Origin of the sequence: Microbacterium sp. SZ1, from assembly GCF_002362255.1 — a bacterium.
GTDB lineage: Bacteria > Actinomycetota > Actinomycetes > Actinomycetales > Microbacteriaceae > Microbacterium.
Genome location: NZ_LPVV01000012.1, coordinates 170,283 through 227,953, shown reverse-complemented (window position 1 = coordinate 227,953; position 57,671 = coordinate 170,283). Strand labels below are relative to the sequence as shown.

The following is a 57,671-nucleotide window of genomic DNA, read 5'->3' as shown; positions in this document are numbered from 1 at the left end:
CCAGCCCCGATCGTCCGGGCAGGGTGACGCTGCTCACACCGGCCACAGCGCTCGGAACCGAGTTCGACGCCGTCGTCGTCGCCGGGGTGCAGGACGGCGTATGGCCCAACGTGCGTCTCCGCGGCGGGATGCTGCGGACCTGGCGGCTCGCCGACGCACTGCTCGCCGCGCGCGCGGGTCGGGTCGAGGAGTCCGCGGGCGTGCTCGATCGGCGCCGCGCGGCGTTGCACGACGAACTGCGTCTCTTCGTCAGGGCGATCTCGCGGTCGCGCCGTCGGCTGCTCATCACCGCGGTCGACGATGACGACATGACGCCGAGTCCGTTCTTCGCGTTCCTGCCGCCCCCACCCCCTCCGGCCCAGCACGCGTCCGCCGAGCATCCGCTCACGCTGCGAGGGCTCGTCGCGCGGCATCGGCGCGTGCTCACGACCTCCCACTCCGCCGCAGCCAGGTCCGAGGCCGCTGAGCAGCTGGCGGTGCTCGCCCGAGAAGGAGTCCCCGGCGCCGACCCGTCCGAATGGTACGGGGTCACGCCGCCGTCGACGGACTCCGGTCTCCGCGATCTGGCGGTGGAGGGGGCGCGCGTCTCGCCGTCGCGCCTCGAGTCCTTCGAGGAGTGCGGGCTGAACTGGGCGGTGTCGGCGCTGGGCGGAGACACCGTCATGCCGCCGACCGCCGGCATCGGCACCATCGTGCACGAGGCGATGGAGCGGTCGCCGGAAGGTGATCTCGAGCAGATGCGCGCCGTGCTCGCCGAGCACTGGCCCGAGCTCGACTTCGAGACGGAGTGGATCGGGCGCAAGGAGCGACGCCGCGCCGACACCCTCATCGACCGGCTGCACACGTACCTCCACGACGTCCGCCGCGACGGCGGTCGCGAGATCGCGAGTGAGGTGGAGTTCCGTTTCGCCGTCGACATCCCCGTGGGCGACGACGAGATCCCCGCCGTGCATCCCGTGGGCGACGAGCACGGAGATCAGGCGATCATCCACGGTTACATCGACCGCGTGGAGCTCTACCCACCCGGTGCGGGCGATCACCCGCATGCGCGGGGGCAGAGGTGGCAGCCCATCGCTGCGGTCGCCGAGGCCGACGATGCGCGGCGAGAGCGGGTCGTCGTGGTCGACCTCAAGACGGGCAAGTCCGATCCCGAGTCCGACCCGGGTGTCGTCGAGCACGCCCAGCTCGCGGCGTATCAGGTCGCCGTGCAGCAGGGACTCATCCCTGATGCGCCCGCCGATGCGCTCGCCGGGGCGCGATTGGTCGTGGTGTCCAAGACCCTCGCCAAGAGCGATTACCGCATCGCGCACCAGCACACGCTCGACGACGAGGCGAAGACGGCATTCCTGCGGCGGGTGGGGGAGGCCGCGCGCGGGATGTCGGCGTCCAGCTTCACCGCCCAGGTCGAGGCGCATTGCGCCGACACCCAGCGCCGCATCAATCGCTGCCGCATCCACACCGTGCCGGCGGTGAGCGCATGACCCTGATCGATACGCCGCGCGCGACCGCCGAGTCGTGGCCGGGCACCCTCGGCATCTCCGCGACCGACGTGGCCGCGGCGCTCGGACAGCCCGCACCGACCTCCGCGCAGCAGCGCGTGATCGAGGCGCCGCCCGCACCGGCCCTCGTGGTCGCGGGGGCGGGGAGCGGCAAGACCGAGACCATGTCCGGCCGCGTCGTCTGGCTGGTGGCGAACGGCCATGTCCGCCGCGACGAGGTGCTCGGCCTGACCTTCACGCGCAAGGCGGCGGGCGAGCTCGCCGAGCGCATCGGCACGCGGCTCGCACTGATCGACGAGTACGGACGCCGCGGACTGCTCCCGTTCCTCCCCGAGATCGTGGCGAGCGGCGCTCTGGAGCGTGTCGGGGCCGCCGCGCCCGGTCGGCAGCGCGACGTCGTCCGGCTGCGAGTGCTCGACGAGCTCGCCGCGACGTACGGCACCGGCTGGGACCCCGCGACACCCCGCGCCGCGGAGGAGCTGATGATCCGCCCCCGTGTGTCGACCTACAACGCCTTCGCCGACGGCATCGTGAGGGAGCACGCGGCCCGCATCGGTCGTGACACCGACGTCGCGATGCTGAGTCAGGCGGCGTCCTGGATGCTGGCGCGCGAGGTCGTGCTGCGGTCCGACATCCCCGAACTCGAGCAGATCGACTTCGCGCTCGGCACCGTGATCGACGCGGTGCAGCGGCTCGCCGGCGACGTGCTCGACCATCGGGTCGACGTCGATCACGCGGTGCGCATCGCGAGGGAGCAGGCCGAGGCCTTCGCTCCGTACCGTGGCACGGCCGCCGTCGAGACCGCCGCGACGAACCTCCTGAGTCTCGCGACGCTCGCTCAGCTGGTGCGCGACTACATCGCGGAGAAGAGCCGACGGGGCGTGCTCGACTTCGCCGACCAGGTCGGCGGAGCGTACGACATCGTCGAGTCGGCGCCCGACGTGCGCGCCGAGCTGCGAGAGCAGCATCGCGTCGTGCTGCTCGACGAGTACCAGGACACGTCGGTCATCCAGACCCGATTCCTCGCCGAGCTCTTCCGCGACTCAGCGGTGATGGCGGTCGGCGACCCGCACCAGTCGATCTACGGGTGGCGCGGGGCGAGCGCCGACAACCTGTACGCGTTCTCGGGGGCCTTCACCGGCCCGGACGAGTCCCCGGCTGCGATCTACAGCCTCATGACCAGCTGGCGCAACGACAGCCGCATCCTCGATGTCGCGAACCGCGTTCTGGAGCCGCTGCAGCGACCGGGGCTCGACGTGCCGCCGCTGGAACCCAGGCCGGGGGCGGGGGAGGGCGCGGTGCAGGTGCGCTTCCCCTTCACGGTCGACGACGAGGCTGCCGAGGTCGCCGACTGGTTCGTCGAGCGACGAGCAGCACACGACCAGGCAGCGGCGGGTCGTCCCCACACCGGTGCGATCCTGTTCCGCTCGAAGCGCCACATGCAGACGTTCGCGGCCGCTCTCGCCGCGCGCGGCGTGCCGCACCGCATCCTGGGTCTCGGGGGACTGCTGGCGACGCCCGAGGTCGTCGACGTGGTGTCGACGTTGCGCGTCGTGCACGATCCGACGGCTGGGTCCGCCCTCATCCGGCTCCTCACAGGACCGAGATTCGCGGTCGGTGTCGCCGACATGGCCGCGCTCTACGACCTCGGCCGCACGCTCTCCGAACGCGACACCGGGATGATGCCGTTGCCGGAAGAGGTGCGCGTGCGCCTCCGCTCCTCGCGCGGCGCCGACGAGGCCGTGTCGATCATCGACGCGGTCGACGTCGTGCGCGCGGTGCGCGACGACTACCGGCTCATCGCGGGGATCAGCCCCGACGGGCGCTCCCGCATCCGCGCGGCGGGCGAGATGCTCGAACGGCTGCGGCGCGCGTCGTCGCAGCCGATCCCCGAGCTCATCCGCCTGATCGAGCTGGAGCTCCGGCTCGACATCGAGCTCGCGGCGAACGAGACGCGGGGGCCGGCGCGAGTCGCGGCGACGCAGCTCCGGGCGTTCGCCGACGAGGTGCGGGCTTTTCTCGCCGCCGACGAGCGCGGCACGATCGGCGCGCTGCTCGCCTGGCTCGACAAGGCCGAGAGCACGGACGAGCTCATGCCTCGACCCGAACCCCCTGAGCCGGGAGTCGTGCAGCTGCTCACGATCCATGGGTCGAAGGGTCTGGAGTGGGATGCCGTCGCCGTCGTGCGGCTCGTCACCGACGAACTCCCCGGCCGCGTGTCCGACACGTCGGGATGGTTCGGCTTCGGCGTCGTGCCCTTCGCGCTGCGCGGCGACCGCGACGCTCTGCCGAGGTTCGACTGGGACCCGGTGGCTGCGATGGGCGATGAGGCCGATCCGAAGAAGCGGCAGGCTCTCGCGCAGTCGTCGCTGTCGGGCGGCGTGTCCAAGGCGAACCCGCAGGGCGGCGCACTCAAGCGCTTCAAGGATGCCTATCGCGACTACCAGCAGCAGGAGGAGCGCCGTCTCGCGTACGTCGCGGTCACCCGGGCGCGCACCGATCTGCTGCTGACCGGCGCCCACTGGGCCGGGCAGAAGTCGCCGCGTGTGCCGAGCCCGTTCCTGGTCGAGGCGATGGACGTGCTCGGCCTCGACGCGATCGAGCCGGTGGACCCGGAGGACAACCCGTACGAGGGGCCGGGTGCCACACTGAGCTGGCCGCTCGATCCGCTCGGCGCGCGCCGCCCGCTCGTCGAGTCCGCTGCGGCCGCCGTCCGGGCCGCTGCGGCCGAGAATCCGGTCGCGAGTCCCGAGCTGGCCCGTCTCCTCGCCGAGCGAGAGGCGCGTCTGAGGGGAACGGCAGCACAGCCTCCCACGCGCGTCCCCGCATCGCGCTTCAAGGACTACGTGACCGACTTCGACGCCACAATCTCGTCGATCGTGCGCCCGGTGCCCGAGCGGCCGTACCGGCAGACCAGGCTCGGCACGCTCTTCCACGCCTGGGTCGAGCGGCGCAGTGAGCTGGTCGGCGTCGGCACACGCGTCGAGGAGGCGCTGTGGGAGCTCGATGAGGACGACCTCGCTGCGGACTCGCCGGGAGACGTGTCGCCCGCGGATGCGGCCGACCTGCAGACCCTGCAGCAGATCTTCGAGCGCAGCGAATGGGGCGGGCTCGCGCCGATCGCCGTCGAGATCGAGATCGACTTCGCGCTCGGCGGAGCACCGGACGACGACGGCTCAGGGCACATCGTCATCTGCAAGCTCGATGCGGTCTACCGTCGCGCGGACCGCGGCGGCCGGATTGAGATCGTGGACTGGAAGACGGGCAAGGCGCCCCGCACGGCGAAGGAACGCGACGAGCGGATGCTGCAGCTCGCTCTGTACCGACTCGCCTACCACCGTCGCTTCGGGGTCCCCCTGGACGAGATCGACGTCGCCCTGTACTACGTCGCCGACGATCTGGTCATACGCGGCGACCGCGTCTACTCGGAGTCCGAGCTCCTCCAGCGCTGGAGCGCGGCGCGCGCGGCACGCTGAGCCTCGTCCTCGGGGGACTCGTGCGAGTCCGCGGCCGCAGACCCGTCCGACGCACCCTGGGAACCGTCGCCGCCGCGGGAGAGGGGGAACCGATCCCGCACGCCCGACAGATCCTCGGTCTCGAGTCCGCCGACATCCGCCCGCCGCGCGGCCTCGGCGGCTTCCGCCGCGGCATCCGAGAGGTCGTGGGTGCTGTCGGCATCCGCGCCGACGCCGAGCGAGCCGGTGTCGCGCCGCCCGTCGCCGTCTGACTCGTCGTGCCACAGCTCGTCGGGGTTGTAGGCGTCGGTCTCCATCGCCGTGGCGCCTGCGGCTCCTGCCCCGGCCGCTGCGGTGGCGGGAACGCGGTCGAGGGCGTCCATGGCCGAGTCGACGCCGTCCGCACGTGCCGAGATCACCGCGAGGTCGTCGTGCCGCAGTCCGTCCGCGAGTGCCTCGAGCAGGGCGGCGGCGTCGTCGACGATGTCCTGCCGGCGCAGCGAGTCGCCGTGCACGAGCCAGCGCGCGAACTCGAGCTCGGCGAGCAGGCGCCCACGCACCTCGAGGGCCGGATCGGGCACGCGGTCTATCGTGCGCGCGTATGCCGCGGTCACGTCGTCCGCGGCATCCGGCGCGGTCGAGAGCCAGGAGAGGTCGACCGCCGGGTCGCCCACCGACAGGGAGTGCCAGCCCAGCACGCCGGTGACCTGAGGGCCGGCCTCGGGGTCGTCGCGGAACACGAAGGAGGTGGCCTGAACCCCGCCGAGCACGACCGTCGACTCGAAACGCCAGAGGTCGTCATCGGCGACCGCTTCGCGCCAGCGCACCGTGAGGCGTGCGGGTACACGTCCGGTCGCCGCGGCGGTGTCGACCAGCCGGGCGATCTCGTCGCGGCTCTCCTGCGCGGTTCGGGCGAGAAGGCCCGCGCTGCGCACGACGGAGGTCGGCAGCGCGTGCACGGCGGCGATCGCGGCGCCTATCGATTCGGCGGCTCCGCGACCCGCCGGGACGTGAGCGGCCTCGATCTGGAAGCCGGGAAGCAGCTCCGTGACGAGCGCGCGGGCATCGCCCAGGCGCGTCTCGCCGATGTACGCGGGGACCTCGAACGGCAGCATCGCGCGCGCGCCGGCGGTCAGGGCGCGGAGAGCGAGCGCCTCGGCGGCGAGCTCGCGGCCGGCCTCGTCGTCCTCCGCCACGCGGATCGCGAGCTCCCGCCCGTCGGCGAGGGAGGCGACCGCGGAGTCGAAACGTCCGTCGCCGTCCGCGGTCAGCGGTCGCGCTCCGGTCACCTCCGCTCCGGGCAGTGCGGCCGTCACCGCCGCGGCTAGAGTGAAAGGAGAGCGTCCCATACCCCCAGGGTAGGCGGGCGCCGGGGCGGTCCCGCCTCCGCCACGCCCGTGAGAGAGGGAGTCGATGACCACGATGCGCGCGTCCTTCGACCGTGCGGCCGAGCTGCGGGCCGAGGCGGGAGTGATCGAGCGGCTCCGGGCAGACGACACGACCAGGGTCATCGCCGTCCGCGACGGCCGCGCGCGCATCGCCGGCGCGGATCTCGACGAACCGCAGCTCCTGCGCGTCGCCCCCTCCGAGGTCGGCGAGGCGACCTGGGCGCTGCTGGGCCGCGACTCAGAAGGCGTGGTCGTGCTCCTCGCGGTGCTGACCCCCGAGGCCGACACGATCGACACCGCGCCGGACGAGACGTGGCTGGGTCTTCGCGATCTCGGAGCCCGCCTCGGCGACGAGGACTCCGAGCTGCTCATCGAGGCCCTCGCGCTCGGCGGATGGCTGCGCGATGCGCCGTTCTGCCCGACCTGCGGCGGGGGCACCGAGCTTCGTCAGGCCGGGTGGTCGCGGCGCTGCCTCGTGTGCGGACGCGAGCACTTCCCGCGCACCGACCCCGCCGTGATCGTCGCCGTCGAGAGCGCCGACGGCGAGCGTCTGCTCCTGGGCGCCAACGCCAACTGGGGCGGACGCATGTACTCGTGCTTCGCCGGCTTCACCGAGGCGGGGGAGTCGCTCGAGACCACCGTGCACCGCGAGCTCGCCGAGGAGGCGGGGGTGCGCCTCGCGACGCTGCACTACGTGTCGTCGCAGCCGTGGCCGTTCCCTCGGTCGCTCATGCTGGGGTTCCGCGCGGTCGCGCTCGACGAGGCCGAGGTGCGCGCCGACGGCGAGGAGATCATCGACGTCCGCTGGTTCACGCGTGACGAGATCGGCACGGCGCTCGCCGGGGAGGGACCCGTCGGACTGCCGGGGCCGGCATCCATCGCACGCGCGTTGATCACGGCCTGGTACGAGGGGCGCGCGTGAGCGCGCTCGACGCGCTCGACGACAGGCAGCGGGAGGCGGCGTCCGTGCTGCGCGGTCCTGTCGCCGTGCTCGCCGGTGCGGGGACCGGCAAGACCCGGGTGATCACGCACCGCATCGCGCACGGCGTCGACACCGGCGCCTATTCGCCGTCGCGCGTGATGGCGGTCACCTTCACGGCGAAGGCGGCGGGAGAGCTGCGCGGACGCCTGCGAGCACTCGGCGTCGAGGGCGTCGCCGCGCGGACGTTCCACGCCGCAGCGCTGGCCCAACTGAACTTCTTCTGGCCGACCCTCGCCGGATCGCCGGCTCCGTCGATCATCGACAACAAGGTTCGGATGCTGGGGCAGGCCGCCGACGCGATGCGCCTGCGTCCGAGCACGGCGACGCTGCGCGACATCGCGTCCGAGATCGAGTGGCGCAAGGTGTCGATGCTCTCGATCGAGAAGCACGCCTCGCTCGGCCGCACGCCCAGCGGCATCGACGCCCAACAGCTCGTCGAGCTGCAGCAGCGCTATGAGGCGCTTAAGGACGAACGGCATCAGCTCGACTTCGAGGACGTGCTGTTGGCCTGCGCAGGGATGCTGGAGGCCGAACCCCGCGTCGCCGCCTCCGTGCACGAGCAGTACCGCCACTTCACGGTCGACGAGTTCCAGGACGTATCCCCGCTGCAGAACCGTCTCCTCGAGCTCTGGCTCGGAGACCGGCGCGACATCTGCGTCGTCGGTGACGCGAGTCAGACGATCTACTCCTTCGCGGGAGCCGAGCAGCGCTTCCTGCTCGAGTTCGAGCGACGGCATCCCGACGCCACCGTCGTGCGTCTCGAGACGAACTACCGGTCGCAGGCCCCGATACTCGAGGCGGCGAACGCCCTCATGCGGGGTCGGCCGGGAGCACTGGAGCTCATGCCCGCACGCGAGACGTTCTCCGGGGACACGCCGACGGTGACGGCCTACGACAGCGAGCGCGACGAGGCGGAGGGCATCGCCGCCGCGGTGTCCGCACGCATCGAGGAGGGCGCCTCGCCCTCCGACATCGCGGTGCTGTACCGCGCCCACGCGCAATCGGCTGCTCTGCAGCAGGCGCTCGCCGCAGAGGGCATCGCCACCTCGGTGCTCGGCGGTACGCGCTTCTTCGCCATGCCCGAGGTCCGCCAGGCCATCCTCGCCCTGCGAGCGGCGGCGGTCGCGCCGACCGAGCACGGCTTCCTCCCCGGGGTGCAGCGCGTCCTCCGCGAGCTGGGCCTCACCGACGAGCCCCCGGCGGCCGGTGGTGCGCAGCGCGACGGATGGGAGGCGCGACGCGCGATCCTGCGACTCGCCGAGGAGGCGGGACCGGACGAGACGCTGCGCAGCTTCAGCGATGCGCTGATGGCACGCGCCAAGGATCAGCACGAGCCGACCATGCGCACGGTGACCCTGTCCACGCTGCACGCCGCGAAGGGTCTGGAATGGCCGCACGTGCACCTCGCGGGCTGGGCGGAGGGCGCCCTGCCGATCTCGTATGCGACGGGGTTCGACGCGATCGATGAGGAACGACGACTCGCCTACGTCGGCGTCACGCGGGCCGCGCGTACGCTGTCGGTGTCGTGGTCGCGCTCAGCCGGCCGAGGGGAACGGGCGCCGTCGCGCTTCCTGGCTGAGATAGGAACGACTGCTCGCGGCACCGGCATTCTTCGTGAAATCTCGCCGGCCGCAGCTCGCGCCGCCCGCCGCCGCTGAGCTCCATGACGGCTCCGTCGGCTCCGGCGGTGAGGATCGCGGCGACCGCGGTGGCCGCATCCGCGATGCGAAGGGCGCTGATCGGCCCGGAGGCGCGGCCGATCAACTGCGTGTGCAGCCGCGGCCAGGCGGGATCGCGATCGCGCTCGTGGGCATCTCGGCACGCGAGGCACGGAGAGCTTCCGGGCACCACGAGCGGCCCCACTGTGGTTCTTCCGCGCTCGAGCGCCACCGGCAGATGCGGCACGTCGTCGCGCAGGTAGCGGCGGAACTGCAGAGCGGCGGCCGCGCCCTCGACGAGCACGACCGCGACGTCCGCCGAGGAACGCGGATCGCCGGCCGGCACCCCCTCGTCGAGCAGGGCCTCGCGCAGGCGGTACTCGCACCGGCCGTCGCGCACGTCGATGCTCTCGACCCAGGCGGCGCGATGCACGGCGACCTCGTCGACCAGCAGCGGTTCGAGGCGCGCGTACAGCGCCCTGGCCTCCGCGCGCGGCGCCCCCAGGGAGTGGGCGATCACGTCGAAGGAGGAGCGGCGGAAGCCGGCGGCCATGCGAGCGAGCACGTGCTCGACCCACGGCGCGGATGCCGGGATGCGCAGGGTCCCCTCGAGCCCGACCTGCAGCGTGTCGCCGTCGCGCCAGAGGAGAGGGACGGCGGGGTCGAGGCGGGTGATCGTCGGAGTACTGAGCGGCATCCCTCGATTCTGCGGAGGAATCGGATGCCGAGGCACCCCGATCGCCGCATCGGTGGAGAACTCCGCGAGGCGCCGTCCCGTGCAGGAGAGGCGCCCCGCGAGGGTCACATCGGGTAGGTCACACGGGGCGGTCGCCCTCGGGGGACTCGTCGTCGCCCGCGTCGTCGACGCTCGAGTCGCCGCGTGCGTCCGACGACGGCTCGCCGGCGTCGGCGCTCTGCGCGTCGCCACCGCCGAAGTCCTCGCCGTCGAGCAGCCGCGCCAGCGCCTCGTCGAACTCGTCGGCCACCGGCTGCTCGCCGCGGGCCGTCGCCTGCAGCCGGGCGACCAGCGCCGTGGGGTCGTCGATGTCCTCGGAGGTCGGCATGAGGTCGGGGTAGTCCCACAGCGCGTCGCGTCCGGCGGCGCCGACGGCATCCGTCACCGCCTGCCACATCGCCGACGCCTCCCGCAGGCGGCGCGGGCGCAGCTTGAGGCCCACGAGCGCGCCGAGGGCGTCCTCCGCGGGCCCGCCGACGGCGCGGCGCCGACGTGCGGCCTCCGCGATGCGCGCTCCGTCCGGAAGACGTGCGGTGGCCTGCGCGGTGACGACGTCGACCCATCCGTCGATCGTCGCGACGAGGTTCTCGAGCCGGGAGAGGGCCTCGCGCTGGGCATCGGTCTGCGTGGGCAGAAGGGCGCCGCCCTCGATCGCCGCGCGCAGCTCCTCGGGGTCGGAGGGGTCGAGACGGCTGGCGACGTCCTCGAGCGCATCCACGTCGACCGTCACGCCGCGGGCGAAGTCGGTGATCTGCGCCATGACGTGAAGGTGCAGCCACTTCGCATGCCGGTAGAGGCGCGCATAGGCCAGCTCACGGGTCGCGATGTACAGCGCGATCTGGTCCTCGGGGATCTCCAGACCCTCACCGAAGCCCGCCAGGTTCTGCGGGATCACGGCCGCTGTGCCCGCCGGGAGCACCGGGATGCCGACGTCGCCGCCCGATACGACCTCGAGCGACAGGTTGCCGAGCACCTGGCCGAACTGGGCCGCGAACACAGATCCGCCGAGCCCGCGCATCAGCTTGCCGGCGCCCTGCACCACGCCCCGCATGTCGTCGGGGACCTGGCTGTCGAGCGCCGCGGTGAGCGCGTCGGCGATGCTCGTCGAGACCGGGTCGGCGATCTCCTTCCACACCGGGAGGGTCGCCTCCACCCATTCGCCGCGGGTCATGGCCTTGGGCGCCTCGGCGAGCTCGGAGATGGTGGTCGCCTCGCCGAGCCACAGGTCGGCCAGCGCGAACGAGTCGGCGAGCGAGGTGCGCGAGCCCTCGGAGATCCCGAGCCCGTCGCGGTTGGCGATGTGCAGCGCCTGCCGCAGCGCGTTCTCCCAGGCGTCGCCGCCGAAGGCACCCTGCAGTTGCGCCATGATCGTCTGCATCATGGCCGGATCGAGCTGCAGCCCGTCCATGCCCGAGAACGCGTTGCGCAGCGCCTCGGGGTCGATGTCTCCGCCTCCCTGGCCGGACATCATTCGTCGGAGGAACTCCTGGAAGTCCTCGGGGGTCGGGTCGTTGTCTGCCATCGGGTTCGCCTCTCAGCACGTCTGAAGCCGTGGCATCTACGCTAGTCACAGGATCGGCCGTGAGACCCGGGCATGGGCAGATCGCTGTACGCCGCCCGCGAACGACGGAGGAACCTGTGGATCGAACCCGGTCTGTGAAGCTCGGACTGGGAGTGTGGGCGCTGATCGTCGCGTTGATCGCGCTCGTCGTGCTCACCTTCCTCCCCACGCCGTACGTCATCCAGCGACCGGGACCCGTGTACGACACCCTTGGCACGGCGGCCGGGGCCGACGACGAGCAGGTCCCGCTCATCAAGGTGGACGGCGCCGAGACGTACGAGACGGGCGGGACCCTCGACCTGACGACCGTGCAGGTCGTCGGCAACCGCGAGCGCACCCCCAGCTGGTTCGAGCTCGCCCTGGCATGGACCGACCGGTCACGCGCGGTCGTGCCGATCGAGTCGGTGTTTCCCGAGGGGCAGACGAGCGAGCAGCGCGACGAGCGCAATGCGACCCTGATGGTCGACTCGCAGCACGAGGCCACGGCGGCCGCTCTGGGCGAGCTCGGGTACGACACGGGTGCCGCGGTCGCGGTGGTCGAGGTGCTCGACGACGCCCCCGCGGCCGGGCTCCTGGAGCCTGAGGACGTCATCACCGCCGTCGACGGCACCCCCGTCGCTTCGGCGAAGCTGCTGCGCCAGGCGATCCAGGATGCAGCTGGCGACCCCGTACAGCTCACGGTGCTCCGCGGCGGCGACGAGCAGACCGTCGAGGTCACTCCTGAGAAGCAGGTCGAGGGGGACGTCACGACCTGGCTCATCGGCGTCACCCTGCGCACCGACTACGACTTCGAGGTCGACGTGACGATCCAGCTCGACAACGTGGGCGGTCCGAGCGCCGGAATGATGTTCGCGCTCGGAATCATCGACACGCTGACCCCGGGCGAGCTCAACGGCGGGGAGAACATCGCCGGCACCGGCACGATCGAGGCCGACGGCACGGTCGGCCCGATTGGCGGCATCCGCCAGAAGCTCTACGGAGCGCGGGATGCGGGTGCCGACTACTTCCTGGCGCCGGAGTCGAACTGCGACGAGGTGACGGGGCACATCCCCGACGGCCTCACGGTGCTGAGCACCTCGACGCTCGATGAATCGCTCGCCGCGCTCGAGGTGATAGCGAACGGCGGCGACATCGGCTCCCTGCCGACCTGCGACACCGCCGACGCGAAGTGACGCCGTGACCTCCCCGTGACAGGAACGACAGCCGCACCACAGTAAGGCGTGCCTAGGATGGAAGGGTGACCTCGACTTCCGCACCGAACCCGGCCACTCCTCGAACCTCGCGAAGAATCTTCGGCATCTCGTTGGCGATCATCGCCGCGCTGATCGCCGTCTTCTTCGTCTTCTCGTCGCTCTTCACCGAGTACCTCTGGTTCGACCAGCTGGGCTTCACGAACGTGCTCACGACGCAGTGGATCGCGACGGTGACCATGTTCGTCGTCGGATTCCTGGGCATGGCGGTGCCCCTGTTCGTCGCGATCCAGCTCGCCTACCGGCTGCGCCCGGTGTACGTGCGGCTGAGCTCGCAGCTCGATCGCTACCAGGAGGTCATCGAGCCCCTGCGCCGCCTCGCGATGTGGGGCATGCCTATCTTCTTCGGCCTCTTCGCCGGCTTCTCGGCTGCCAGCCAGTGGAAGACCGTCTGGCTCTGGGCGAACGGCGTGGCGACCGACACCACCGATCCGCAGTTCGGTGTCGACACCGGCTTCTACATGTTCGCGATGCCGTTCTACTCGATCCTGCTCGCGTTCGTCTCCGCGGTGCTGCTGCTGACGCTCATCGTCACGGCGCTGGTGTCGTACCTGTACGGCTCGGTGCGCATCGGCCAGGGCGAGCTGCGCATCTCGAAGGCAGCGCGCATCCAGCTCGCGGTGACCGCGGGTCTCTACCTCCTCGCGCAGGCCGTCAGCCTCTGGCTCGACCGCTACAAGACGCTCGTGAGCCCCGACGACCGCATCGTCGGCCCGGCCTACACCGGGGTCAACGCGACCATCCCCGGTCTCGCGATCCTCGCGATCATCGCCGCGATCGTGGCCGTGCTGTTCTTCGTCACGGCCGTGATCGGCCGCTGGCGGTTCCCGCTCGCGGCGACCGCGCTGCTGATCATCGCCTCCCTCGTCGTCGGCGTCGGCTACCCGTGGGCCGTCACGACGTTCCAGGTGCGCCCGAACCAGAACGCCTACCAGGCCGAGTTCTACCAGCGGAACATCGACGGCACCAAAGAGGCGTACGGCGTCGCCGATCTCGAGACCACGCCTTTCGAAGCCGAGACCGATGCGGAGGCCGGCCAGCTCCGCGCCGACGCCGAGACCACGGCATCCATCCGCATCGTCGACCCGGCCGTCATCAGCCCGACCGTCCGGCAGCTCGAGCAGTACCGCGGCTACTACCAGTTCCAGGAGAACATGGACGTCGACCGGTACGAGATCGACGGGCAGATGCAGGACACGGTGGTGTCGGTGCGCGACCTCGACATGGAAGGCGTCGACGTCACGAACTGGAACAACCGCGCCGCGGTCTACACGCACGGCTACGGCCTCGTGGCTGCGGCCGGCAACCAGCGCACGAGCGACGGCGAGCCCGTCTTCCTCGAGCGCGGCATCCCCTCGTCGGGATTCCTGACCGACCAGGAGAACTTCGAGCCGCGCGTCTACTTCGGGGAGAATTCCCCGGAGTACTCGATCGTCGGAGCGCCGGACGGGTCGGATCCCGTCGAGATCGACTATCCGCGCGGAAAGGACGGCTCGAGCGAGACGAAGACGACGTTCGAGGGCGACGGGGGACCGAAGATCGGCAACACGTTCACCAAGCTCCTGTACGCGCTGAAGTTCCAGTCGGAGCAGATCCTGTTCTCGAACCTCGTGAACGAGGACTCGCAGATCCTGTACGACCGCGACCCGAAGACCCGCGTCCAGAAGGTCGCGCCGTACCTCGAGCTCGACAGCGACCCGTACCCGAGCGTCGTCGACGGTCGCATCGTCTGGATCATCGACGGCTACACCACGAGCTCGTCGTACCCCTACTCGACGAACGTGAGCCTGTCCGAGGCGATCGCCGACTCGAATCTTCCGTCGCCGTCTCTCGCGATCGACGAGATCAACTACATCCGCAACTCGGTCAAGGCGACCGTCGACGCCTACGACGGATCCGTCACGCTGTACGCGTGGGACGACCAGGATCCGGTGCTGCAGACCTGGCAGAAGATTTACCCGTCGACGCTCAAGCCGGTCAGCGAGATGTCGGGCGACCTGATGAGCCACGTGCGGTACCCGACCGACCTGTTCAAGGTCCAGCGCGACATCCTCGGGATCTACCACATCGACACCGCCGGCTCCTTCGCACAGCAGGACAACCGGTGGCAGACGCCGAACGACCCGCGCAGCGACTCGGTGCTCCAGCCTCCGTATTACCTGACGATGCAGATGCCCGGGCAGGACTCCCCGCGATTCTCGATGTTCTCGACGTTCATCCCGAGCGCCTCCGGCAGCGGCGGCAACCGTGACGTGCTGATGGGATACCTCGCCGTCGACTCCGACGCCGGATCGGAAGCAGGCAAGAAGTCGGAGGGCTACGGCCAGCTGCGGATGCTGGAGATCGACACCGACACCACGGTGCCCGGTCCCGGTCAGGTGCAGAACACGTACAACTCCGACACGTCCGTGGTGCCGCAGCTGAACCTGCTGCAGCAGGGCGAGTCGCAGGTGATCTACGGCAACCTGCTCACGCTTCCCGTGGGTGGCGGTCTGCTCTACGTGCAACCCGTCTACGTGCAGTCGTCGGAGGGTACGAAGCTGCCGCGTCTGCAGAAGGTCCTGGTGGCCTTCGGTGACAAGGTCGCGTTCGAGGACACCCTGACGGCGGCGCTCGACGCCCTGTTCGGCGGTGACTCCGGAGCGACCGGCGGCGATGACCAGGTCGAGCCGACGCAGCCCGATCCGGACACCGGTGAGGTGCCGACGACCGAGCCGACGACGCCGACGGATGCCGAGGCCGACGCGCTGGCGGATGCGCAGCAGGCGCTGCTCGACCGCGACGCGGCGTTGAAGTCGGGCGACCTCACGAAGTTCGCCGAGGCCGACAAGCGGCTGACGGACGCCGTCAACACGCTCCTCGAGCTCGAAGGCGCATCGGGGGAGTAGCTCCTCGCAACGAGCCGCGCGTCCCGCAGCTGACGGATCAGATCCGGCGGCAGCGGGGCGCGCGGCTTCGTGCATCCGCGCCGAACGTCCCCATCGGCGAACCCGATGGGAACCACAGGATCGGTGTGATGGGCCGATGCCACTTCGCGACGTACTGTTGCTGACATGACCGTCTCCTCCGCGCGCAGCATCGAAGCGGTCGCTCTGAGTCCGACGATCGAGGTCGGCGATGTGGATGCGAATCTGCGTCGCCTCTCCGACGCGCTCGCCGCGTTCGACGACGACGTGCCGCGCCTCGTCGTCGCACCCGAACTCGCGACGAGCGGATACGTCTTCACGGACCGCGACGAGGCCGTGCACCTCGCGATGCCCCGCGACGACGATCGACTGAGGCGTCTGGCTGCTCGGCTCGGGTCGCAGACGGTCGCAGTGATCGGGTTCGCCGAGAGCGACGGCGACGACCTCTACAACTCCGCCGCGGTGCTGACGCGCGACGGAGTGCTCGCGGTGTACCGCAAATCGCACCTCTGGGGCGAGGAGAAGCTCGTCTTCACTCCGGGGACGGATGCCGGGATGGTCGTCGACTCGGCCGTCGGACGCCTGGGCGTCGCGATCTGCTACGACAACGAGTTCCCCGAGGTGCCGCGAGCCCTCGCCCTCTCCGGCGCCGACCTGCTTGCGCTTCCCGTGAACTGGCCCCTGGTTCCGCGCCCCGCGGGGGAGCGGCCGCCGGAGACGATCCAGGCGATGGGCGCGGCCCGGTCGTCGCGACTGCCGACGGTGATCGCGGACCGTCACGGCGTCGAACGCGGGGTGGAGTGGACCGGCGGGACCGCGGTGATCGACGGGGAGGGCTGGGTCGTCGCGGAGGGGAGCGACGGCGCGACGACCGCGATGCTGCAGATCACGACCGGAGACAAGGTGCTCGGGCCGCACAACGACCTGTTCGCCGACCGTCGCCCCGACATCTACCGCGCGCACTCGTCCTGACCCGTAGGCCCCGCGCCGGCATCCACCGATTCCTCACCCGAGAAGGAACTCAGCCATGTCACATCAGAACAGCGGCCTGCCCGAGCCGGGCGTCGCGCAGACCGAGATCGCGCTCCCTGCGACGAGCGGCATCGAGGTGAAGTCCATCGACTGGGTGCCGCTGACCGAGCGCACCGGGACCCCGTCGAGCCTGTTCTCGCTGTGGTTCATGTCGAACGCCAACCTCACGACCCTGGCGACGGGGATGGTGGGCGTCGCAATGGGCGCGAACTTCCTCGTGTCGGTCCTCGCGATCGTGCTGGGCGTGTGCGTCGGCACGGTGTTCACGGCCTTCCACTCCGCACAGGGTCCGCAGCTGGGGCTGCCGCAGATGATCCAGTCCCGCGCCCAGTTCGGCTACCGCGGGGTCGCGATCGTGTGCCTCGTCGTGGTCGCGAGCATCGTCGGCTTCAACATCTTCAATCAGCTGCTCGCAGGGCAAGTGCTCACGACGACGACCGGCGTGGACGCGGGCGCGTGGTGGTATGTGCTCATCACTGCTCTCGCGCTGACCCTTGCGATCGTCGGCTACCACTGGATCCACCGGGTGCAGAAGTGGCTGACCTGGCTGTTCCTCGCCACGTTCGGCGTCTTCACCGTGGTCGCGATCTTCGTGCTGCCCCTGCCTGCCGCGGACTTCTCGTTCGCGGAGATGAACTGGCCGGCGTTCCTCGTGCAGTTCGCGGCGGCCGCGGCCTACGCGCTCGGCTGGGCGCCGTACGTCTCCGACTACTCGCGGTACCTCCCTCCGCAGACCAGTCCGAGCAGGGCGCTCTTCCACACGGCGTCCGGAGTCATCGTGGGCGCCGGCTGGCTCATGATCCTCGGCGCGTTCGTCGCCTCGCTGTTCACGGAGGCCGACCCCGTCGAGGCGATCGGCGCTGCCGCCGACGCGATCCTGCCGGGGCTGGGGCCGGTGCTGCTCTGGTCGGCGCTGCCCGCTCTGATCACCGTCATCACGATCAACATCTATGCCGCCAGCATCGAGCTCATCACGGTCGCCGACTCGTTCCGTCCCGTGCGACCGACGCGGATGACGCGCATCGTCGCGTGCTCCCTTGTGGGGCTCGGCGGACTGTTGGGCGCCGCGTTCTCGACGGGGGAGTTCCTCGACTCCTTCGGCAGCTTCCTCGTGGTGCTGCTGTACGTGCTCGTGCCGTGGACCTCGGTGAATCTCGTCGACTACTACCTCGTGCGTCGCGGGCGCTATGCGGTGGCGGAGATGTTCCGTCCGCACGGCCTCTACGGCGCATGGGGGTGGCGCGGCATCACCGCGTACGTCGTCGGCATCGTCGCGATGATCCCGTTCGTCGTCACGACCTGGTTCACCGGTCCGGTGGCGACGGCTATCGGCGGCATCGACATCGCCCTGTTCGTCGGCCTGATCGCCTCGGCGATCGCGTACGTCATCCTCGCGCGCGGCCTGGACCTGGATGCCGAGAGACGACTCGCTCAGGAGGAGGCGTATGCCGCCGGCATCCGCTCCGTGAGCTTCGGCGCCGACCGGGGCTGACGGAGCGGGGAAAGCGAAAGGCCCTCTGACCGGGATTTCTCCGGGCCAGAGGGCCTTCCATTTGTTGCGGGGACAGGATTTGAACCTGCGACCTCCGGGTTATGAGCCCGGCGAGCTACCGAACTGCTCCACCCCGCGGCACGAGGAATAACTTATCACGGATATCGGAGGTGCGCGAATCGAGGCCGACACCCCGGGCGTGTGGGGGAGGATGAGCACATGACCTCCGCCGCCGTGCCCGTCGCCGTCTGCCAGTTCGCGCCCACCGACTCCCGAGAGCGCAACCGCGAGCGCATCGCGGAGCTGACCGCGCAAGCGGCGGCCCGCGGCGCACGCCTCGTCGTCTTCCCCGAGTACTCGAGCTACTTCGTCGACCCGATGGACGAGTCGCTGGCCGCGAACGCCGAGACGCTGGACGGCGATTTCGTCTCGTCGCTGCGTGCCGCGGCGTCTGACCACGGCGTCGTCGTCGTCGCCGGGCTCGTCGAACAGGCGTCGGATGGCCAGCGCGTGCGCAACACGCTCGTCGCCGTCCGCGGCGACGGCATCCTCGCCACGTACCGCAAGCAGCACCTGTACGACGCGTTCGGGCAGAAGGAGTCGGACTGGGTGGAGGCGGGCGAGCTCGACGCGGCCGCGACCTTCGAGGTCGCCGGGATCCGCTTCGGGCTGATGACCTGCTACGACCTGAGGTTCCCCGAGGTGGCCCGCACCCTGGTCGACGACGGAGCGGACGCGCTCGTCGTCCCCGCCGAGTGGGTGCGCGGTCCCCTCAAGGAGCACCATTGGACGACGCTGCTCGCGGCCCGAGCCATCGAGAACACCGCCTACGTGATCTCCGCGGACCACCCCACGCCGATCGGAGTGGGGCACTCGCAGATCGTCGATCCGCAGGGGGTCGTGCTCGCGGGGGCAGGCACGACCGAGGACATCGCGGTGGCCACGGTCGAGGCTGCCTCGATCGAACGCGTCCGCGCCGCGAACCCGTCGCTGCGCGTGCGGCGCTACCGGGTGGTGCCCGCCTGAATCAGGCACCCGTGGACGAGAGACGTCAGAAGCCGGCGGAGAGCCTGGCCGCGGCCTCCTCCAAGACCTCGATGCGCTTGCAGGCCGCGAAGCGGACCAGTCCCGCGTAGTCGTCGCGGTGCTCCGGGGAGACGAACGCCGTGAGCGGGATCGCGACGACGCCGGCCCGCTCCGGCAGCGAGCGGCAGAAGGCCGCGGCATCGGCTCCGCCGAGCTCCGACGCGTCGGCCACCGTGAAGTAGCCGCCCTGCGGCGGGTGCACCGTGAAGCCCGCTGCGCGGAGCCCGGTGCCCAGGATCTCGTGCTTGTGGGCGAGTGTGCGCGCGGCACCCGTGAAGAAGTCGTCACCGAGGCGTAGCCCCACCGCCACCGCCGGCTGGAACGGAGAGCCGTTGACGTAGGTCAGATACTGCTTGACCGTGAGGACGGCGGTGATGAGCTCGGCAGGTCCGTGCACCCACCCGATCTTCCAGCCCGTCGCGGAGAACGTCTTACCTGCTGACGAGATCGTGAGAGTGCGCTCCGCCGCTCCGGGGAGGGTGGCTATCGGCATGTGCGGGGCGTGGAAGGACAGGTGCTCGTACACCTCGTCCGTCACGATGACCGCGTCGTGCTGCTCGGCGAGACGGACGACTTCCGCCAGCACGGACCGATCGAAGATCGTGCCGGTGGGGTTGTGCGGGTCGTTGACGAGGATGACGCGGGTCCGGTCGGTCACCGCGTGGGCCAGCTGCTCCAGATCCGGCTGGAAATCCGGTGCGCGGAGGGGGACGGTCCGCAGCCGCGCGCCCGCCAGAGCGACGGCGGCCGCGTAGGAGTCGTAGTAGGGCTCGAACACCACGACCTCGTCGTCGGGGCCGTCGATCAGCGCGAGCAGGGTCGCCGTGAGGGCCTCGGTCGCCCCGGCGGTCACGATGACCTCGCGCTGAGGATCCACCTCGAGCCCGTAGAATCGCCGCTGATGCTCGCTGATCGCGACGAGCAGGTCCGGGATGCCGCGACCAGGCGGGTACTGGTTCTCGCCGCGGGAGATCGCGGCTCTGGCCGCCTCGAGAACCTCGGCCGGACCGTCCTCATCGGGGAAGCCCTGACCCAGATTGATCGCGCCGGTTCGGGCCGCTGCCGCCGACATCTCTGCGAAGATCGTAGGTGCGACGGAACCGTCTGGTGCGAGCAGTCCGGCTCCTGCTGCCGTGCGCCGCCATGCGCCGGGGATGACACTCATGAACACCAGGCTAAGGCCATAGCGGAAACTCATCCTCGACATACGAAACGCACAGATACGAGGCGCACTCTGAAGGGGCGTTGTTGAAGGAGCACACACCATGAACGAAGACACCACCCCTGACCAGCCGGCACCCGCGTCGCACGACGCCGTGCCGTCCGCCCCGGCATCGTCCGACGTCGACCGTTCGACGACGGATGCCGTGATCCAGACCCCCGCCGGCGAGACGACCCCCGCCGCGCCCGCCTCCGGCGCCCCCGCCTCCGGCATTCCCGCCGCTCCCGGCCGCGGCCACGAGGTCCCCACGACGTTCACGTCGTCGCAGCCCGCGGCTCCGACCTTCGAGGCCCCGGCAGCGCACCTCGGCCAGGCGCCGACCGCGCCGCAGGCGCCCTACGGCGCGCCGACGCCGCAGGGTCCCTCTCACCAGGGCCCCTCTCACCAGGCGACCGCGACCGCCCCGGGCGCGGCATTCGGCCTCCACACCGCAGAGTCGATCCCGAGCACCGGGGGCCCCGCCGTCAAGACGAAGGAGAAGCCTCGCGCGGGCGTCAAGTTCGCCGCCCTCGTCGTCGCCGCGGCCCTCGTCGGCGGCGTCGCCGGGTTCGGCGGAGGCGCGATTCTCACCGGGATCTCCAACGAGAACACCACGGGGGTCGCCCAGGGACCCGACACCGTGACGGTCAACAACCCGGGGTCGGTGAACGAGACCACCGCTGTCGCCACGGCCGCACTGCCGTCGGTCGTGACCATCGAGGTCGCCGGTGCGAACGAGGCGGGAAGCGGCTCGGGCGTGATCATCAGCAAGGACGGCTACGTCCTCACCAACACGCACGTCGTGACGCTCGGGGGAGCCGTGGCCGACCCGACGATCCGCGTCACCACGTCGGACGGACGCATCTTCACGGCCACCGTCGTCGGCACCGACCCGATCTACGACCTCGCGGTCATCAAGCTGACCGACGCGGAGGACCTCACGCCCATCGACTTCGCCGATTCGTCGAAGCTCAACGTGGGCGACACGGCTGTGGCGCTCGGCGCGCCGCTCGGGCTGTCGAACTCGGTCACGACCGGCATCGTCAGCGCGCTCAACCGCAGCATCCAGATCCAGTCGTCCGCCCTTCCGGACTCGTCGTCTGAAGATGCCCCGCAGGAGCAGCAGTCGCCCGAGGAGGGCGACGGCCAGGGCCCGTTCCAGTTCGACCTCCCCGGCAACGGTTCGCAGCAGAGCTCGGAGAGCATCTCGATCGCCGTCATCCAGACGGACGCGGCGATCAACCACGGCAACTCGGGTGGCGCGCTCGTCAACAGCAAGGGCGAGCTGATCGGCATCAACGTGGCGATCGCCGGTTCGGGCAGCTCGGAGGAGTCCGGGTCGATCGGCATCGGCTTCGCGATCCCCTCGAACATCGCCCAGCGCGTCTCGGAGGAGATCATCGCCGACGGCGCCGCGACGCACGGCCTGCTCGGCGCGTCGGTCCGCGACGCCGCGAGCGCCGAGAACGCCTCGGTCTCCGGCGCCTACATCGCCGAGGTGACGGATGGGGGAGCCGCGGCCGCTGCCGGCCTCAAGGCCGACGACATCGTCACCGCGTTCAACGGGGTGCCGATCACGAGCGCCAACGACCTCACCGCGCAGGTCCGGGCCGCGGCCGCGGGCAGCGATGCCAAGGTCACGTACATCCGCGGCGGCAAGGAATACGAGATCGACGTGACGCTGGGAGAACTCGCCGGCTGACCCGCGACGCTCCTTCGCTCGCAGACAGGACGCCACCCCGCGATAGGCTCGCGGGGTGGCGTCCTTCTCGTTCGGATCCGGCAATGCGGCCAAGCTGCTCCGGATCCCGCTCTACCTCGTGGGGCGCATCGGCACCCTCCTCGTACCGCGAGGCGAGCGCTGGGTGTTCGGCTGCGGAGCGGGGGTCGGCGACGGCGCGCTCGCGCTCCAGCGGTTCGCGACCGCGCAGGGGCACGACACGCTGTGGCTGACCTCGTCTCAGCGGGAGGAGCGCGACGCCGCGGCGCTCGGCATCCGCACGATCCCGAAATCGGGCCTTCGCGGGTGGTGGGCGACCGCACGAGCCGGAGTCGTCGTGGTCACCCACGGGCTCGGCGACGTGAACCGCTACGCGAACTCCGGGGCCTTCGTCGTACAGCTCTGGCACGGCATCCCGCTCAAGCGCATCGGGCTCGACTCCCCGGCGACGACGCAGGTTCCCTCGGTCCCCGGGGCGCCGCTGCTGCGCACGCTGGTGGCATTCCTCTACCGACGCGCCGCGCAGCGCATCCAGGTTCTCCCGGCGGCGTCGCATCGGTCGCGCGGACGGCTCGAGTCGGCCTTCGGCCTCCCCGGTGATCGGGTCGTCGTCACGGGCGAGCCGCGAGTCGACGTGCTGTCGGCGGGGGAGCCAGCCGAGCGGCGGGCGACGGCATCCGCTCTTCTGCAGAGCACGGTCGGCGACCTGTCCGGAGCCCGCACCGTGCTGTACGCGCCGACCTGGCGCGACGGCGCCCCGGACCCGGCGGTGCCGACCCCCGAGCAGTGGACCCGGATCGTCCGTGCGCTCGAGGAGCGCGACGCCGTGCTCCTCGTGCGGTCGCACCCGCTGGGAGAAGGGCACTACAGCCCGCCGACGCCCACCGACCGGGTGCGGATGCTCGGCGCGACCGTCCTCGCCGACGTGGCCCCCGCTCTGCCCGCCGTCGACGTGCTCGTCACCGATTACTCATCCCTCGCCTACGACGTCGGGCTGCTCGGGATGCCGGTGGTCTACCTGGCGCCGGACGCCGAGGAGTACGCCGAGACGCGGGGCTTCTACGGCCGTTTCGAAGACGTCGCCGGTGACGACGCGGCTCGGGGCTGGGACGATGCGATCGCGCAGCTGACGACGCTCCTCGACGACGAGAGCGCCTTCCGGGCGAGGTCGGAGCGTTCCGCTACGCTCAGCGCGGAGATGCACGCCTTCCGCGACGGCGGCAACACCCGACGCGTGTACGACAGGATCCGTGCGCGGGGAGTCCCCGCGCCGAAGGGAGCAGCATGACCACCGCCCACATCGACGAGGCGGCGGAGGCCCTCGTGGTCGCGGGGACCGGGGAACGCCCGGCCGAGGCGACTCTCGTCGGACCCCGCGCACGCGTCGATGGCCGTGTCACCGGAGGCGGCAAGACCTGGAAGGCGACCTTCCCGCTCCGCGCCTCCCGGTGGGGCGGGGCCGAGCTGCCGCTGCCGTCCGGCGAGTACCGCATCCGCATCGCCGGTGTCGACCTCGACGATCTCGCCGTCGCACCCTGTCTCCTGCCCGGCCTCCGCATCGCGGTGGAGAAGTCGGTCGCACGGGTGGCCGCGCCCATCGACCCCGTGTACGAGACCGCGGAGGGGCAGTCCACGCTCGAGGGACGCTATGTCTCGCACTCCGGAGCGACCGAGAACGCGGTGTTCTTCGAGAGCTTCTACGGCCGGAGCGTCGGATGCAACCCGCGAGCGATCGATCGTGCGCTCGCCGCGCAGGCCCCGTCCGTGACGCGGTACTGGAGCGTCGTCGATCTGTCAGTGGCGGTGCCCGAGGGAGCGATCGCCGTCGTCGAGGGCAGCCCGGAGTGGTGGCGCGCCCGTGCCGCGGCGAGGCTGCTCGTCGTGAACGACTGGCTGCGGCGCCGGTTCGCGCGCAAGCCGGGTCAGCGGGTGCTGCAGACCTGGCACGGCACGCCCCTCAAACGGCTCGCGCTGCACCGGCCGGGGTTCGATCCGCGGCGCATGGCTGCGGTCGTCAAGGAGTCCCGCCGCTGGGACGTGCTGCTCGCGCAGAACACCTACGCCGAGCGGGTCCTCCGCAAGGCCTATGCGTTCTTCGGGCGTCCGATCTGGGTCGAGGGGTATCCGCGCAACGACGCGCTCGTCTCGGGTGACCCCGCCGCCATCCGTTCCGCGCTCGGCATCGGCGAGCAGGAGCACGTGCTGCTCTACGCCCCCACGTGGCGCGATGACCGCGCCGAGATGGTGGACTTCGTCGACCCGGAGCTGCTCGCGCGGCAGACCGACTCCGTCGTGCTCGTGCGCGGTCACTCGCGCACGATCGATACTGATCGCGATCGTGACGGAGCCCGCGTGATCGACGTCACCGGCTACCCCGAGACCTCGCAGCTGCTCCTCGCCGCCGATGCCCTCATCACCGACTACTCCTCGGTGATGTTCGATTACAGCGTCACGGGCAAGCCGATGTTCTTCCTCGTGCCGGACCTCGACCACTACCGCGGTCAGCTGCGCGGCTTCTACTTCGACCTCGAAGCGCGTGCCCCGGGCCCGCTGGTCCGCACGCAGGAGGAGCTCGTGGCCGCGCTCGCCGATGACGGTGTCGAGGCCGCCTACGCATCGCGCTACGCGGCCTGGCGCGCGCAGTTCAACAGCCGGGACGACGGTCACGCCGCTGAGCGCGTCGTCGCCCGCATCCTCGATCAGGGGTTCGTCACCCGCTGACGCGCGCTGCGGGGACGGGCGTCAGGGGAGTGGCGTGTTCCTGGTGCCCAGTCTCGACGCGTCGACGGTGTCGCGCGCGCCGCGCAGCACTCCACCGAGGAAGCCGATTCCCCAGGAGAGGTGCATGGTCGGCATCACGATGGCCGTCCACATCCGTTGACGCGGCCCGCCGCCGCCCGGGAGCGCGGCCACGGCCAGCACGAGCAGCACGTAGGCGAGCAGGGGCAGGTACAGCAGAGCGGAGAGCACCCAGGAGAGCGCCTGACCGACGACGCCCGTCACCTGCAGCCCGGCGAGAACGAGTGCCGCGGCGACGATGGCGACGAGAGCGGGCGGAGCGAAGAAACGGATGCCGTTGCGCCGCCCGAACCGACGGACGAGCTCGCCCCGCCACGCGCCGGTCGCACGGAACTGCCGCGCCAGGCGGATCCAGCTCTCCCGCGGCCAATACGTCACCGACAGCTGCGGATCGAACCATACGAGGTGTCCGGCCTGGCGGATGCGGAGGTTGAGTTCCCAGTCCTCTCCGCGGCGGATCGACTCGTCGAAGAAGCCGACCTCTTCGACCACGGCGCGGCGCATGACGCCGAGGTAGGCGGACTCTGCCTCGCCTTCCCGCGTTCCCCCGTGATAGGCGCCGCCGCCCAGGCCGACGGGGGAGTTGTACAGCCGCGCGACGGCCTTCTGGAACGGTGTACGGCCGTCGGCGTGCATGACGCCGCCGACGTTGGCGGCGCCGGTGCGCTGCAAGGTCGCGAGGGCGCGCGCGGCGTATCCCGGCGACAGCTCGGAGTGTGCGTCGACCCGGATGACGGTGTCGTAGCGGCTGGCGCGGATTGCGGCGTTGAGGCCGACGGGGATGTGCGCCTCCGGGTTGTCGACGAGGCGGATGCGGTCGTCGGCGGCGGCGAGACGCTTCGCCAGCTCGGTCGTGCCGTCGCTCGACGGGCCCAGTGCGAGCACGAGCTCGGCCGGCACCGCCAGCTCCTGCGAGAGCACCGAGCCGACGGCGTGCTCGAGATAGTCGCGTTCGTTCAGCACGGGCATGACGAACGACACCCCTGCCCCTGTGGCGTCGTCGTCTCTGTGTGGCACACCATGATCATGGCACGAGCGCTCGACCGTTCCCTGATGCGTCGCCGTTCGGGACTTCGGCAGGGCGGGGCGGGCCGACGCCACTCGGTATCCTGGAGGGATGGGTGCACTCTCCGACGCGAAGAAGGCCTACCGACTGCTCAAGCGCGCGCTCGCCTCCCGGAAGGCCGTGCAGAGGGTTCGGCGCCGGCTGGCCGAGCGCGACCCGCACCCGGCCGGCCACTACCAGGTGGCCGTGTACTTCGCCGACGGCGACGTGAACATGTACCAGATGCGCCAGTGGTACCGTCCGCTCGGCGAGCTCTCGAAGCGCTGGCCCGTCGTCGTCCTCTCTCGTGCGGCGACCGGCGCCGACAAGCTTCTGGACGAGGATGCCCCGCCCGTGGCCTTCGTTCCGACCGTGCGGGATCTGGAGCGCTTCGTCGCGACGCAGGACATCCGGGTTGTCCTCTACGTGAATCAGAACACTCGCAACTTCCAGATGTTCCGGTACGGGCGTCGCTGGCACGTGTTCATCAACCACGGCGAGTCCGACAAGATGTACATGACCACGAACCAGTACAAGGCGTACGACTACGCCCTGGTCGCCGGTCAGGCCGCCCGCGACAGGCTCGACCGCACGCTCTGGGACTACGACATCGATCGCCGGACCATCGAGATCGGGCGTCCGCAGGCCGACCACTACTCGGGTGACCTGCCGTACGCCGCCGACGACCGCACGGTGGTCCTGTACGCCCCGACCTGGGAGGGCGACCGCCCGAGCGCCCACTACGGCTCCATCGCCTCGCACGGCGAGGCCCTCACCGCCGCCGTGCTGGCGTCGAGGACGCACCGTCTCATCTACCGGCCCCATCCCCGGAGCGGTGTGGTCGACCCGGAGTACGGTGCGGCGCATCGTCGCATCCTGGCGGCCATCTCCGCCGCGAACAGCGCCGATCCCGGAGCCCAGCACGTCTACGACGACGGTGCGGAGCTCGGTTGGCAGCTCGCGGCGGCCGACGTCGCCGTGGTCGACATCTCCGCGATGGTCTACGACCGCCTGGCCGTGGGGAAGCCGCTGATGATCACGCGGCCCGCCGACGACCGCGCGGAGGTCGACACGAGCGGCTACCTCTCCGACTGCGAGTGGCTCGACGCGGATGCCGCGAGCGACATCCTCGGCCACGTGGAGCGGGTGCGTGCCGACGAGGCGGCGATCGCGCGTCTGCGCATGTGGGTGCAGCACTACTTCGGCGACACGACCCCCGGCGTCGCGACCGCGAAGTTCCACGCCGCCATCGAACGGCTCATGTCCGAGTGGGACGAGTGGCAGGCGCGGGAGATCGGTGTCGTCCGGGGTGACGAGGACGACGATGACGACGAGGCCGACGAGGAGCTCTGACCGTGGATTTGCAGCGCACTCGCGAGATAGCGTCACGCGTCGAAGAGCTCGATGAGGTCGGCTCGACCAACGCGGCGCTGCGGATGTTCGCGACGGATACCGACGGCTGGCCGCACCTGTCCGTGCTGCTGACCGAGAACCAGACCGCCGGGCGCGGCCGGCTCGACCGCACCTGGTCCGCTCCCGCCGGGACGGCGCTCGCCGCGTCGGTCGTGCTGCGTCGTCTCCCCGACATTCCGAGCGCGCGCGGCTGGATCCCGCTGGCGGCGGGTGCGGCGATGGTGGACGCGGTCGCCGCGCAGCTCGCCGACCACGCGGTCGCGGTGAAGTGGCCGAACGACGTGCTCGTCGACGGACGCAAGATCTGCGGCATCCTCGCCGAGGGCGCGGGCGACGCCGTGATCGTCGGGAGTGGCGTGAACACCGCGATGACGGAGGCCGAACTGCCCGTACCCACCGCGACGTCCTTCGCGGCCCTGGGGTCGACCGTCGATGTCGACCGCCTGCTCGCGACCTACCTCGAGCGGCTGTCGGCCTGGATCGATGCGCTCGCGGAGTCCGGTGACGCGGTGTCGAGCGGACTTCACGCCGCCGTCGTCGAGCGGTGCGTGACGATCGGTCTCGACGTGCGGGTCTCGCTGCCGGGGGACAGGTTCCTCGAGGGCAAGGCCGAGACGATCGACGAGGATGGGCGGCTCGTCGTCCGTGTCGGCGCTGACACCCATGCGGTGTCCGCGGGCGACGTCGTGCATGTCCGCCCAGCTCAGCGCTGACACGCGGAGTCACGGGAGAGCGGGATTGTCCGTGATCGCGGGCACAATGGAGGGGTGACCCAGCCCGTGACACTCGGCGGCCGGCCGACGATGCCGCCTCCCGGTGTGCCGTCGGAGGAACTGCTCATCGCGCGCTTCCGCGGTCACGCGCGCCGGTTGACCTGGTCGGCCCTCGTGCTCATCGGGGTCTTCGGCGGCACTGGGTACTTCTTCGACAACCTCCCCGAGCCGTTCGAGAACTGGATGCTGCTGAGCGCCGCGGGCGCTCTGACCCTACTGCTCGTCGTGATCCCGTGGATCGTCTGGTGGTCGCGCACCGTCACCGTGACGACGCGGCGGGTGATCGTGCACCACGGCATCGGCGCACGCAATCGACAGGAGATGTCGCACGCGCGGGGTTACACGATCGGCGTACGGCGCGGGGCCCTGCAGAGGCTGTGGGGAGCGGGAACCATCACGCTCTCGAACGGCGTCGACGCGCCGCTCCGACTCGCGAACGTGCCGAACGTCCGGCTGGTGCACGAGACGCTCGCCGACCAGATCGAGGTCAGCCAGATCCTCGCCCACCGCGACGCGCAGTCCGGGCAGGACGGTACCTCCGCCTTCTGAGCGGACCGCCCGCACCCGTGTGAATGAGGTCGCGCGGATGCGGAAGAATGGTCCCGACGAATGGAGGCGGCACATGGCGCTGCGCGTAGGCGTGATCGGTGGAGGCCAGCTGGCCAGGATGATGATCGCTCCGGCGGTCGAACTCGGACTCGACCTGCGGGTCCTCGCCGAGAACGAGGGCATGTCGGCCCAGCTCGCGGCCACGGCCGTCGGCGACTATCGCGACCTCGACACCGTCAGGGAGTTCGTCAAGGATGTCGATGTCGTCACGTTCGACCACGAGCACGTGCCGCAGGAGATCCTCCGTGCGCTCGTCGCCGAAGGGGTCGAGGTGCATCCAGGACCGGACGCTCTGCAGTTCGCGCAGGACAAGCTCGTGATGCGTTCGCGCCTCGCCGAACTGGGCGTGCCGCAGCCCGACTGGGCGCCCGCGCGCGACGCGGCCGAGCTCCAGGCCTTCCTCGACGCCCACGACGGGCGCGGCGTGGTCAAGACTCCGCGCGGCGGCTATGACGGCAAGGGCGTGCGCGTCGTACGTGCGGCGGACGAGGCGCAGGACTGGCTGGATGCTCTGGCGGACGGCGAGGCGCTGCTCGTGGAGGAGCTCGTCGGGTTCGTCCGCGAGCTCGCACAGCAGGTGGCGCGACGTCCGAGCGGCGACATGGTCGCCTATCCCGTCGTGGAGACCGTGCAGCGCGAAGGGGTGTGCGCCGAGGTGATCGCCCCCGCGCCGGCGGCCGCCGACCGCCTCGTGCGGGTGGCGGAGGGCATCGGGCGGAAGATCGCCGAAGGGCTCGGTGTCACCGGCATGCTCGCGGTCGAGCTCTTCGAGACCGATGATGAGCGGATCCTCGTGAACGAGCTCGCCATGCGCCCGCACAACAGCGGCCACTGGAGCCAGGACGGTGCCGTGACCGGTCAGTTCGAGCAGCACCTCCGGGCTGTCGCCGACCTGCCCCTCGGCGACCCGGGGCCCCGCTCGCCGTGGTCGGTCATGGTCAACATCCTCGGCGGCCCCCAGGAGGGCACGATCGGGGAGCGTTTCGCCGGAGCCATGATCGAGCACCCCTCGGCGAAGATCCACACCTATGGCAAGGACCCGCGTCCCGGCCGAAAGGTCGGCCACGTGAACGTGTCGGGCGACGACCTCGACGACGTCGTGTACGTCGCCAGGGCGGCGGCAGCCCACTTCGACTGAGGCGCAGTGGCTCGGTGTTCCTCGCGTGCCGTTCGGGGGATCTCCCAGCCGTAGACCGTAGCCTGAGTGGGTGACTGAGCCACTGCACTCCTCTGCCGCTCCACTGGTCGGCGTCGTCATGGGTTCCGACTCGGACTGGCGTGTGATGAGCGACGCTTCTCAGGCGCTCAGCGGCTTCGGCATCCCGCACGAGGTCGAGGTCGTCTCGGCTCACCGCACCCCCGACAAGCTGATGCAGTACGCGCGCGAGGCACGCGGCCGCGGCATCAGGGTGATCATCGCGGGCGCCGGCGGCGCCGCGCATCTGCCCGGGATGCTCGCCTCGATGACGGCGCTACCCGTCATCGGCGTCCCCGTCCCGCTCGCGTACCTGGACGGCATGGATTCGCTGCTGTCGATCGTGCAGATGCCGGCCGGCATCCCGGTGGCCACGGTGTCGATCGGCGGGGCGAAGAACGCCGGCCTCCTCGCGGTACGCATCCTCGGGACGTCCGACGACGACCTCGCCGACCGCGTCGAGGCGTACGCCCTCGACCTCGAAGCGCAGGTCGAGGAGAAGAACGAGCGGCTGAAGGGTTCGCTGTGACCCTTGCGCCGCCGCGTGGTGCGGCGCGACCGCTCATCGAGACGCGCCCCATGCGGAATCCCGACACCGCGGATGCCGGCATGATGGCGAAGCGCGGGTGGTGGATCGTTCTCCTGAACGTTCTGATCCCCGGCTCAGCGCAGGTGGTCGCCGGCAACCGGAAGCTCGGTCGTTTCGGCCTCGGCGCGACGCTGTTGTCGTGGTTCCTCGTCGTGGTGACGGTGGGCCTCGCGCTCTTCGCACGCCCGGTCTTCCTCTGGCTCACGGTCGGCGGCGGGTGGATCTCGGCCGTGATCCTCACGATCGTCCAAGTGCTGCTCATCGCGTACATCCTGCTGTGGATCGTGTTGACGTTCGACGCTCTGCGCATCGTGAGGCTGGTGCGGATTCCCGGACCGTCGAAGTTCGCGATCCCGCTCGTCGCACTCCTGATCCTCGGACTCGTCGGCGGGTCGACTGCCTACGCATCGTCCATCGTGGGCTCGGCCCGGAACACCATCTCGACGATCTTCGGTCAGAGCGGGCCGAGCCTGCCGCCGAGCGACGGGTACTACAACATCCTGCTGCTCGGAGCCGACAGCGGCGACGGACGTGACTCGATGCGGTTCGACAGCATCTCCGTGGTGTCGGTCAACGCCGACACCGGGGCGGTAACCATCACGGGTATTCCTCGCGAGCTGCCGAACGCGCCGTTCAGCGACGGCAGCCCGATGCAGGCGCTGTACCCGAACGGCTTCGAGGGGCACAGCTCGAACTCGTGCGGCTGGAACGGCTGGATGAACCACGTCCGTAACGCGGCGGAGATCTGTCGAGAGGACGGCGGCAAGAGCCTGTACCCGGATGCGGCGGCCCACGGCTCCGATCCCGGCATCGAGGCGACGAAGGATGCTGCGGAGGGCGTGCTCGGCATCGAGATCCCGTACTACGTGTTCGTCGACATGCACGGCTTCGCCGCCCTCGTCGACGCTCTCGGCGGCGTGGACATCAACGTCACCGAGAGACTGCCGAAGGGCGGTCCGCCGGACGGCGTCGACCCGCACGACGTCGATGCCTGGGCGATCGGCTGGATCGAGCCGGGGCAGCAGCACATGGACGGCGACACAGCCCAGTGGTACGCGCGCTCGCGCTATACGACCAGTGACTGGGACCGCATGAAGCGGCAGCGCGAGCTGCAGGAGGCGATCCTCGCGCAGTTCACTCCGCAGACCGTGCTGACGCGGTTCAACGAGGTCGCTGCGGCGGGAACGGCGCTCATCAGCACCGATCTTCCACAGGACAAGCTGCCGGAGTTCTTCGACCTGATGACGAAGGCGAAGGAGCAGACGGTCACGACGATCGAGCTCACACCGGAGAACGGCATCGACGAGCACTCGCCGGACTACGGCTACATCCACGAGCTCGTCCAGCAGACGCTGCATCCGCCTACCCCGACCCCGACTCCCGCTCCCTGAGCGGGTCTCGGGCACGGGGCGATCTCCCGTGACGATGAATAAGCCCACGGCCGGCTCCCGGGAGTGAGAGGACGGCCGTGGGCCTTCCGGTTCAGGACCGGATTCGCCAGGCGACGGTGATCGGAGGGGGAGGGATCACCGTCGCCCAGTCGATTCCCGCGGGGCGGGAATCTGATCTCGGCACGCGTGCGTCAAGGTGCCCGCGTGCGTGAGCGGATCAGGCGCGCTTGCGGCGGACGATCCCGGTGGCCACGAGTGCACCACCGCCGAGGAAGGCAGCGGCACCTGCGCCGAGCAGCCACGGTGACACGCTGCCACCGGTGAGCGCCAGCTCCAGTCCGTCGCCCGTGAGCGGCATCTCGGTTCCTGCGGCGACGACGCCGGGATCGTGGTCACAGCTCGCCGCCGCATCGTGCCCGTGCGACACCGTGATGAGCGCGGTGTACGACCTCGAGCCCGAGAAGGCGAGCGAGTACGAGCCCTCTCCGTCGGACGGCGGGCGGAAGGTCAGCAGCAGGCTGCCGTCGGCGGCGGCTGTGTTGCCCGAGACCGCGGCAGCGCCGGCGTTGGCACCCGACACGGACACGCCCACGTTCTCGGACGGCTGGAAGTAGCCGGGGCCGAAGACGACGGTGGACACCTCGCAGATGTCGATGACCGGGTCGCCGACGGACACGCGCGGCGTGTCTGCGTACGAGTCGGACCCGCTCGGTGCGGCGGAGGCGGCAACGGGTGCGATGAGCACGAGTGCGCCAGCGGTCAGGCTGATGGCAGCCAGTTTCTTCAGCATGATTCTCCCCAGAAATTCACGCGGAATCGCATCCGGACACACCCCTGCATCCGATTGCGTGGGCTCATCCTGTCCCCACGACAGGATCGGCGAACCCAGTTATTCCCCAATGGACTCGAGACTACATCATGCTTCGACGAAAGTCACGGAGTGCAAACAAGTTCTTCGCGAGACATCTCGGGATTCCGGATCATCGGCGTGTGCTCGACCTCCGTCAGCCGTTCGCCGGCGCCCTCTCCCTGGAAGTCCACCGTGATCGTGGCCGATTCGCCGGGAGCGAGCAGCAGCTCCTGCTGCACCGCCGAGCGCGTTCCGAGCAGGGCCGTCTGCACGTCGTCGTCCTCGCCGCCGCCCTCGCGGTCCACGAGAGACGGCGTCGCGCCCTCCGGGCCGTACACCGTGATGAGGGTGCGCACCGTGCCGGGTTCGACGCCGTACGTCCCTCCTCCCGTGACGTACGCCGGGAGGGCCGTTCCGGCATCCGCCGGTGCGTTGTTGGTCCAGGTCACGCTCACCCGCGTCGTCGGCTCGCCGTCGCAGCGCCCGACGGCGGTCGTGATGGTCGCGTCGGTGTAGTAGTCCATCTTGGCGCCGGTGGTGTCGTTGAAGAGCACACCCACATGACTCGTCGCGTCGTCGCGGGGGAGCGCGCCGCCGAGAGCCGTTCCCGCGAGGAAGGCCTCCTCGTCCTCGTGAGCGCTCCAGATGCGGATCCGATCCTGCTCGGCCGATGCGGCGAGAGCGGCGACGAGGGCCTTGGGATCGGTTCCGGACAGCGCTGCTCCGAACAGTGCACCGGCCGCCTGGGCGAAGATCTGGTCCTGCGCAGCCGGGTCGGGGACCGCCGTGTAGATACCGGAGAGCAGGAGGCTCACGACATCGTCCTCGGTGACGGCGAAGGGGCCGAACGTGAGAGGTCCTGTTGCGGCGAGGAGGTTCTCGGTCGTGACCGCGTCCACGGCGATCACTCCGTCGACGGGCGTCCCGAAACGCTGCTGCCACCTGGCGGCGACGAGGGACCCCGCCTCGGTGAAGTCGGGGATGCTCGTGATGTTCTGCAGGTAGCGACCAGGACGGTCCTCGAAGAGGGCGACGGTGGATTCGCTCAATGGCAGCGACTCGGCGAGCGCCGGGAAGTCCATCGTCGAGGCCTGCTGGACGAGGCTGATCTGACCGTTCTCCGCGTGCAGCAGGGCGATGGCACCGATGATCCCGCCAGAGGAGCGCAGTTCCGCGTTGTTCTGCATCGCGACGACATAGTTCCTCGGGCCCTCGGCGCCGAGCATGCTCGGCAGCAGCGCGGCTGCGCCGTGCAGCGAGCCGACGACCGTCGCCGCCTGGGTGACGGCCGACCGCATCTCGCCGACCGCGTCGGCCAGCGGAGGAAGCGTCGCACCCGCGTCGATCGCCAGCGCGCGATCCTCAGCGGTGCTCAACGCGGCGGACGCGTCGGCCAGGGGCGGTTCGATCGCGGCGAAGGGTGCGAGGTCGATCCGTCCGCCGGAGAAGCCGAGGCTCGCGAGATCGAGCGTGCCGGCGACGTCCAGGACCGGCACCAGCGCCTTCGACGCGACATCGTCAGCGATGTCGGCGACATCGCTGACCGCCCTGAAGTTCGGGCCGATCCAGGGGAGCACGCCGAACGCCTGCCAGACGGGATCGGAGGTGAGTTCGTGCGCGGACTCCGCGTGATGGGCGATGCGGTCGGAGACCCTGGTCGCCCGCTCCAGGTCGCCGTCGCCGATCGCGGCCTTCAGCTGCGTGGCGGACGTGGAGACCTGCTGCAGATCGGTCACGGCGCCGATGCCGCGCACGGTCACCCACCCGACCGCGAGCACGAGAAGGGTCAGGATCACGCCGACGGTCCACCGCAACCATCGGCGACGTACCGGCAGGCGTCCGTCACTCACCCCTGCATTCAAGCATGTGCGGCATATCGGCGTCGCTCCGCGCTGCCTCCGGGATTCGGCAGGCCCGGAGATTACGCTGGTCGTATGGGTGCTCGACTGCGCGTGGTTCTGGATCAACTGGCGCATGTCGTGGACCAGGACCAGGCCTGGGCGGCGCTCGACCTCGCGCGCGCGCTCGTCGACACGGCGCCGTCAGGGTGCGATGTCGAAGCGATCGTCCCCGCGCAGAGCGAGGCCGCGGTGCCCGGACTCGCCGCCGTGCACCGGCTGTCGCTGGCGCGCAGGGAGCTCTCGGCATCCTGGCAGATGGGGATCGTGCCGGGAGTCGGCGGCGGTCTCATCCACTCCGCGTCGCTGATGGCGCCCCTGGTCCGTCACGACCGGGTGCACGACAACGATCAGACGACGGTCACGCTGTGGGACCTCAGGGCATGGGACGCCCCGGAGACATTGACGAAATCCGCGGTCTCGTGGAACCGTGCGATGCTCAAGCGCGCGGTGAAGCACGCGGACGCGGTCGTCGTGCCCACGCACTCGATCGGCGCGCGACTCGCGGAGATCGCCAAGCTGGGGGAGCGGATCCGGGTGATCCCCGGAGCGGCGCCGTCCGGGTTCGTCGTCCCGCTCGACGCAGCCGCGCGCCGCAAGGCCCTGTTGATCCCCGACCGCTACATCGTCGTCACCGGACGGCCGGCGACCATCGAGGCGGGTTTCCGGGCGGCCGTCGCCGCGGGCGCGGATGCCGTGGTGCTGGATGCAGTGGAGGGGGCGGAGCCCAGGTTGGCGGAGATCGCGGCCGCCGCCGGTCTCCCTGAGGCTCGGGCCCGCGTCCGCCCCGCCCTCCCCGCGGAGGATCGGGCGGCCGTGCTCGCCGGCGCCTCGGCCTTCGTCGCAACGGACGACGTCGCGGCGTGGCCCTGGCGTGCGGTGGAGGCCATGACGCTGGGGGTGCCGGTCGTCGCGCTCGACACCGGAGTGCATCGCGATGTGGTCGCCGACGGAGGCACGATCGTCGCCCAGGATGACATCGAGGATGCCGTCGTGGACGCGACGGGATCCGGCGCCCGACGCCTCAGCGTGCTGGCCGCAGATCGCTCGCGCGCGTTCTCCTGGCATGGCGCCGGCGAACGCGTCTGGGGGCTGCACGCCGACCTGTGACCTCGGTCTTCGCGAGCCCGTTCAGCTCACGAGCGCATGAGCTGAACGGCCTCCGTCGTCGCGCCGTCGAATCGCAGCTTGCCCTTCTGAAGAAGAATCCCTCGGTCGCAGAGCTTGGAGACCATGTCGAGGTCATGACTGACGACGACGAGGGTCTTTCCCTGGGCGTGCAGCTCCCGAACCCGCGCCAGACACTTCTTCTGGAAGGGCTCGTCGCCGACGGAGAGGATCTCGTCGATCAGCAGGACATCCATCTCAGTGTGGATTGCGACTGAGAAGGCGAGTCGGAGGAACATTCCGGAGGAGTAGTGCTTCACCTCCGTGTCGATGAACTGCTCGATCTCACTGAAAGCGACGATCTCCTCGTACCGTTCCTCGGTCTCCTTCTTGCTCATGCCGAGAATGGCGGCGTTGAGGAAGATGTTCTCCCGGCCTGAGAGATCGGGGTGGAAGCCGGCTCCGACCTCGATCAGTCCGGCGACCCTGCCTCGAGTGAGCACGGAACCCGAATCGGGCGCGAGCACGCCGGAGATGAGCTTGAGCATCGTGGACTTGCCGGAACCGTTGTATCCCAGCAAGGCGACCGCCTCACCGACTCCGATCTCGAAGGAGACGCCGTCGAGCGCGTGGAAGTCGGTCGTCAGGGGCTTGCGCCGCACGGCAGCGAGCGCTGTCTCCTTGATGGAGTGCGTATGCCGGAGCTTGAAGTTCTTGTGGACGTCGTCGACGACGATGCGGGGCAGCGAGGCTGCGTCAGAGGTCTTGGGCAAAACGACCCTCCAGTCGGCGGAAGACGAGCTGGCCGATGGCCAGGGCGATGAGCGACGTCACGAGGGCGAGCAGCCCGAACATCCAGACATCGGGGATGGGAGACGCGTTGTCGGGTCCCAGCGGCGCCCAGATGCCGTAGTGGAAGAGCTCGACTGCCGCCGTGATCGGGTTCAGCCTGTAGAGGACGAACAGCCATTCCGGCACCACGCGCGCGACCTGCGTCCACTCGTACATGACAGGGGACGCCCAGATGGCGACCATCACGATGATCTCGACGAAGCTCTGCGCATCGCGGAAGGTGACGTTGATGGAACCGAAGAACAGGCCCAGGCCGCTCGCGAGGACGGCGACGATGACCAACGCGAGCAGGATCGCGGCGAAAGAGGCGAACGTCGGCGACCAGCCGAAGAACAAAGAGATCACGACGACGACGATGATCTGAGGGACGGTGTTCACTGCAGCGATCAGCATGCTGGCGATGGGGAACATCTCTCGCGGCAGATAGATCTTCTTGATGAGCGGTGCGTTGTCGACCAGCGATCGCGTGCCGTTCGAGAAGGCCTCGTTGAAGAACGTGACGACCGTGATCCCGGAGAGCAGGTAGATCGGAAAGAAGTCGACGCGGTCGTTCAACCCGAGGAACACGCCGATCGCGACGAAGAAGACCACGAACTGCACGAGCGGCTTCACATACGACCACAACCAGCCGAGGACCGACCCGCGGTACCGGATCTGGATCTCCTTGCGAACGATGAGGGACAGGAGATGCCGCTGTCGGAAGACTTCGAGGAGGCCCTTGTTCGCCCCCGGCGTCGTCAGCCTCTGATCGTCATGTGTGCGATCCTGTTGCACCGCGATTCCGCCTTCCGTAAGCGCCCACCGTCTCGTGCGCACCGTCAGCAATCATACGAGTCGCGCGCGGGGAACCCTGGCAGCGAGGTGGGATCGGGAAGAGATGCCCAGGCTCCTCGCAGAGCGGGCGGAGCGGCCGCTGATAGGATTCCGGAGGTCTTGTGCGTCCGTCGATCTGAAAGCAACTCGTATCCGTGACAATCCATACAGCTCTCGATCAGCCGGCACTCTTCCGATTCGTCGAGCCGGGCACCGCTGAGGAGCTCTCCTCTCGCGAACGTCGTCTGCTCGTCGGAGCTTTGAACTTCCACGCTCTCATGGCACCGGGGCGGACGCTGCGGATCAACATGTACGACGGATCGGTGGAGACCACTCCTCGGCTCACCGACGACAGCACCTTCGATGGGATGTCCCGTCACAACAGATCACGCATCGCCTCGTTCGACATCGTGAGCGACGTCGCACCCGAGCCGCGAACCCCGGAGCACACGGAGAGCGCATCGCAGGCTCTCGTCGCGCATCCCGTCAGGCACCTCCACGTGTCGTCGGACGAGGTCCTGTCCGCTGACCCGTATCGCCCGCCTCGTCCGGGTCTCGTCGGGCGGGTGGCCAGAGCGGTCAAGTCGCGTGCACCTCTCCTGTACGACGATGCCCGCGACCTTTCGCTGTTGCGCTTCCGCAAGTGGCTGCACAACGCCATCGAACCGCGCGACTACCCCGCCGAGTTCACCGCAGGCGGAGCACACGAGGACGACGTGATCGTCCCCGTCGGTCCGGCACCGGAGGGCGCACCCCGAGCTGTCATCATCGGCATTCACTGGTTCGAGCTCGGTGGAGCCGAACTGTGGGCGTTCGAGACGGTCCGCCTGGTCCGCGAGGCGGGGTTCCTCCCCATCGTCCTGACGAATCGCGATTCGCATCAGCCGTGGGTCACGAGGCCGGAGCTCGATGGAGCGCTCATCATCCCGTTCTCCGAGCCGACGGTGGTATCGCAGACGGCGGGGGTCGAGCCCCTGCTACGGGGCCTACTGCGCTCATTCGACGTCCGGGGCGTCGTCATCCATCACAACCAATGGCTCTACGACCGAGTCGCGTGGATCGCGGGCTCCCGGCCCGACATCCCCATCGTCGACAGCACGCACATCGTCGAGTACCGGGGCGGAGGCTACCCGCTGAGCAGTGCGATCGCATCACGATCGATCACGACTCACCACGTCATCTCGCCGAGCCTGGCGCGTTGGCTCGCCGACGTACAGCAGATCCCCGAAGATCGGATCGTCATGGCACCCCTGGGGGGTCTCACGGTCAAGCCCAAGGACGCCGTTTTCCGCGCTCGCAAGCCCGAAGAACCATTCACGCTCGCGTTCGTCGGGCGGATGGCCAGGCAGAAGGCACCCGAGGTCTTCATCACGATGGCGCGTCGCCTGAAGCAGCAGGGCCGCGACCTGAGATTCATCCTGCACGGGGACGGCGAGCTGTCGAGCTGGGTGGACGACATCATCGCCGCGGAAGGACTCGCGGCGGACATCGTGCGACGGTCTTCCTCCCACCCCGTGACGGAGACGCTGGACGAGTCCCACCTGCTGGTGGTGTCCTCGCACAACGAGGGACTCACCCTCACGACACTCGAGGCGATCGCCCACGGCGTGCCGGTCGTCTCGACCGATGTCGGCGCGCAGGGCGACGTGATCCCGCGCGAGGCTCTCGTTCCCCGCTTCGCGAGAGTCGCCGCACGGCGTCTCGCCGAGATCGTGCTGCCTCTCGTCGATGACGAGGCGGCGCGCGAGGCGTTGTGGCGCGCTGAGCGCAAGGCCGAGAAGAAGCTGCTGGCGCAGCCGTCGGCGAGTTCGTGGTTCGAGAAAGAGGTGGGCTCGTGGTGAGCGTTGCAGGTGTCGTCGTCACGTTCAATCGTCTGGAGAAGCTGAAGACGGTCATCGCGTCGATCGAGGCGCAGACCCACCCCGTGGAGACGCTGTTCGTGATCGACAACGCGTCCACCGACGGCACGGCGGAGTATCTGGCTTCGCTGGAGACCTCTGTGCCGCTGGAGGTCGTCACGATGTCGACCAACTCGGGCGGCGCGGGCGGGTTCTCCGAGGGGATGCTGCGCGGGTACGCCAGTGGAGCGGACCACGTGTGGATCATGGACGATGACTGCTACCCGAGGCCCGAGGCGTTGGCGACACTGGTCTCCGGCTTCGACGCGGCGGTCGAGGAGCTCGGCGGCGATGTTCCTTTCGCCTGCTCCGTCGTAGAGTTCACCGACGGCTCCATCTGCGAGATGAACAACCCCGTGCCGACATGGGACTGGGGGCGTCTGCTGGTCAAGGGTCAGAACAACGTCATGGTGACGGCGTGTTCGTTCGTCTCCGTGCTGATCCCCCGATGGGCCATCGCGGAGTACGGCCTCCCGTACTCCGAGTACTTCATCTGGTTCGACGACCGGGAGTACACCCTCCGGCTCACCCGTCGCTGCCCCGGCGTCCAGGTGATGGACAGCGTCGTGGTCCACGACATGGGTGACAACCGCGGAGTGAACTTCGCCATGGTCGACCGCAAGAGCCTCTGGAAGTTCGCCTACGGCGTTCGCAACGAGGCCTCCTGGCAGCTGCACCACCGCGGACTGCTGTACTTCCTCGAGTTCGGCGCCCGGCTGTTCGTGAGTCTTCACCGGGGCCGCGTGCCGCTGGATCTGCGCGGGAAGCTGCTGGGCAGGTGGCTCAAGGGAATCGCGTTCAATCCGAAGGTGCGTTACCCCGACGGCCTGACGCGATGACCTGGCTCGCGGCGGTTCCCGCGCTCGGCGTCGCCTTCGTCCTCCTCTTCGCGCCGGGGTATCTGGTTGCTCGGCTTCTGTCTCTGCGAGGGTTATGGGCTTGGGCCTTCGCACCGCTGGCGTCCATGAGTGTGATCGCGATCGCCGCGCTGTGGAGCGCCGCGGTCGGGATGGCGTGGTCATGGCTCCCCGTCTGCCTCACCGCGCTCGCCGTGGGACTCATCGCCGCCGTCGTCAGACGGTTCATGCGAAGGGATCCAGGGGAGCGTGATCTCGGCCAGCCGAGATCGGCGACCCTCACGGCGTGGGTGTTGGCTGGAGCCGCCATCCTCGTCGGCGCGCAGGTGGTCGCGGTCATCGGCTCTCCCGACAACATCTCGCAGTCCTTCGACAACGTCTTCCATCTGAACGCGGTGCGATACGTGCTCGAGACGGGCTCCGCATCGCCGTTGACCGTCGGCTCCATGACGAGCGACAACGGCGGCGTGTGGTTCTACCCGAGCGGTTGGCACGCCTCTGTCGCTCTCGTGTCCCAGCTCGCCGGTGCGTCGATCATGACAGCGTCGAACGCGATGACGGTCGTCGTCGCTGCGATGGTGTGGCCCGCAACGGTGCTGCTCCTGACGCGCACGCTGATGGGGCGGACGCGTCCGGTGCTGATCGCGGCCGGGGCATTGACCGGTCTGATCCCCGCGTTCCCGATCCTGATGCTCGACTACGGGGTCCTATACCCGTATCTGCTCGGCGTAGCTCTCATACCGGCCGCGCTGGCGGCGATGATCGCGATGTTCGGCCTCCACGGTGAGCGCGCGGTGCCCCCGGTTCTCCCGCTTGCGGTAGCGGTGGTGGGGGCTCTGCCCGGGATCGCGGTGGCGCACCCGGGGGCGTTCGTCGCGTGGATGGTCCTGGCGATGCTGACGGGAGTCCTCGCCTTCGTCCGTTTCCTGGCGCGCCGTCCGCCACGCGCGTCGATGATCCGAGCCCTGATCGCTATGAGCGCGGCACTGATCGTCGCAGCCGTCGCGTGGAAGGTGCTCAAGCCCGCCGCCGAGGCTCGCGGTTGGCCTGTCGAGCAGTCGGTGGCACAGGCGATCGGCCAGGCCATCACGGTCGCGCCGACCTACGGCAACGTGCCGTGGGTAGTCGTCGTCTTGCTCGCCATCGGCGTGGTCGTCGCAGTCCGGGAGCGCAGAGTCCCTGAGGTGCTCGCACTGGCGGCGCTTCTCACAGTGGGCACGCTCTACGTCGTAGCCAGCGCCCTTCCCTGGCATCAGCTTCGTGATCTGATGACGGCTGCGTGGTACAACAACGCTCCGCGGCTCGCCGCATTGCTCCCCCTCGTGGTCATCCCTCTCGCGGCGCTCGGAGCAGCCGTTCTCGTGCGATGGCTCGAACATCGCCTCCGCACCACGGGTCGGCGCAGATCCCTGATAGCGGTGGCGGCCGTCGCGATCTTGCTCGTTATCGCGGGACAGGCGTACGCCTCGCTCCAGGCCATCCGAATGGCGTCCGCGGTCTACATGTACACCGACGAGTCTCGTCTGATCACCCTGGACGAGAAGACGCTGCTGGAACGGCTTCCCGGCGAGGTCCCTCCGGGCTCCACGATCGTGGGCAGCGCCTGGACCGGCGCCGGGCTCGCCTATGCCTTCTCCGATCGAGATGTGCTGATGCCGCACATGCTGATGGATTTCACCGACGACGATCTGCTGATCCTCGACCGCCTCGCTGAAGCGCGGCCCGGGACCGCGGTGTGCGACGCTATCGAGAGAGCCGATGTGCTGTACGTCCTGGACTTCGGCACGCAGGAGATCCATGGCGCCGAGCACGAGTACGTCGGTCTGGTCGACCTCGAGGACTCCTCAGCTGTCACGCTCGTCGACGAGGTCGGCGACGCGCGACTGTACCGTGTGACTGGATGTGATGTGTCGTGACCCATGAGATCTTCGTTCCCTTCTGGGGCGACCCCGAGCTCCTGTACGAGACCGTTCGCTCGGTGCAGGCGCAGACAGTGGAGGACTGGCGCCTCGTCGTCATCGACGACTGCTACCCGGATGACAGTGTGCCGGCGTTCTTCGCGGATCTCGGGGATCCCCGCATCGAGTACGTGCGAAACCCTCTCAATCTGGGCATCACAGAGAACTACCGCGAAGCGATCAGGCAGGCGCGGAGCGAGTTCGTGACCATCCTCGGTTGCGACGACCTCATGCACCCGAATTATCTGCAGGTCGTGCGCGAGGTGATCGGCCGCGTACCCGACGCGGACGTGATCCAGCCGGGTGTGGACGTGATCGATGAGGCGGGACGTGCGATATCGCCTCTTGTCGACCGAGTGAAGCAGGGCCTGTTGGCGCCGAAAGGGGGAAGCGGGGTTGCCGTGCTCCGCGGTGACCGCATGGCCACCAGTCTGATCCGGGGCGATTGGCTCTACTGGCCGTCGTTGACGTTCCGAACCGCGACCCTCAAGCGCATCGACTTCCGCGATGGATTACCGATCATCCAGGATCTGGCCCTGCTCATGGACATCGCGTTCGACGGCGGCACACTCGCTTATGCGCCCACTCGGGCCTTCTCCTATCGCCGTCATGGAGGCAGCGCCTCACAGAAGACGCTCCTCGACGGGCGTCGTTTCCGCGACGAACGAACCTACTATCGGCAGGCTGCAGAACTCGCGCGGACACAGGGGTGGCGTCGAACCGAGATCACTGCTCGTGTGCGCCTCATGTCGCGTCTGCACGGTGTGGCCGAGCTGCCCGGGGTCATCCGGAGCGGGACGTCCGCCGGGCTAAGATCGACGCTGGCCCACATCTTCGCACTCTGACGGGCTCCCGAGCCCGCGCGTCGAACACAGTCACAGGAGAGAGAATCATGGCGGAACACATCCTCATCACCGGGGGCGCCGGTTTCATCGGAACCCGACTCGCGCGTCGGTTCGTCGACGCCGGTCACACCGTCACGGTCCTCGACGCGCTGATCGCACAGGTGCACGGGGAGGACCCCCGCGCCCAGTCTCCCCTCCTGCGATCGCTCGACGGCGTCGCAGAGGTCGTCGAGGGCACCGTGACTTCCGTCGAGGATCTTCGTCGGGCGCTGCACGGGGCGACCGTCGTCGTCCACCTCGCCGCTGAGACCGGCACCGGGCAGTCGATGTACGAGATCGATCGGTACGCCGAGACCAACGTCGGTGGAACGGCCAAGCTCCTCAACATCCTCGCAAACGAGCAGCACACGGTCCGTCGCATCGTTGTGGCTTCGTCGCGCTCGATCTACGGCGAGGGCGCATACCGCACGAGCGATGGGCGGGTCGTGTATCCCGCGCACCGCGCGGACGCCGATATGGCCGCTGGTGACTTCGACGTGCATGTCGAGGGCGAGGGAACTCTCACCCTGATCCCCACGGACGAGGATGCGAAGCTGCACCCGTCGTCGGTTTACGGCATCACCAAGCAGACGCAGGAGTCGCTCATCATGACCGTGGCTCCGACGATCGGCATCGAGCCTGTCTCCTTGCGCTACCAGAACGTGTACGGCCCGGGTCAATCCCTGAAGAACCCTTACACGGGCATCCTCTCGATCTTCTCGACGCTGATCCGTCAGGGCAAAGCGATCAACATCTTCGAGGATGGCCGTGAGACACGGGACTTCGTGTATATCGATGACGTCGTCGAGGCCACGTTCCTCGGGGCGACGCACCCGCATGCCGCCGGAGGAACCTTCAATGTGGGCTCGGGGGTCGCGACGAGCGTGAACGAGGTGGTCGGAGCGCTGTTCAGCGCCTTCGGCGTCGACGTGCCGACGCACATCTCGGGCAATTATCGCCTGGGAGACATCCGTCACAACGTCGCGGATACGACGCGTCTGCGCGAGATCCTCGGGTTCAGTCCCGCAGTGCCGTTCTCCGCGGGAGTGCAGCATTTCGTGGACTGGGTCAAGACCGAGCCGGTGGAGGGAGACACCTATCAGAAGTCTCTCGACGAGATGGCTTCGCGGAATCTCTTGAAGTGACCGACCGACACCCCTTGGCGGGGTCTCCGTTCCCGTATCGGGAGAACAGTCTCAACCTCTTCCGCCTCATCCTCGCGGCGCTGGTTCTGTTCGCGCACAGCTGGTACATCGCCGGACAGGGAGTCGGACCGCAAATTCAGGGTGAGAACCTCGGCGGGTGGGCCGTGGCCGGCTTCTTCGTCCTGAGCGGTTTCCTGATCACCCGAAGTCGTTTCCGGACCAGCGCGGGGGACTACCTGCTCCATCGGGTCGCTCGGATATATCCCGCGTTCCTCGTCTGTCTGATCGTCACCGCCGCGGTCTTCGGCCCGATCGCCGCGTTGGTCGAGAACGGCTCACTCGCCGGATACGTCTCGACTCCCGTGACGCCCCTGCAGTACATATGGGGCAACCTGGCGCTCGACATCACGACCTACGACATCGGGGCGACGCTGAACACGGTGCCGTATCCGAATGCGTGGAACGGCTCGCTGTGGACTCTCTATTACGAGTTTCTCTGCTACCTCATCGTGTGGTTGCTCGGCGCTTGGGCGCTCTTCCGGCGATCGTACGTGCCCGCGATCGTCGCCTTCCTCGTCTCCGTTCTCGTCTGGATGAACATCGGCCTCACCGAGCGACTGGGGATGGACGGCAGTTTCGCTCTGCTCTTCAAGTTGCTTCCGTTCTTCCTCGGCGGGGCTGTCGCGTTCCTCGTCATCGAGCGCCTCGGAGTGAATCGGTGGATGGCGATCGGATCGCTCCTGCTGGCGGTTGCGTCCATCGCGCTCATTCCGCATTGGGGAGGACAAGTCTCTTCACCGTTCCTGGCGTACGGGCTCCTCTACCTTTCCACGGTGATCCCGCAGCCGCGCTGGATTGCCAAGAACGACATCTCCTACGGCTTCTACATCTATGCGTGGCCGATCCAGCAGCTGACCGTCCTGTTCGGCGGGGACCGGTGGGGGATGCCGATCTACATCCTCATCACCATCGTCGGTACCGTCGTCCTGGCGATGCTCAGCTGGTTCTTCATCGAGCGCCCCTGCATGCGCCGCGTGCGGGGGCGCGGGACGAGTCCCCGCACTGCCGTCGTAGCGCCTTCGGCGTGACAGCCTCCGAAAGGAAAACCTTCCATGGCACGCATCTTCGTCGACCTTCTCTCTCTGACGGGCAAGAAGGGCGGAATGGAGACCTATGCCCGAGAGCTGTACATGCAGCTCGGCCGACTCGCCCCCGAGCATGAGTACATCGGGTACTTCAGTGCCGAGGGCTGGGAGCTCGACCGCAGCTGGTTCCCTGGTGAGGGGATCGCCTCGGGTATCAGCGGAGAGAACCGTTTCACGTGGGCATGGGGCGAGCTGCGGTGCGGCCGAGCGGCGGCCGCAGCCGGAGCAGATCTGCTTCACTCCCCGATGACGCTCGGGCCCGCTCGGACGAAGATGCCGGCGGTCATCTCCATGCACGACATGTTGTACTGGAGTCACCCGCAGTACATGTCGACGCCGATGTACACCCTTCCAGTGAAGGTCATGGAGCGTCTGGCCGCTCGAAACGCCTCGCGAATCCTGACCATCAGCGAGGTGTCGCGGCAGGCCATCGTCCGGTACCTCAAAGTGGCCCCGGATCACATCGACCTGGTTCCTCTCGCAGGGACGCCGCTGCAGGGCGTCGACCGCTCCCGCGCCTCCAGCGGCGGCGCGATGATCCTGGCCACCGGCAACCGCCGACCGCACAAGAACTGGCCGTCGCTCATCCGGGCGCTGCCCCTGATCGACCCCGAGGTGCGCCCGCGCGTCGTCGTCACCGGCAGCCACGGCGACGACCCGCTGATCGAGATCGTGGCCGAGACCGGCATGCAGGACTGGGTCGACCTGCGCTCCTGGGTCGATATGGACGAGATGCGCGAGCTCTACTCGACCGCGACGGCTCTCGCGATGCCGTCCTTCGCGGATGGGTTCTCGCTGCCCGCGCTCGAGGCCATGATGGCCGGGCTCCCGGTGATGATCAGCGACATCCCCGTCTACCGTGAGGTCGTCGGCGACGTCGCGCTGTTCATCGACCCTAACGACCTCGGATCGATCGCCGACGCGATGACGACCGCGGCCTCGGATCCCGAGCTGATGCTCGACCTCACCCGTCGCGGATACGAGCGTGCCGCATTGTTCTCCTGGGAGAGGACGGCGAAGGGCACGCTCGAGACGTTCGAGCGTGCCCTTCGCGACGGCAGGCGCTGAGAGCTACGAGCGAGCGACCCGCTCGACCGTCTCGGCGACGAGGTCGATGCCGTCGCGGACGGGGTAGTGGTGGTTGCCGACGAAGAGCCCGTCAGTGTGAACCTTGTCCGCCGCGGGCAACGCGTCCGGCACGATGGCGTCGAGATGTGTCATGACCGGGTTGCGGGTGAAGTTACCCGCGACGATCGGGCGGGACTCGATCCGCGCCTCGGCGAAGGCCGCAACGAGGTCCGAGCGACGCCCCGCGAGCGAGTCCTCGAGAACGAGGGAGAAGCCGAACCAGCTGCTCTCCCCGGTCTCCTTCTGGAGTCGTACCGAGGAGATGTCGGCGAATCGCTCCGCGAAGTACTTGGCGTTCTCGCGGCGACCGGAGATCAGAGCGGGGATCTTTGCGAGCTGCTCGATGCCCAGTGCGCCCTCCATCTCGAGGGGGCGTACGTTGTACCCGGGGAGCACGAAACGGAACAGGTCGTCCCACGCGTTACCCGTCTTGTCGTGCACGTGATTGTTGTCGGGTAGGTCGCGGGTCCAGCCGTGGGAGCGCAGCGAGAGCATCTCCTGGTAGATCTGCTCGTCGTCCGTGAGGATCACGCCGCCCTCCATGGTGGCGATGTGGTGCGAGAAGAAAGAGCTGAAGGTTCCGACCAGGCCGGCGGTTCCGGCGTTGATCCCGTCGCTGACGGCGCCGAGGGACTCGCAGTTGTCCTCCATCAGGACCAAGTCGTGCCGATCGCAGATCGCGCGAAGTCGCGTGAAGTCATTCGGGTTGCCGAGCAGGTTGACGGCGAACACCGCCTTGGTCTTCGGCCCGATCGCGTCCTCGAGCAGGTCCATGTCGACGTTCAGCGTGTCGATGTCGATGTCGACGAAGCGCGGCCGCAGACCGTACTGCGTCAGCGGGTAGTAGGTGGTGGGCCACGACACCGCGGGGACGAGCACCTCGTCGCCGCGGTTGAGGTCGATCCGGGGGTCGAGAACCGCGGCCGCCACGGCGATGAGGTTCGCCGAACTGCCGGAGTTCACCATCACGCCGAACTGGGCGCCGAAGTGAGCGGCGAACCCCGCTTCGAACTCTTTCACGAGGGGACCCATCGTGAAGCGTCCGCTATCGGTGACCCGGCGGATGGCCGCATACTCGGCATCGTCCCAGGTCGTTGTGGCCAGGGGGTAGGCCCGTTCGGCAGAGGTCATCGAAGTTCTCCGTTCGCAATCTGTCTCAGGTAAGAGTCGTAGCACGACCGCATGCCGTCGGCCATCGCGGTCGTGGGTGCCCAGCCGTGGCTACGGGCGACGGACGAGTCGATCAGACGCTGCGGAACCCCGCTCGGACGCGTGATATCGAACTCCAGGTCGCCGTCGAAACCGACCACCTCGCAGGCGATCTCGTAGAACTCGCGGATGCTGTGATCGGTACCGGCGCCGACATTCATGATGGGCGGCCAGGCTGCCATGTCGTCGACGCTACCGACCAGCCACTCGGCGAGATCGGGCGCGTACGTGAACTCTCGCCGTGCGGTGCCGTCGCCCCAGACCGAGACGGATGACGCTCGGGCCGCCTTCGCCTCGTGCGCCTTGCGCAGCGTGGACGCGATGAGGTGGGCGCGATCGGACGCAAAGGTGTCGTTCGGTCCGTATAGATTGGACGGCAGGATCGATCGGTAGGTCCGACCGGTCTGCGCCGCGGCATAGCGGACGGCAGTCATTCCGGTGAGCTTCGCGAGCCCGTAGCCCTCGTTGGCGGACTCCAATTCGCCGTGGAAGAGCTGCGACTCGTCGATCGGGCTCTGCGCCGCCGCCGGATAGGCCGCGGCGCTCGCTACGTAGAGCATCCCGGAGACGTCGCTCGCCACCGCCGCGTCGATCACCGCGCGGTCGACCGCGAGATTGTCGAGGAGGTAGGGGAGCGGGCGCGCGAGCTTGTCGGCGATTCCGCCGACGACGGCCGCCGCGTGGACGATCAGATCGGGTCTCGCCGTCCGGATGACACGATCGGTCGCCGCGGCGTCGCGGAGGTCGACGTCGCTTCGACGAAGCGCGACGACCTCATCCTTCGGGCGAATAGACGACCACCGCTCGGAGATACTGGAGCCGAGCATCCCCCCGGCGCCGGTGATCAATACGCGCACGTGTCAGCTCTGAACCTGATCGACGTAGTGGCGTCCCTCGACCTCAAGCGTCGCGGCATCCGCATCCACCATGATCTGTGCGAGGCGCGGCGTGAGCACCTTGGGCTCCCAGCCGAGGAGATCCTTCGCACGGCTGTAGTCGCCGATCAGGGCGTCGACCTCGGTGGGTCGGAGGTAGCGCTCGTCGAACTTTACGTACTTCTCCCAGTCGAGTCCCACGTGCTCGAACGAGAACCGCAGGAAGTCCTTGACCGTGTACGCGGTGTTCGTTGCCAGGACATAGTCGGTCGGCTCGTCGTGCTGCAGCATGCGCCACATGCCCTCGACGTACTCGGGGGCGTAGCCCCAGTCGCGCACGGAGTCGAGGTTGCCGAGGTAGAGCTCCTTCTGCTGCCCGGCGGCGATGCGGGCGACGGCGCGGGTGATCTTGCGAGTCACGAACGTGCCGCCTCGGCGCGGAGACTCGTGATTGAACAGGATGCCGTTGACAGCGAACAGGTCGTACGCCTCGCGGTAATTGCGCGTGATCCAGTAGGAGTAGACCTTCGCGACTCCGTACGGGGAGCGCGGGTAGAACGGTGTCTCTTCGTTCTGCGGCGGCGGCGTGGCGCCGAACATCTCGGAGCTGGACGCCTGGTAGAAACGGCAGTCGACGTGGGCGGCGCGAATGGCCTCGAGAAGGCGAGTCGTCGCGAGGCCAGTGACGTCGCCGGTGTACTCGGGCTCGTCGAAGCTCACGCGGACGTGCGACTGCGCAGCCAGGTTGTAGACCTCATGGGGCTGGATCTCGTTGAGGAGCGTCACCAGACGCGACCCGTCCGCCAGATCCGCGAAGTGCAGGAACAGCCGGTGGTCCTCCGACTGCGCGGGCTGGTAGATGTGGTCGATGCGCTGTGTGTTGAACGACGAAGAACGACGGATCAAGCCGTGGACCTCATACCCCTTCGAGAGGAGGAGCTCAGCGAGGTAGCTGCCGTCCTGCCCGGTGATTCCGGTGATGAGTGCGCGCTTCGGCGCCAGGCTTTCGGTCATGGATTTGCTCCTGGATCGGGAGAACGATGGTCTGGCGTGAGCCTCGACCATCTTAGCCGAGGGGTCGCAGTCAACACGGCATGCCGTCAGGCGCGGGGGGTCGGGTACGCCGCGCCGCGCCGAGCAGCGCGATGACGTGGGCTGCGAGACCTGCGATCGCCGGCGCAGTGAGCGCGAGTAGGGTTCGGACGGTGAAGTCGACGGGGAGCACGAGGCACGCGACGGTCAGCGCAGCTGCCAGGCTCCAGCCGACGACGTTCGCGAGGTGACCGCCGCGCGCGACCAGGGCCGGGCCGGTGACGCACATCAATGCGACCAGGCCCGCGCTGAACACCACGATTGCGATGACATGGGCGTCGATATCGAAAGACCCCGCCGAGATCAGCGCGACCAGCCAGGGACCGACGAAATACGCCGTCGCGGACAGCGCGGCCATGACCGTGATCGCCACCCCGAGGAGGCCGAACAGACGCCGCGGCGCCACGGAATCGCGATCCCGGAAGACCGCCGAGATCAGATAGCTCTGCATCGCCACGACCGGAACGACGATCGGGGCCCTCGTGAGGTTGATGGCCATGAGCAACGCGCCGACGGCCGATGCCGGGATCGTCGCCGAAGTCGCGCCGATGAGCAGCGGGAGACCGGAGATCATCACACCGCTACACGCCGCAGCGCCCACCGTGCTGAGGACGTTGCGCGACAGCTTCGCGAAGCCGACGTCCAGGGCGAAACGGCCCACGACGCCCCGACGCAGCACGAGCCAAGCAAGGGCGAAGGACAGCCCGAACGGGAAGGCGATGCCGAGACCGAGCCACAGGGGGTCAGCACCCAGCGCGAACGCCACCGCGAGGAAGATGATGCGGAGAACCGCGTCGAGCGCAGTGATGAGAGCAACGCCGCGCCAGAGTTGCAATCCATAGAGGGCGCCGCTGAGCACGGCGTTGACGAGGTAGCCGACGAACGCGATGCTCAGTACCGTCCCGAGAGCGACGAAGGGGAGGGGCAGAGTGGTCGCCGTGAGCCAGGCGGCCACGCCGAGCGCGACGACGATGACGACGGCGATCGCGCTGAGTGTGAACGAGCGCAGGACCGTGTTCGGCTTGTGATCGCGCGAGGGGCGCGCTGCTCGAGCGACCTCCTGCTGCACCCCGGACATCGCCGCCACGCCGAGGTAGACGGTCGACCACGTCACAGAGAACGAGACGTACGAGGAGCCGTCCAGGAGGCGCGGCGCCGCGACCTGGATCACATACCCGAGGAAGCCGGCGACGGCCGTCGAAAGCAGGAGCCAGCGCAGCGCCGAACCCCCGCCGTCAGTGCTCGTCATTCGTGTCGGTCCGTGTCGAGATCCTGTCCGCTGGGGCGGGGAGTGCATCGGTATCGCCGCGAGCTTCGAGCTTCTCGACAGAAGTCCGGAGGATCGCGACCTCCTCGGCCACGCGGCGGATCTCGTCTTCCGCCTGCGACAGCTCCCAGGATAGATGCAGCGTCACTCCGACGAGCAGCACGATCGAGAGAGCGAAGATGAGGTTCGACGGAACAGCGACGCCGAGGAAGGCGGACAGTCCGATCAGCAACGAGGGGAAGATCGACAGGATCAGTATCGTGATCCCGATGAGAAGCCAGAGGATCGCGTACTTCTCGCGGAGCTGACGGCGCAGAAGCATCACGATGATCAGGGTGACGACGATGAGCGCGAAGGCGATGCCAGCGGCGATGATCATGCCGATGCCTTTCCGGAACGGCTGCCGCGAAGGAGCGCGAGCGTGAGTGCGAACGTCGTTCGCAGTAGGTATACGGTGGCGCCGAAGGGATTCTGGCTCGGGCGCCCATATGCGCGGGGCCGCATCGCGACCGGGACCTGGGTTACGGTGAGGCCCGAATGGAGAGCACTGACCAGGGAGTCGACAGTGTCGCCGAGATACTCCGCGGGGTAGTAGCGGACGTACTGGTCGATCGCCCGGCGGTTCCCGGCTCGGAACCCTGAAGTGACATCCGTGAGGCGAGTCCGGCCGACCCTCGACAGTACCGAGGCGAGCATCTTCATGGCCCATCGGCGCGGGCCGCGCGCCTTGTAGTCTCCGACTTCCGCGAAGCGGGCGCCGATCGAGATGTCTGCGCTCTGCAGGCCGTCGAGCACGACGGCGATGTCCTGGGGATTGTGCTGGCCGTCCGCGTCCACCTGGATCGCGCGGGCATATCCATGACGCTGGGCGTAGGTGAAGCCCGTGCGCATGGCGCCACCCACGCCCATGTTGAACGGCAGGACCAGCACGTCCGCGCCCGCCTGCCGCGCCTCCTCCGCAGTTCTGTCGGTGGAACCGTCATCGACCACGACGACGTCGTAGCCCGCCTCGAGACTCATGATCTCGCGGACCGTGTTGCCGACGTTCTGCTCTTCGTTCCACGCGGGGACGATGATGAGCGTGGGGAGTGAATCAACCATGGCTTCTCGATGATACCGGGCCACTGCGCGCTCATCGCGCGGTCAGCGCACTTCGAAGTCTCCGCCGGGGAGCAGGACGAGAGTGCCGTTCTGGAACTTCTGCGACCACAGCCCACCCACGAGTGCCTCGTTGCCGACCGGCCATCCGAGGGCGCCCTTCTCGGCCCCTCGACGGATGTACTCGCCGCCTATCGAGCCTTTGACGGTGTAAACCGATCCGCCGGCAGTCGAGTAGATCGCGCCGCCTGTGAACAACTGTCGCCAGCCTCCGGAGATCGTCGTCAGAGATTCGGTGGGCCAGCCGAGCACCCCCGCAGCACCGCCGAGCACGCTGTACCGATCTCTGATCAGCCCGTTGGACTGCCATGTCCCTGTCGCCGGGTTGCTGTACAGACCGAATCTCTGGAACTGCTGGCTGCGCCCGTTGCCGATGACGGTCGCGGGGCCGGTCGGGACCCCGGTGACGGTCTCGCCGCCCAACGTGACGTACAACTGGTGCACAGCGCCGCTCACGACGCTGGGGGCATAGGCGTTCGGAACGAAAATCGTGCCGGTGTCGAAGCGCTGACGCCAGCCGTTCGTCGTCAGGTTCTCCTTCTCCACGGGGTAGCCGATGTCACCGAACGCGTTGTAGCTGCGCGCGACGTTCATGATCCCGCCCACGACCACTCCGCTCTTCGCTCCGTTCGTGCTGGCGAGAAGCGTGCCGCCTGAGAAGTCCTGGCGCCATCCGTCCGAGGTCTGCACAGGGGCAGCGATGGGCCACCCGATCCTTGAGGCGATTCCTCCGTTGGCGTCGAGCACCTTCACGATCGGAGTCGGCACGCCGAAGGTACCGTACGCCGAGTGCAGGATGCGGCCGCCTTCGAAGTCTTGGATCCAGCCGCCGCCCTGCGTGCGCTCCTTGGCGATCGGGGCTCCCAGGAAGCTCTTGACGCCGCCCGCACTCGCATAATGCGAGCCGATCGCGCCCGTGATGACGTACGCGGCGCCGTTGGGAGTGGCCTTTGCGATGCTCCGAGAGCCGAACTGCTGCGAGCTGCGCGATCCGTCGACGACGGCCTCCGCGCTCGGGTAGCCGAAGGCGTCAACGCCGCCCAGTACCGCGAGCTCTGCCGAGAATCCGGTGACCGAGTACGTTCCGAAAGACGAATGGTAGAGGGCGCCACCGGTGAAGCTCTGCGTCCACCCGCCGCCGGGTAGGAGACGCTCGGCGCCCGTCGGCGCGCCGAGTTTGCCCGATCCGCCACCCAGGGCTGCATAGGCCTTGCCGAGCGCGCCCTTGACGAGGACGAGCGTCGATCCGCTGCGCTGAATCCATCCCGCCGTGAACGAGACGTACTGCCCGAGGGCGTCGTTCACGACCGTCGAGGTCGGAGACCCCATCTGCGAGATGCCGCCCGCGCGATCATACGCGGACACGATGTCGGCGGGAAGGGTGAACACGCCTGAGGAGTTGGCGAAGATGGAACCCGAGTCGAAGTCCTGACGTGAGCCATCGGCCGTGAGGTATGCACGCGCTTTCGGCCATCCCAGGCTGCCGAAGACGTTGCGCTGCTTCTCGTGTTCCGCGAACATCGGCGCGGCGATCGCGACCCCGGCCCCGCCCGATTTCGTGTAGATCCGGCCGTTCTCGAAGTCCTGGTAGAGCCCGCCGGACACGCCGACCTGGTCACTGGTCGGCCAACCCAGTCCGCTCCGGAATCCGTTGACCCTGCCGTACTCCGCCTTGAAGGCGCCGCGCACCGAGTGTACGGCGGTGGTGCCGATCTTCTGGAAGACGTCGCCGCCCGCGAACGGTTGCGACCATCCCTCGTTCGGCCAGGTGGTCATCGCCCCGATCGGCTGACCCAGCGCGCCGTTGCCTCCGCCCTGAGACGCCCAGTAAGTCGCCAAGCCGCCGACCACGTCGTAACTGACAGAGCCGAACCAGTCGATGAAGTACTGATAGAAGTTGCGGTTGCCGTAGCTGGAGCACCCGTCGCCTGTGCCGTAACCGGCGTTGAGGGCAGCCCGGTTCGGCTGGTACGGCGTGTAGTAGTAGAGCGCTGCGGTCGCCACGTTCTCGATGTACACGGGACCGCGGCCGCAGGCAGTGTTCGGGTGGTAGAGGATGTTCCAGGTGTTGCCAGGGGCGTAGTACGTGAAGTAGCGGCCCTCGGCATAGATCTTCATCTGGCGGCCAGCGCCGTAGATCTGATAGAAGAAGCCGGCATAGGCGGGATCGCACGGCGCCGTGTCCGGACACCCTTGGCCGAGCGCCATGTCGTAGCGCCAGGAGCTGGGCCACGTGTGAGTGACGAGCCCCTGCTCCTTCTGCAGCATGACGATGAAGACCTGCGGGTTGATGCCGCACGATTGCGCCACCCGGTAGATGATCGTCGCGGCGGACTCGTTGCCTGCGCCGCTGTACCCGTTGCAGTACCTGTCTGCCGGCCTGTTCGGTGTGTTCTGGCGATAATCCTTGAGACATACGTAGCCGGATTGGCAGCTGGCGACCTTGCCGCGGAAGAACGAGTCGATCTGCGCGGGGCTCATCGTCGACGCATTGAAGAACGTCGCATCCGAGATGATGTTTCCCGCACGGAACAGTGAGAGGTTCGCGGCCTTCGCGAGCCCCATCTCCGCCTGAGGGATGCCGGCGACGGTCGCCACGCCCGAAGCAGCCGGCCGGTCGGTGATCGCCGCGCTGGACGCGCTCATGGGTACCGCTACGAGAAGCGAAGCCGCGAAGACGACGGCCGCAGCGCTCGAGACGAGTCGACGCAGTCGGGTGTGGGATGAGCCGGTCACATGCTCATTGTGGCGGAAAGTGACGAATGTTGCCAGTGTGATTGAAGTGACGCAAGTCGGGACGTATGCCTCGGGTCTCCAGGAGACATATGGCACGATATGGGGGTGAAAGGCATCATTCTTGCGGGCGGCTCCGGAACTCGGCTTCATCCGATCACGATCGGCATCTCGAAGCAGCTCATCCCGGTGTACGACAAGCCAATGGTCTACTACCCGCTCTCGACCCTGATGCTGGCGGGCATCAAAGACATCCTCGTCATCACGACTCCCCACGATGCGGAGCAGTTCGAACGACTCCTCGGAGACGGTTCGCAGTTCGGTGTGGATCTCACCTTCGCTCAGCAGCCGTCGCCCGACGGACTCGCGCAGGCGTTCGTGATCGGTGCGGACTTCATCGGCGACGACAAAGTGGCTCTCGTCCTCGGTGACAATCTTCTGTACGGACCCGGCCTGGGCACACAGCTCAAGCGGTATACCGACGTCGATGGCGGAGCTGTGTTCGCCTATTGGGTCGCTGAGCCGGGTGCATACGGAGTCGTCGAGTTCGACGCAGACGGCAAGGCGATCTCCCTCGAAGAGAAGCCGTCGCAGCCGAAGAGCAACTTCGCCGTGCCAGGGCTCTACTTCTACGACAACGACGTCGTCGAGATCGCGCGTGGGCTCCAGCCCAGCGCCCGCGGTGAGTACGAGATCACCGACGTGAACCGCGCCTACCTCGAGCGGGGGAGTCTGCAGGTCGAGGTTCTCCCTCGGGGGACCGCCTGGCTCGACACCGGGACGTTCGACCAGATGTCGGATGCCGGTGACTACGTCCGGACGATGGAGCGCCGCACGGGCTTGCGGATCGGCGTCCCCGAGGAGGTCGCGTGGCGGCAGGGCTTCCTCACGGACGACCAGCTGCGTGAACGCGCCGAGAAGCTCGTGAAATCCGGATACGGCACCTACCTGATCGAGACCCTGACGAGAGGCCGCTGATGTCGAACTTCCTCGTTACGGGTGGTGCCGGATTCATCGGCTCCAACTTCGTCCACTACGTCGTCAAGAACACGGACCACACAGTCACAGTTCTTGACGCCCTCACGTACGCCGGCAACCGAGCCTCTCTCGCCGGGCTCCCCGATGACCGTGTCACGTTCGTGCACGGCGACATCACGGACGCCGAGCTCGTGGGCCGTCTGACGGCGGAGGCCGACGCGGTCGTGCACTACGCGGCCGAGTCGCACAACGACAACTCCCTGCACAGCCCGCGGCCGTTCCTCGACACGAACATCGTCGGTACTTACACGCTGCTCGAGGCCGCGCGCCGGCACGAGACGCGATTCCACCACATCTCCACGGACGAGGTGTACGGCGATCTCGAACTCGATGACCCGCAGCGCTTCACCGAGCAGACGCCGTACAATCCGTCGTCTCCCTACTCGTCGACCAAGGCCGGGAGCGACCTCCTCGTCCGCGCATGGGTGCGTTCCTTCGGTGTGCGGGCGACGATCTCGAACTGCTCGAACAACTACGGGCCGTACCAGCACGTCGAGAAGTTCATCCCGCGTCAGATCACCAACGTCATCCGGGGTGTTCGACCCAAGCTCTATGGTGCGGGTGAGAACGTGCGGGACTGGATCCACGCCGACGATCACTCGTCCGCGGTGCTGACGATCCTCGAGACGGGGCGGATCGGCGAGACCTACCTGATCGGCGCCGACGGAGAACGCAACAACAAAGAGGTCGTCGAGCTGATCCTGGACGAGATGGGACAGCCCCGAGACGCCTACGATCACGTGACGGACCGGGCAGGCCACGACCTCCGCTATGCGATCGATTCGACCAAGCTGCGGACGGAGCTCGGCTGGACCCCGCGGTTCGCAGACTTCGAGTCAGGGCTCGCCGCAACGATCGCCTGGTATCGCGACAACGAGTCGTGGTGGGCGCCGTCCAAGGACCAGACCGAGGCTTTTTACGCCTCGAAGGGGCAGTAGGAGCAACGTGAGCGACATCGAGTTCGGCAAACAGCTGAACGTCACCGAGACCTCGATCCCCGGTCTGGTCGTCTTCGATCTGCCGGTGCACGGCGACTCCCGGGGCTGGTTCAAGGAGAACTGGCAGCGCGAGAAGATGGCCGCCGTCGGGCTCCCCGATTTCGGACCAGTGCAGAACAACGTATCGTTCAATGACGCTGTCGGCACCACCCGCGGCATCCACGCCGAGCCATGGGACAAGTGGGTCTCGGTCGCCACCGGACGCATCTTCGGAGCCTGGGTGGATCTCCGTGAGGGTCCGTCGTTCGGTGCGGTCTTCACGGTCGAACTAGACCCGTCCAAGGCGATCTTCGTACCGCGCGGAGTCGGCAACTCCTACCAGACGCTCGAGCCCGACACCGCTTACACGTACCTCGTGAACGATCACTGGTCGTCCGATGCGACGTACTCGTTCCTCAACCTCGCCGACGAGACGGCCGCGATTGAATGGCCGATCGCCCTGTCCGAGGCAGAGGTGTCGGCCAAGGATCTGGCGCATCCGCGCCTCTCCGACGTCGAGCCGGTCGCGCCGCGGAAGATTCTCGTGGTGGGCGCAGGCGGTCAGCTCGGCACCGCGTTGCGTGCGGAGCTCGATGGTCTCGAGCACGTCGACTGGGCGACCCGCTCCGACCTCGATCTCGCGTCGGACGATCTCGTCGCAGCGCGACGTTGGCGCGACTACGACACCATCATCAACGCGGCCGCCTATACCGCCGTCGACGCGGCGGAGTCAGCCGCGGGCCGCGTCGACGCGTGGGCCGCCAACGCCTCGGGTCCCGCCGCGCTGGCACGGATCGCGGCGGCGAACGGCATCACCCTCGTTCACGTGTCGAGCGATTACGTGTTCGACGGCAGCTCCGACCGTGCATATCGCGAGGACGACGCGCTGTGCCCTCTCGGCGTCTATGGGCAGACCAAGGCCGCAGGCGATATCGCCGTGGCGACCGCGCCGCGACACTACATCGTGCGCACTTCGTGGGTCATCGGCGAGGGCAACAACTTCGTCA

General features: G+C 68.6%; 44 protein-coding genes and 1 tRNA gene (2 of these 45 cut by a window edge). 29 read left to right on the top strand and 16 right to left on the bottom strand.

Features of this window, described 5'->3' with window-relative positions; all coding sequences use genetic code 11:
- Both AUC47_RS08740 and AUC47_RS08735 read left to right on the top strand, forming a co-directional pair.
- On the top strand, window positions 1-1,481 hold the 3' portion of the coding sequence (locus AUC47_RS08740) for an ATP-dependent helicase (protein WP_096714813.1). The gene continues 1,753 nt to the left of window position 1, outside the view; 1,481 of the gene's 3,234 nt are visible here — the last part of the coding sequence; the start codon falls outside the window, past its left edge; the stop codon is at window positions 1,479-1,481.
- Window positions 1,478-4,975, top strand: a complete 3,498-nt coding sequence (locus AUC47_RS08735; RefSeq protein WP_096714812.1) for an ATP-dependent DNA helicase — start codon at window positions 1,478-1,480, stop codon at window positions 4,973-4,975. The genes AUC47_RS08740 and AUC47_RS08735 overlap by 4 nt, the downstream gene beginning before the upstream one ends.
- On the opposite strand, the gene AUC47_RS08730 is transcribed toward AUC47_RS08735, so the two are convergent.
- On the bottom strand, window positions 4,921-6,303 hold the full coding sequence (locus AUC47_RS08730) for a phosphotransferase (RefSeq protein ID WP_256999494.1): 1,383 nt from the start codon (window positions 6,301-6,303) through the stop codon (window positions 4,921-4,923). The genes AUC47_RS08735 and AUC47_RS08730 overlap by 55 nt on opposite strands.
- 64 nt (window positions 6,304-6,367) lie before the next feature.
- Between AUC47_RS08730 and nudC the strand changes: the two genes are divergently transcribed.
- Complete coding sequence (gene nudC / locus AUC47_RS08725; protein WP_096714810.1) at window positions 6,368-7,264, top strand: NAD(+) diphosphatase; 897 nt, start codon at window positions 6,368-6,370, stop codon at window positions 7,262-7,264.
- Complete coding sequence (locus AUC47_RS08720; protein ID WP_096714809.1) at window positions 7,261-8,982, top strand: ATP-dependent helicase; 1,722 nt, start codon at window positions 7,261-7,263, stop codon at window positions 8,980-8,982. Before nudC ends, AUC47_RS08720 begins: the two co-directional genes overlap by 4 nt.
- An 815-nt stretch (window positions 8,983-9,797) precedes the next feature.
- Here the strand turns inward: AUC47_RS08720 and AUC47_RS08715 are convergent.
- A complete protein-coding gene (locus AUC47_RS08715; RefSeq protein WP_096714808.1) occupies window positions 9,798-11,240 on the bottom strand; it encodes a zinc-dependent metalloprotease in 1,443 nt (480 codons plus the stop codon).
- Between the two features lie 116 nt (window positions 11,241-11,356).
- Between AUC47_RS08715 and AUC47_RS08710 the strand changes: the two genes are divergently transcribed.
- The 4 genes from AUC47_RS08710 (at window position 11,357) to AUC47_RS08695 (ending at window position 17,959) form a co-directional block, all read left to right on the top strand.
- Complete coding sequence (locus tag AUC47_RS08710; RefSeq protein ID WP_096714807.1) at window positions 11,357-12,451, top strand: YlbL family protein; 1,095 nt, start codon at window positions 11,357-11,359, stop codon at window positions 12,449-12,451.
- A gap of 65 nt (window positions 12,452-12,516) precedes the next feature.
- Window positions 12,517-15,417 carry a UPF0182 family membrane protein gene (locus AUC47_RS08705; RefSeq protein WP_096714806.1) on the top strand — a complete coding sequence of 967 codons (2,901 nt, stop codon included), beginning with the start codon at window positions 12,517-12,519 and terminating at the stop codon, window positions 15,415-15,417.
- Window positions 15,418-15,582: 165 nt separating this feature from the next.
- Window positions 15,583-16,407, top strand: a complete 825-nt coding sequence (locus AUC47_RS08700) for a nitrilase-related carbon-nitrogen hydrolase (protein ID WP_096714805.1) — start codon at window positions 15,583-15,585, stop codon at window positions 16,405-16,407.
- A gap of 55 nt (window positions 16,408-16,462) precedes the next feature.
- The gene (locus AUC47_RS08695) at window positions 16,463-17,959 is read left to right on the top strand and encodes a purine-cytosine permease family protein (RefSeq protein ID WP_096714804.1); all 1,497 of its coding nucleotides are present in this window, start codon (window positions 16,463-16,465) and stop codon (window positions 17,957-17,959) included.
- A 64-nt stretch (window positions 17,960-18,023) separates the two neighbouring features.
- Here AUC47_RS08695 and AUC47_RS08690 read toward each other — a convergent pair.
- Window positions 18,024-18,097 (bottom strand) — tRNA-Met (locus AUC47_RS08690).
- Between the two features lie 81 nt (window positions 18,098-18,178).
- Here AUC47_RS08690 and AUC47_RS08685 point away from each other — a divergent pair.
- Window positions 18,179-18,985: a carbon-nitrogen hydrolase family protein gene (locus tag AUC47_RS08685; protein ID WP_096714803.1), complete on the top strand. Its 807-nt coding sequence runs from the start codon at window positions 18,179-18,181 to the stop codon at window positions 18,983-18,985.
- A 25-nt stretch (window positions 18,986-19,010) separates the two neighbouring features.
- On the opposite strand, the gene AUC47_RS08680 is transcribed toward AUC47_RS08685, so the two are convergent.
- Window positions 19,011-20,210: an aminotransferase class I/II-fold pyridoxal phosphate-dependent enzyme gene (locus AUC47_RS08680; RefSeq protein WP_096714869.1), complete on the bottom strand. Its 1,200-nt coding sequence runs from the start codon at window positions 20,208-20,210 to the stop codon at window positions 19,011-19,013.
- A gap of 100 nt (window positions 20,211-20,310) precedes the next feature.
- Between AUC47_RS08680 and AUC47_RS08675 the strand changes: the two genes are divergently transcribed.
- Genes AUC47_RS08675 through AUC47_RS08665 form a run of 3 tightly spaced genes read left to right on the top strand, consistent with a single transcriptional unit; the run spans window position 20,311 to window position 24,687 of the window.
- A complete protein-coding gene (locus tag AUC47_RS08675; protein ID WP_179297567.1) occupies window positions 20,311-21,948 on the top strand; it encodes a S1C family serine protease in 1,638 nt (545 codons plus the stop codon).
- A 55-nt stretch (window positions 21,949-22,003) separates the two neighbouring features.
- On the top strand, window positions 22,004-23,254 hold the full coding sequence (locus AUC47_RS08670) for a CDP-glycerol glycerophosphotransferase family protein (RefSeq protein WP_096714802.1): 1,251 nt from the start codon (window positions 22,004-22,006) through the stop codon (window positions 23,252-23,254).
- Window positions 23,251-24,687, top strand: coding sequence for a CDP-glycerol glycerophosphotransferase family protein (locus tag AUC47_RS08665; RefSeq protein ID WP_096714801.1), 1,437 nt, complete (start codon window positions 23,251-23,253; stop codon window positions 24,685-24,687). Before AUC47_RS08670 ends, AUC47_RS08665 begins: the two co-directional genes overlap by 4 nt.
- A 21-nt stretch (window positions 24,688-24,708) precedes the next feature.
- Here AUC47_RS08665 and AUC47_RS08660 read toward each other — a convergent pair whose 3' ends face one another.
- Window positions 24,709-25,734 carry a glycosyltransferase gene (locus AUC47_RS08660; protein WP_096714867.1) on the bottom strand — a complete coding sequence of 342 codons (1,026 nt, stop codon included), beginning with the start codon at window positions 25,732-25,734 and terminating at the stop codon, window positions 24,709-24,711.
- Between the two features lie 148 nt (window positions 25,735-25,882).
- Between AUC47_RS08660 and AUC47_RS08655 the strand changes: the two genes are divergently transcribed.
- The 6 genes from AUC47_RS08655 (at window position 25,883) to AUC47_RS08630 (ending at window position 31,780) form a co-directional block, all read left to right on the top strand.
- Window positions 25,883-27,163, top strand: coding sequence for a CDP-glycerol glycerophosphotransferase family protein (locus tag AUC47_RS08655; RefSeq protein ID WP_096714800.1), 1,281 nt, complete (start codon window positions 25,883-25,885; stop codon window positions 27,161-27,163).
- Between the two features lie 2 nt (window positions 27,164-27,165).
- Window positions 27,166-27,936, top strand: coding sequence for a biotin--[acetyl-CoA-carboxylase] ligase (locus tag AUC47_RS08650; protein ID WP_256999493.1), 771 nt, complete (start codon window positions 27,166-27,168; stop codon window positions 27,934-27,936).
- A gap of 54 nt (window positions 27,937-27,990) precedes the next feature.
- Window positions 27,991-28,545 carry a PH domain-containing protein gene (locus AUC47_RS08645; RefSeq protein ID WP_256999492.1) on the top strand — a complete coding sequence of 185 codons (555 nt, stop codon included), beginning with the start codon at window positions 27,991-27,993 and terminating at the stop codon, window positions 28,543-28,545.
- 73 nt (window positions 28,546-28,618) lie between these two features.
- A complete protein-coding gene (locus AUC47_RS08640) occupies window positions 28,619-29,743 on the top strand; it encodes a 5-(carboxyamino)imidazole ribonucleotide synthase (protein WP_096714799.1) in 1,125 nt (374 codons plus the stop codon).
- 118 nt (window positions 29,744-29,861) lie between these two features.
- Window positions 29,862-30,329 (top strand): 5-(carboxyamino)imidazole ribonucleotide mutase, encoded by a 468-nt coding sequence (gene purE, locus AUC47_RS08635; RefSeq protein WP_096714798.1) that lies wholly within the window; start codon window positions 29,862-29,864, stop codon window positions 30,327-30,329.
- Entirely contained in the window at window positions 30,326-31,780 is a 1,455-nt protein-coding gene (locus tag AUC47_RS08630; RefSeq protein ID WP_256999491.1) for an LCP family protein, read from the top strand. Before purE ends, AUC47_RS08630 begins: the two co-directional genes overlap by 4 nt.
- A gap of 217 nt (window positions 31,781-31,997) precedes the next feature.
- Here AUC47_RS08630 and AUC47_RS08625 read toward each other — a convergent pair whose 3' ends face one another.
- Window positions 31,998-32,570, bottom strand: coding sequence for a hypothetical protein (locus AUC47_RS08625; RefSeq protein ID WP_096714796.1), 573 nt, complete (start codon window positions 32,568-32,570; stop codon window positions 31,998-32,000).
- Between the two features lie 143 nt (window positions 32,571-32,713).
- Window positions 32,714-34,480: a DUF4012 domain-containing protein gene (locus AUC47_RS08620; protein WP_096714795.1), complete on the bottom strand. Its 1,767-nt coding sequence runs from the start codon at window positions 34,478-34,480 to the stop codon at window positions 32,714-32,716.
- A gap of 84 nt (window positions 34,481-34,564) precedes the next feature.
- On the opposite strand from AUC47_RS08620, the gene AUC47_RS08615 reads away from it, so the two are divergent.
- Window positions 34,565-35,638: a glycosyltransferase gene (locus tag AUC47_RS08615; protein ID WP_096714794.1), complete on the top strand. Its 1,074-nt coding sequence runs from the start codon at window positions 34,565-34,567 to the stop codon at window positions 35,636-35,638.
- Between the two features lie 26 nt (window positions 35,639-35,664).
- Here AUC47_RS08615 and AUC47_RS08610 read toward each other — a convergent pair whose 3' ends face one another.
- The gene (locus AUC47_RS08610; protein WP_096714793.1) at window positions 35,665-36,408 is read right to left on the bottom strand and encodes an ABC transporter ATP-binding protein; all 744 of its coding nucleotides are present in this window, start codon (window positions 36,406-36,408) and stop codon (window positions 35,665-35,667) included.
- Window positions 36,392-37,261 carry an ABC transporter permease gene (locus AUC47_RS08605; protein WP_096714792.1) on the bottom strand — a complete coding sequence of 290 codons (870 nt, stop codon included), beginning with the start codon at window positions 37,259-37,261 and terminating at the stop codon, window positions 36,392-36,394. The genes AUC47_RS08610 and AUC47_RS08605 overlap by 17 nt, the downstream gene beginning before the upstream one ends.
- Window positions 37,262-37,455: 194 nt before the next feature.
- Between AUC47_RS08605 and AUC47_RS08600 the strand changes: the two genes are divergently transcribed.
- The 7 genes from AUC47_RS08600 to AUC47_RS08570 are packed head-to-tail and all read left to right on the top strand — an operon-like array spanning window position 37,456 to window position 46,255.
- Complete coding sequence (locus AUC47_RS08600) at window positions 37,456-39,141, top strand: glycosyltransferase (protein ID WP_096714791.1); 1,686 nt, start codon at window positions 37,456-37,458, stop codon at window positions 39,139-39,141.
- Window positions 39,138-40,037, top strand: coding sequence for a glycosyltransferase family 2 protein (locus tag AUC47_RS08595; RefSeq protein WP_256999490.1), 900 nt, complete (start codon window positions 39,138-39,140; stop codon window positions 40,035-40,037). Before AUC47_RS08600 ends, AUC47_RS08595 begins: the two co-directional genes overlap by 4 nt.
- Complete coding sequence (locus AUC47_RS08590; RefSeq protein WP_096714789.1) at window positions 40,034-41,971, top strand: DUF6541 family protein; 1,938 nt, start codon at window positions 40,034-40,036, stop codon at window positions 41,969-41,971. The genes AUC47_RS08595 and AUC47_RS08590 overlap by 4 nt, the downstream gene beginning before the upstream one ends.
- A complete protein-coding gene (locus tag AUC47_RS08585; protein WP_096714788.1) occupies window positions 41,968-42,858 on the top strand; it encodes a glycosyltransferase in 891 nt (296 codons plus the stop codon). The genes AUC47_RS08590 and AUC47_RS08585 overlap by 4 nt, the downstream gene beginning before the upstream one ends.
- Window positions 42,859-42,905: 47 nt before the next feature.
- Window positions 42,906-44,042, top strand: coding sequence for an NAD-dependent epimerase/dehydratase family protein (locus AUC47_RS08580; RefSeq protein WP_096714787.1), 1,137 nt, complete (start codon window positions 42,906-42,908; stop codon window positions 44,040-44,042).
- Window positions 44,039-45,130, top strand: coding sequence for an acyltransferase family protein (locus AUC47_RS08575; protein ID WP_179297566.1), 1,092 nt, complete (start codon window positions 44,039-44,041; stop codon window positions 45,128-45,130). The genes AUC47_RS08580 and AUC47_RS08575 overlap by 4 nt, the downstream gene beginning before the upstream one ends.
- A gap of 24 nt (window positions 45,131-45,154) precedes the next feature.
- Window positions 45,155-46,255 carry a glycosyltransferase family 4 protein gene (locus tag AUC47_RS08570; RefSeq protein ID WP_096714785.1) on the top strand — a complete coding sequence of 367 codons (1,101 nt, stop codon included), beginning with the start codon at window positions 45,155-45,157 and terminating at the stop codon, window positions 46,253-46,255.
- A gap of 3 nt (window positions 46,256-46,258) precedes the next feature.
- On the opposite strand, the gene AUC47_RS08565 is transcribed toward AUC47_RS08570, so the two are convergent.
- From AUC47_RS08565 to AUC47_RS08535, 7 genes are all read right to left on the bottom strand, one after another.
- A complete protein-coding gene (locus AUC47_RS08565) occupies window positions 46,259-47,446 on the bottom strand; it encodes a DegT/DnrJ/EryC1/StrS family aminotransferase (protein WP_096714784.1) in 1,188 nt (395 codons plus the stop codon).
- Entirely contained in the window at window positions 47,443-48,381 is a 939-nt protein-coding gene (locus AUC47_RS08560; RefSeq protein ID WP_143740715.1) for an NAD-dependent epimerase/dehydratase family protein, read from the bottom strand. The genes AUC47_RS08565 and AUC47_RS08560 overlap by 4 nt, the downstream gene beginning before the upstream one ends.
- Before the next feature lie 3 nt (window positions 48,382-48,384).
- Entirely contained in the window at window positions 48,385-49,413 is a 1,029-nt protein-coding gene (gene gmd, locus AUC47_RS08555) for a GDP-mannose 4,6-dehydratase (RefSeq protein WP_096714782.1), read from the bottom strand.
- Window positions 49,414-49,483: 70 nt separating this feature from the next.
- A complete protein-coding gene (locus AUC47_RS08550; protein ID WP_096714781.1) occupies window positions 49,484-50,740 on the bottom strand; it encodes a hypothetical protein in 1,257 nt (418 codons plus the stop codon).
- Complete coding sequence (locus tag AUC47_RS08545; RefSeq protein ID WP_096714780.1) at window positions 50,727-51,137, bottom strand: DUF2304 domain-containing protein; 411 nt, start codon at window positions 51,135-51,137, stop codon at window positions 50,727-50,729. The genes AUC47_RS08550 and AUC47_RS08545 overlap by 14 nt, the downstream gene beginning before the upstream one ends.
- The gene (locus AUC47_RS08540) at window positions 51,134-51,859 is read right to left on the bottom strand and encodes a glycosyltransferase family 2 protein (protein WP_096714779.1); all 726 of its coding nucleotides are present in this window, start codon (window positions 51,857-51,859) and stop codon (window positions 51,134-51,136) included. The genes AUC47_RS08545 and AUC47_RS08540 overlap by 4 nt, the downstream gene beginning before the upstream one ends.
- A gap of 42 nt (window positions 51,860-51,901) precedes the next feature.
- On the bottom strand, window positions 51,902-54,652 hold the full coding sequence (locus AUC47_RS08535) for an LGFP repeat-containing protein (protein ID WP_096714778.1): 2,751 nt from the start codon (window positions 54,650-54,652) through the stop codon (window positions 51,902-51,904).
- Window positions 54,653-54,757: 105 nt separating this feature from the next.
- Here AUC47_RS08535 and rfbA point away from each other — a divergent pair, with 105 nt between their 5' ends.
- The 3 genes in view from rfbA to AUC47_RS08520 are tightly spaced (at most 7 nt apart) and all read left to right on the top strand, a layout consistent with a single transcriptional unit that may run on beyond the window.
- A complete protein-coding gene (gene rfbA / locus AUC47_RS08530) occupies window positions 54,758-55,627 on the top strand; it encodes a glucose-1-phosphate thymidylyltransferase RfbA (protein WP_096714864.1) in 870 nt (289 codons plus the stop codon).
- A complete protein-coding gene (gene rfbB, locus AUC47_RS08525; RefSeq protein WP_096714777.1) occupies window positions 55,627-56,625 on the top strand; it encodes a dTDP-glucose 4,6-dehydratase in 999 nt (332 codons plus the stop codon). Before rfbA ends, rfbB begins: the two co-directional genes overlap by 1 nt.
- Before the next feature lie 7 nt (window positions 56,626-56,632).
- Window positions 56,633-57,671: the 5' portion of a sugar nucleotide-binding protein gene (locus AUC47_RS08520; protein ID WP_096714776.1), read on the top strand. It continues 377 nt past the right edge of the window; the window shows 1,039 of its 1,416 coding nt (coding positions 1-1,039); the start codon lies at window positions 56,633-56,635; its stop codon lies beyond the right edge, outside the window.

Coding starts and splice junctions, on each gene's coding strand:
- AUC47_RS08615 (WP_096714794.1), top strand. CDS start 34,565: ATGGGTGCTCGACTGCGCGTGGTTCTGGATCAACTGGCGCATGTCGTG.
- AUC47_RS08640 (WP_096714799.1), top strand. CDS start 28,619: ATGGCGCTGCGCGTAGGCGTGATCGGTGGAGGCCAGCTGGCCAGGATG.
- AUC47_RS08580 (WP_096714787.1), top strand. CDS start 42,906: ATGGCGGAACACATCCTCATCACCGGGGGCGCCGGTTTCATCGGAACC.
- AUC47_RS08695 (WP_096714804.1), top strand. CDS start 16,463: ATGTCACATCAGAACAGCGGCCTGCCCGAGCCGGGCGTCGCGCAGACC.
- AUC47_RS08680 (WP_096714869.1), bottom strand. CDS start 20,210: ATGAGTGTCATCCCCGGCGCATGGCGGCGCACGGCAGCAGGAGCCGGA.
- AUC47_RS08700 (WP_096714805.1), top strand. CDS start 15,583: ATGACCGTCTCCTCCGCGCGCAGCATCGAAGCGGTCGCTCTGAGTCCG.
- AUC47_RS08540 (WP_096714779.1), bottom strand. CDS start 51,859: ATGGTTGATTCACTCCCCACGCTCATCATCGTCCCCGCGTGGAACGAA.
- AUC47_RS08685 (WP_096714803.1), top strand. CDS start 18,179: ATGACCTCCGCCGCCGTGCCCGTCGCCGTCTGCCAGTTCGCGCCCACC.
- purE (WP_096714798.1), top strand. CDS start 29,862: ATGGGTTCCGACTCGGACTGGCGTGTGATGAGCGACGCTTCTCAGGCG.
- nudC (WP_096714810.1), top strand. CDS start 6,368: ATGACCACGATGCGCGCGTCCTTCGACCGTGCGGCCGAGCTGCGGGCC.
- AUC47_RS08590 (WP_096714789.1), top strand. CDS start 40,034: ATGACCTGGCTCGCGGCGGTTCCCGCGCTCGGCGTCGCCTTCGTCCTC.
- AUC47_RS08570 (WP_096714785.1), top strand. CDS start 45,155: ATGGCACGCATCTTCGTCGACCTTCTCTCTCTGACGGGCAAGAAGGGC.
- AUC47_RS08665 (WP_096714801.1), top strand. CDS start 23,251: ATGACCACCGCCCACATCGACGAGGCGGCGGAGGCCCTCGTGGTCGCG.
- rfbB (WP_096714777.1), top strand. CDS start 55,627: ATGTCGAACTTCCTCGTTACGGGTGGTGCCGGATTCATCGGCTCCAAC.
- AUC47_RS08675 (WP_179297567.1), top strand. CDS start 20,311: ATGAACGAAGACACCACCCCTGACCAGCCGGCACCCGCGTCGCACGAC.
- AUC47_RS08550 (WP_096714781.1), bottom strand. CDS start 50,740: ATGACGAGCACTGACGGCGGGGGTTCGGCGCTGCGCTGGCTCCTGCTT.
- AUC47_RS08715 (WP_096714808.1), bottom strand. CDS start 11,240: ATGGCAGACAACGACCCGACCCCCGAGGACTTCCAGGAGTTCCTCCGA.
- AUC47_RS08625 (WP_096714796.1), bottom strand. CDS start 32,570: ATGCTGAAGAAACTGGCTGCCATCAGCCTGACCGCTGGCGCACTCGTG.
- AUC47_RS08655 (WP_096714800.1), top strand. CDS start 25,883: ATGGGTGCACTCTCCGACGCGAAGAAGGCCTACCGACTGCTCAAGCGC.
- AUC47_RS08735 (WP_096714812.1), top strand. CDS start 1,478: ATGACCCTGATCGATACGCCGCGCGCGACCGCCGAGTCGTGGCCGGGC.
- AUC47_RS08565 (WP_096714784.1), bottom strand. CDS start 47,446: ATGACCTCTGCCGAACGGGCCTACCCCCTGGCCACAACGACCTGGGAC.
- gmd (WP_096714782.1), bottom strand. CDS start 49,413: ATGACCGAAAGCCTGGCGCCGAAGCGCGCACTCATCACCGGAATCACC.
- AUC47_RS08660 (WP_096714867.1), bottom strand. CDS start 25,734: ATGCCCGTGCTGAACGAACGCGACTATCTCGAGCACGCCGTCGGCTCG.
- AUC47_RS08545 (WP_096714780.1), bottom strand. CDS start 51,137: ATGATCATCGCCGCTGGCATCGCCTTCGCGCTCATCGTCGTCACCCTG.
- AUC47_RS08730 (WP_256999494.1), bottom strand. CDS start 6,303: ATGGGACGCTCTCCTTTCACTCTAGCCGCGGCGGTGACGGCCGCACTG.